The 57,671-nt window shown below is 67.8% G+C and carries 45 protein-coding genes (2 of these 45 cut by a window edge); 7 read left to right on the top strand and 38 right to left on the bottom strand.

Features of this window, described 5'->3' with window-relative positions:
• The 12 genes from RKE25_RS13550 to ampC form a co-directional block, all read right to left on the bottom strand.
• A protein-coding gene (locus RKE25_RS13550) for a filamentous haemagglutinin family protein (protein ID WP_311838634.1) crosses the window boundary here: on the bottom strand, positions 1–5,894 show its start. Its footprint begins 7,225 nt before the window's first position; 5,894 of the gene's 13,119 nt are visible here — the first part of the coding sequence; its start codon is at positions 5,892–5,894; its stop codon lies off the left edge, out of view.
• 378 nt (positions 5,895–6,272) lie between these two features.
• Positions 6,273–6,584 (bottom strand): hypothetical protein, encoded by a 312-nt coding sequence (locus tag RKE25_RS13555; RefSeq protein WP_311838635.1) that lies wholly within the window; start codon positions 6,582–6,584, stop codon positions 6,273–6,275.
• 59 nt (positions 6,585–6,643) lie between these two features.
• The gene (locus RKE25_RS13560; protein WP_311838636.1) at positions 6,644–7,267 is read right to left on the bottom strand and encodes a hypothetical protein; all 624 of its coding nucleotides are present in this window, start codon (positions 7,265–7,267) and stop codon (positions 6,644–6,646) included.
• 11 nt (positions 7,268–7,278) lie between these two features.
• A complete protein-coding gene (locus RKE25_RS13565; protein ID WP_311838637.1) occupies positions 7,279–9,027 on the bottom strand; it encodes a putative porin in 1,749 nt (582 codons plus the stop codon).
• A 77-nt stretch (positions 9,028–9,104) separates the two neighbouring features.
• Positions 9,105–9,788: a TonB family protein gene (locus tag RKE25_RS13570; protein ID WP_311838638.1), complete on the bottom strand. Its 684-nt coding sequence runs from the start codon at positions 9,786–9,788 to the stop codon at positions 9,105–9,107.
• A gap of 10 nt (positions 9,789–9,798) precedes the next feature.
• A complete protein-coding gene (locus RKE25_RS13575; protein ID WP_311838639.1) occupies positions 9,799–10,206 on the bottom strand; it encodes a biopolymer transporter ExbD in 408 nt (135 codons plus the stop codon).
• A 13-nt stretch (positions 10,207–10,219) separates the two neighbouring features.
• Positions 10,220–12,004, bottom strand: coding sequence for a DUF2341 domain-containing protein (locus RKE25_RS13580; RefSeq protein WP_311838640.1), 1,785 nt, complete (start codon positions 12,002–12,004; stop codon positions 10,220–10,222).
• Positions 12,005–12,078: 74 nt separating this feature from the next.
• Positions 12,079–13,647, bottom strand: a complete 1,569-nt coding sequence (locus RKE25_RS13585; protein ID WP_311838641.1) for a ShlB/FhaC/HecB family hemolysin secretion/activation protein — start codon at positions 13,645–13,647, stop codon at positions 12,079–12,081.
• 1,040 nt (positions 13,648–14,687) lie between these two features.
• A complete protein-coding gene (locus tag RKE25_RS13590) occupies positions 14,688–15,671 on the bottom strand; it encodes a DUF4880 domain-containing protein (protein ID WP_311842389.1) in 984 nt (327 codons plus the stop codon).
• A gap of 5 nt (positions 15,672–15,676) precedes the next feature.
• Positions 15,677–16,222: a sigma-70 family RNA polymerase sigma factor gene (locus tag RKE25_RS13595; protein ID WP_311838642.1), complete on the bottom strand. Its 546-nt coding sequence runs from the start codon at positions 16,220–16,222 to the stop codon at positions 15,677–15,679.
• Positions 16,223–16,230: 8 nt separating this feature from the next.
• Positions 16,231–16,917 (bottom strand): STN domain-containing protein, encoded by a 687-nt coding sequence (locus RKE25_RS13600; protein WP_311838643.1) that lies wholly within the window; start codon positions 16,915–16,917, stop codon positions 16,231–16,233.
• A 127-nt stretch (positions 16,918–17,044) separates the two neighbouring features.
• A complete protein-coding gene (gene ampC, locus RKE25_RS13605; RefSeq protein WP_311838644.1) occupies positions 17,045–18,208 on the bottom strand; it encodes a class C beta-lactamase in 1,164 nt (387 codons plus the stop codon).
• A gap of 277 nt (positions 18,209–18,485) precedes the next feature.
• Here ampC and RKE25_RS13610 point away from each other — a divergent pair, with 277 nt between their 5' ends.
• From RKE25_RS13610 to RKE25_RS13625, 4 genes are all read left to right on the top strand, one after another.
• Complete coding sequence (locus RKE25_RS13610) at positions 18,486–18,785, top strand: hypothetical protein (RefSeq protein WP_311838645.1); 300 nt, start codon at positions 18,486–18,488, stop codon at positions 18,783–18,785.
• A gap of 90 nt (positions 18,786–18,875) precedes the next feature.
• Positions 18,876–19,067, top strand: a complete 192-nt coding sequence (locus tag RKE25_RS13615) for a hypothetical protein (RefSeq protein ID WP_311838646.1) — start codon at positions 18,876–18,878, stop codon at positions 19,065–19,067.
• A 105-nt stretch (positions 19,068–19,172) separates the two neighbouring features.
• Positions 19,173–20,240 (top strand): DUF5694 domain-containing protein, encoded by a 1,068-nt coding sequence (locus RKE25_RS13620; RefSeq protein ID WP_311838647.1) that lies wholly within the window; start codon positions 19,173–19,175, stop codon positions 20,238–20,240.
• 134 nt (positions 20,241–20,374) lie between these two features.
• Positions 20,375–20,692 (top strand): hypothetical protein, encoded by a 318-nt coding sequence (locus RKE25_RS13625; RefSeq protein ID WP_311838648.1) that lies wholly within the window; start codon positions 20,375–20,377, stop codon positions 20,690–20,692.
• A 186-nt stretch (positions 20,693–20,878) separates the two neighbouring features.
• Here RKE25_RS13625 and RKE25_RS13630 read toward each other — a convergent pair whose 3' ends face one another.
• Positions 20,879–21,658 carry an SDR family oxidoreductase gene (locus RKE25_RS13630; protein ID WP_311838649.1) on the bottom strand — a complete coding sequence of 260 codons (780 nt, stop codon included), beginning with the start codon at positions 21,656–21,658 and terminating at the stop codon, positions 20,879–20,881.
• Positions 21,659–21,819: 161 nt separating this feature from the next.
• On the opposite strand from RKE25_RS13630, the gene RKE25_RS13635 reads away from it, so the two are divergent.
• Entirely contained in the window at positions 21,820–22,707 is an 888-nt protein-coding gene (locus RKE25_RS13635; RefSeq protein ID WP_311838650.1) for an AraC family transcriptional regulator, read from the top strand.
• 15 nt (positions 22,708–22,722) lie between these two features.
• On the opposite strand, the gene RKE25_RS13640 is transcribed toward RKE25_RS13635, so the two are convergent.
• Both RKE25_RS13640 and RKE25_RS13645 read right to left on the bottom strand, forming a co-directional pair.
• Complete coding sequence (locus RKE25_RS13640) at positions 22,723–23,073, bottom strand: VOC family protein (protein WP_311838651.1); 351 nt, start codon at positions 23,071–23,073, stop codon at positions 22,723–22,725.
• A 78-nt stretch (positions 23,074–23,151) separates the two neighbouring features.
• On the bottom strand, positions 23,152–23,871 hold the full coding sequence (locus tag RKE25_RS13645) for a DUF6597 domain-containing transcriptional factor (RefSeq protein WP_311838652.1): 720 nt from the start codon (positions 23,869–23,871) through the stop codon (positions 23,152–23,154).
• 110 nt (positions 23,872–23,981) lie between these two features.
• Here RKE25_RS13645 and RKE25_RS13650 point away from each other — a divergent pair, with 110 nt between their 5' ends.
• Positions 23,982–24,413, top strand: coding sequence for a GNAT family N-acetyltransferase (locus RKE25_RS13650; protein WP_311838653.1), 432 nt, complete (start codon positions 23,982–23,984; stop codon positions 24,411–24,413).
• Between the two features lie 503 nt (positions 24,414–24,916).
• A complete protein-coding gene (locus RKE25_RS13655) occupies positions 24,917–25,381 on the top strand; it encodes a hypothetical protein (RefSeq protein WP_311838654.1) in 465 nt (154 codons plus the stop codon).
• Positions 25,382–26,083: 702 nt separating this feature from the next.
• Here RKE25_RS13655 and RKE25_RS13660 read toward each other — a convergent pair.
• The 23 genes from RKE25_RS13660 to RKE25_RS13770 form a co-directional block, all read right to left on the bottom strand.
• Positions 26,084–27,739, bottom strand: coding sequence for an MASE1 domain-containing protein (locus RKE25_RS13660; RefSeq protein ID WP_311838655.1), 1,656 nt, complete (start codon positions 27,737–27,739; stop codon positions 26,084–26,086).
• Positions 27,740–28,338: 599 nt separating this feature from the next.
• Entirely contained in the window at positions 28,339–29,493 is a 1,155-nt protein-coding gene (locus RKE25_RS13665; RefSeq protein WP_311838656.1) for an ABC transporter ATP-binding protein, read from the bottom strand.
• Positions 29,494–29,502: 9 nt separating this feature from the next.
• On the bottom strand, positions 29,503–30,411 hold the full coding sequence (cysW, locus tag RKE25_RS13670; RefSeq protein ID WP_311838657.1) for a sulfate ABC transporter permease subunit CysW: 909 nt from the start codon (positions 30,409–30,411) through the stop codon (positions 29,503–29,505).
• On the bottom strand, positions 30,381–31,205 hold the full coding sequence (gene cysT, locus RKE25_RS13675; RefSeq protein WP_311838658.1) for a sulfate ABC transporter permease subunit CysT: 825 nt from the start codon (positions 31,203–31,205) through the stop codon (positions 30,381–30,383). The genes cysW and cysT overlap by 31 nt, the downstream gene beginning before the upstream one ends.
• Positions 31,206–31,208: 3 nt before the next feature.
• Positions 31,209–32,264 carry a sulfate ABC transporter substrate-binding protein gene (locus RKE25_RS13680; protein WP_311838659.1) on the bottom strand — a complete coding sequence of 352 codons (1,056 nt, stop codon included), beginning with the start codon at positions 32,262–32,264 and terminating at the stop codon, positions 31,209–31,211.
• Between the two features lie 172 nt (positions 32,265–32,436).
• The gene (locus tag RKE25_RS13685) at positions 32,437–34,323 is read right to left on the bottom strand and encodes a S8 family serine peptidase (RefSeq protein ID WP_311838660.1); all 1,887 of its coding nucleotides are present in this window, start codon (positions 34,321–34,323) and stop codon (positions 32,437–32,439) included.
• Positions 34,324–34,536: 213 nt separating this feature from the next.
• The gene (locus RKE25_RS13690) at positions 34,537–40,023 is read right to left on the bottom strand and encodes an ESPR-type extended signal peptide-containing protein (protein WP_311838661.1); all 5,487 of its coding nucleotides are present in this window, start codon (positions 40,021–40,023) and stop codon (positions 34,537–34,539) included.
• 387 nt (positions 40,024–40,410) lie between these two features.
• On the bottom strand, positions 40,411–41,118 hold the full coding sequence (locus RKE25_RS13695) for a response regulator transcription factor (RefSeq protein ID WP_311838662.1): 708 nt from the start codon (positions 41,116–41,118) through the stop codon (positions 40,411–40,413).
• Between the two features lie 279 nt (positions 41,119–41,397).
• Entirely contained in the window at positions 41,398–41,775 is a 378-nt protein-coding gene (locus RKE25_RS13700) for an HU family DNA-binding protein (RefSeq protein WP_311838663.1), read from the bottom strand.
• Between the two features lie 539 nt (positions 41,776–42,314).
• Positions 42,315–43,379: an IS30 family transposase gene (locus RKE25_RS13705; protein ID WP_311838249.1), complete on the bottom strand. Its 1,065-nt coding sequence runs from the start codon at positions 43,377–43,379 to the stop codon at positions 42,315–42,317.
• 361 nt (positions 43,380–43,740) lie between these two features.
• Positions 43,741–44,757 carry a cell division protein ZipA gene (gene zipA, locus RKE25_RS13710; RefSeq protein ID WP_311838664.1) on the bottom strand — a complete coding sequence of 339 codons (1,017 nt, stop codon included), beginning with the start codon at positions 44,755–44,757 and terminating at the stop codon, positions 43,741–43,743.
• Between the two features lie 11 nt (positions 44,758–44,768).
• Positions 44,769–48,278 (bottom strand): chromosome segregation protein SMC, encoded by a 3,510-nt coding sequence (gene smc / locus RKE25_RS13715; protein ID WP_311838665.1) that lies wholly within the window; start codon positions 48,276–48,278, stop codon positions 44,769–44,771.
• A gap of 147 nt (positions 48,279–48,425) precedes the next feature.
• Positions 48,426–48,689, bottom strand: coding sequence for a BolA family protein (locus RKE25_RS13720; protein WP_311838666.1), 264 nt, complete (start codon positions 48,687–48,689; stop codon positions 48,426–48,428).
• A 2-nt stretch (positions 48,690–48,691) separates the two neighbouring features.
• Positions 48,692–48,991 (bottom strand): YciI family protein, encoded by a 300-nt coding sequence (locus tag RKE25_RS13725; RefSeq protein ID WP_311838667.1) that lies wholly within the window; start codon positions 48,989–48,991, stop codon positions 48,692–48,694.
• A gap of 3 nt (positions 48,992–48,994) precedes the next feature.
• Positions 48,995–50,515, bottom strand: a complete 1,521-nt coding sequence (lysS, locus tag RKE25_RS13730) for a lysine--tRNA ligase (protein ID WP_311838668.1) — start codon at positions 50,513–50,515, stop codon at positions 48,995–48,997.
• A gap of 86 nt (positions 50,516–50,601) precedes the next feature.
• Positions 50,602–51,024 (bottom strand): hypothetical protein, encoded by a 423-nt coding sequence (locus tag RKE25_RS13735; RefSeq protein WP_311838669.1) that lies wholly within the window; start codon positions 51,022–51,024, stop codon positions 50,602–50,604.
• A gap of 67 nt (positions 51,025–51,091) precedes the next feature.
• A protein-coding gene (gene prfB, locus RKE25_RS13740; RefSeq protein ID WP_311838670.1) for a peptide chain release factor 2 occupies positions 51,092–52,217 on the bottom strand; the annotation gives its coding sequence in 2 pieces (ribosomal slippage) (positions 51,092–52,141 and positions 52,143–52,217; 1,125 coding nt in all).
• Between the two features lie 209 nt (positions 52,218–52,426).
• On the bottom strand, positions 52,427–54,109 hold the full coding sequence (gene asnB, locus RKE25_RS13745) for an asparagine synthase B (RefSeq protein WP_311838671.1): 1,683 nt from the start codon (positions 54,107–54,109) through the stop codon (positions 52,427–52,429).
• A 108-nt stretch (positions 54,110–54,217) separates the two neighbouring features.
• Positions 54,218–54,346 (bottom strand): hypothetical protein, encoded by a 129-nt coding sequence (locus RKE25_RS13750; protein WP_311838672.1) that lies wholly within the window; start codon positions 54,344–54,346, stop codon positions 54,218–54,220.
• 157 nt (positions 54,347–54,503) lie between these two features.
• Complete coding sequence (locus RKE25_RS13755; protein WP_311838673.1) at positions 54,504–54,881, bottom strand: STAS/SEC14 domain-containing protein; 378 nt, start codon at positions 54,879–54,881, stop codon at positions 54,504–54,506.
• 114 nt (positions 54,882–54,995) lie between these two features.
• Positions 54,996–55,472 (bottom strand): molybdopterin-dependent oxidoreductase, encoded by a 477-nt coding sequence (locus tag RKE25_RS13760; RefSeq protein WP_311838674.1) that lies wholly within the window; start codon positions 55,470–55,472, stop codon positions 54,996–54,998.
• An 8-nt stretch (positions 55,473–55,480) separates the two neighbouring features.
• Positions 55,481–57,202, bottom strand: a complete 1,722-nt coding sequence (gene recJ / locus RKE25_RS13765) for a single-stranded-DNA-specific exonuclease RecJ (RefSeq protein ID WP_311838675.1) — start codon at positions 57,200–57,202, stop codon at positions 55,481–55,483.
• A protein-coding gene (locus RKE25_RS13770; RefSeq protein WP_311838676.1) for a phosphoglycerate mutase crosses the window boundary here: on the bottom strand, positions 57,199–57,671 show its 3' portion. It continues 442 nt past the right edge of the window; 473 of the gene's 915 nt are visible here — the last part of the coding sequence; its start codon lies beyond the right edge, outside the window; it ends in the stop codon at positions 57,199–57,201. Before RKE25_RS13770 ends, recJ begins: the two co-directional genes overlap by 4 nt.

Below are 57,671 nucleotides of genomic sequence, written 5' to 3' on the forward strand. Positions count from 1 at the left end.
GCCAGATAACCCTCGCGCGCGTTCGCATCGGCGCCGACGACCTGGATGGCCTGAGCCGCGATGTCCACCTGCGAACCGCGTCCCCCCTTCGCAGGCGCCGCGGTGAGTGCGGCGCCGAGGTCGAGCGTGCGGGTGGCGGCGAGCGCCAGGCGGCCCGCATCCGCCGCGAGCGCGGGGGCGACCTTGCCGGCCTTCTGCGCGAGATTGGCGAAGAACGTATCCGCATCGCTCAGGCGATATTGCGAGTACTGCTGCCACACGTCGCCCGACTGCACCAGGAAGGTGGTGTTGCGCGCATCGCGCGCGCCGCTCAGCGCGTCGGCGAAGTAGCCGCCGATCGCGAGCGTGCCGTCCGGCTGCACCGCGCTGCTGCCGAGCACGCTGTCCTTCGCGCCCGTGTCCTGCACCACGCGATAGGCGCCCGGCAGCGTCGCGTAGCGCGCCGGCAACAGCGTGTAATAGCCCGCGGGCAGGCCCGGCGCGCCGGACAGATAAACCGACTGGCCCACGGAGGGACCGTCGCCGCCCTGCTTGGCGAACGCCGCGTCGTACGCGGCCACCGGCGCGCGATAGCCCGGCACGATCGCGTAGACCGCGCGGCCATCGGCATACTGCGGCACCTGCGTGCCGGCGGCGCCGCTCTGGTAGCTGGTGCCGTACTGCGCCAGCACGTCGCGCGTGCCGCCAATGCCGGCCACCCATTCGGCCGCCTGCAGATGACCGCCCCCGGAAAGATCGATGCCGGCGCCGGCATCCAGCGCGAGATCCGCACCGTTGAGCGCGATCTGCTTGGACGGCGGCGCCGTGAGATCCGGCGCGGCCTGGTACGGGTCGGCGTCATAGCGCCATTGCACACCGTCGATCGTGCTGCCGTAGGGCACGGTGACGCCCTCGAGCGACACCGAGGTGAGACTGCCGGGCGCCAGGTGCACCGACTGCGTCGCGGCGAGCGGAAACAGCGCGGGATCGGCGCCGAGCGTCGCCGCCTGCGCGGCCGCGTCGGTCACGCCGAGCACGAGGTTGCCGGACGGCGCACGCAGCGTGCCTTGCTGTTCGATGCGGTTGGCGCTGAGCAGCAAGCTGCCGCCGGCCGACAGCGGCGTGCCGCCGCGGCCGTTGGGCAGGATGCTCAACGTGGTTTCGATCGCGTTGCCGGCGGCATCTTTCAGGCCCGAGCCGTTGGCGACGACGGCGAAGCGGTAGTCGGTGGCCGGGTAGAGCTGGGCGGCCTTGAAGCTGAGGTCGCCGGTGCTGAACAGCAGGCCCGGGCGCGGCTTGCCATCGGCATAGGCCAGCAGCGCGGGCGCCTGGAAGCGGATGTCACCCGCCGATTCGAACGAGGCGTTCGCCCAGCGTTGCAGGTTCAGCCAACCGCCGATATCGATGAAGTCCGCGCTGATCGCGAGCTTGCCGTCACCGGCCATCGCGACCGGTGCGGCGGTCGGCACGACGCCTCCGGTGAGATTGACGTAGGGCGCCGCGATGCTGACCTGGCCGTTGCCGGCCATGCTGTCCGTCGCGCCGGCGAGCGCTGTCGCTCCCGCAGGCAATGCCTGGATCGCCGCGGCGTTGACAATGAACGCGCGCCCGAGCGCGAGATGGACGTCGCCGGCGAATCCCAGGGGTACGGGAGCGGCCAGATCGACGTCGCCGCTGACGGACGGATCCGGCCCGATCACCAGCGTGCCGATGCCCGAGCCATCGAGCCGATCCGCAGCGAAATGCACGACGCCGGATGGCGCTGTGCTCTCGATGGCGCCGTCGACCGAAGCGCCCGCCGGCACGAAGAGACCGGACTGCTGGATCAGCACGCCGCTCGCCGAGGGTGCGGTGCGCTGGGAAGGACGCCGCGCCAGACCCTGCAAAGTGAGCGTGCCGCCCTCCGCCTCGTCCGTGCCGCCGGCCGCCTGCAATTGGCCGTCGAAGTACAGGCCCGCGGCGGCGGCGAGCGTGATGCTGCCGCCGTCGCTCCAGACCGGCGTGTCGGGATACGAGATGCCCTCGCCGAGGCCGGCGTTGCGCGCCGGCAGGGCGAAGCGGTCAGCCGCGCCAGAGACGTCGATGCGGCTGCCCTTCTCTGCCACCAGATAGCCGCCGCGTGCTTTCAGCGAGACCTCGCCGCCGTCGAGCACCACGCCCGTGCGCGGCACGCGCGGCGTGCCGTCTGCGCCGGCCACGGCGGCGGCCCAGAGGTCGATCAGCGCCGTGCCGGAGGCATCCAGCACGGCGGAGGCGCCCAGCCACACGCGCGGCGTCACCGTGGGCAACCCCACTTCGCGCACCAAGGCATTCGTGCCGATGTCGATGCCGCCGCCGTGCGCGGTCAACGCACCGAGCACGACGGTCGATTGCGTGCCGGCCAGCGCGATGTCGCCGCCAGCATCGACCGCGATGCTGGCGCCGTCGCCGACGGATACCGAACCGGTCACGCCCGCGTAGGCCGGCGCGCCCTTCGAGGGGTCCAGCGGATTGGCCGACCAGTCCAGATATTGGCCAGCGCTGAGCGTGAAGCCCGGGCCGGCAGCGGCATCGCGCGTGACGTAGCGATGGTAGGCGTCGAGCGCGCCCACCGTGGCATAGATGCCGGCCGGATGCGCCGCATCGCTGGCGTAGAGGTCGCTGCCGGTCGGCGCGGCGAGGAGCGCCTGGTAATCGGGCAACAGGTTGCCGCGCGTCACGCGCACCTGCGCGCCCGGCGCGATCACGCCGTCGGTGATCGCGGTCAGTGCATAGCGGTCGAAGCCGCGCCCGGCGAAGAAGCCAGGCTCCAAATACAAGCCGTTCGCCATCGGCATCGCGGAGCGATCGCCGCCGACCTGCACGTAGTTCGCCTGCAGCGACAGCATGCCGCCGCCGCTGAAGCCATAGCCCAGCAGCGTGCCGTCCAGACGCAGCGCGCCGCTGTCCAACGCCTTGGCCTGCTGGAACTCCGCTTTCACGTTGCCGTAGGTGGCGAGGCTGATGTCGCCCCCGCTGCCGACCGGCACGCCGTGCTCTAGCTTCACGCGTGCATCGGCCCCGACGTAGCCACCGCCGGACACGTCCAGCGTGCTGCCCGCGTCGAGCAGCACGGAGCCCGTGGCGTCCGTACTGTTAGGTCCGATTGCCGCGTTCGCGGTGAGCGTGATCTTGCCGCCGTCGACGTAGCGGTCGCCGATGCGCTGGTCGGCGGCCAGCCCGCTGTCGTTCACCCACAGGCCGCGCGTGCTGAGCGTGGCGCCGTGGCCGATGGTGATGTCCGAGCCGAGCGCGCTGCCATCCGCCGCGTGCATCGCGGGCGAGTCCTGCGACGACCGGTTAGTGACGATGTCGATGCGGCCCGAGGCCGCCGTGATGTCGCCCAGCACCGTGACGCGGCTGGCGTCGAGCGACACGCTGCCGCCGGGCCGCACCTCCAGCGACGTGCCCGCCTGCTGCAGAATCTGCGCGCCGCTTTCGCCGGTGGACAGCTTGACGTTGGCGAAACCGCCATCACCGAGCATCTGCGTGGAGATCGGCAGCCACCAGCGCAGGTCGCTGTCGTGCGCAGTGTCCGCCGGCTGTGCCGCGGTGACGGTGTCCCATGCGGTATCCGCGTCGAAACCGGGCGCGAGGCCATCGAGCGCGAGCGAGTACTGCTGCAGCAGGATGCCCGGCGCATAGTTGTAGCGCGTGTCCAGGCCCACCGGCGACACGGTGAACTCGAACGAACCGCCCGTCGGCTGCTTGCCTTGCCCGACCTGGTTGCGGCCCGCGAAGGCCTGTGCGGTGACGTCGCCGTCCAGCACCAGCGCGTGGCCGGCCTGCACGTCCAGCGTGCCGGCGTCGCCGCCGGCGATGAAGCCCGGGTCCCAGCGCCGCGAACCGGCGAGCAGGCCGTTGTTGTAGGTCTGGCTGATGCCCCAGCGCACGTGGTCCTGCGTGTATTGGCCGGCGAAGCCGACGTAGGGCATGTCCGGATCGGCGGCCGCGATGTCGTACACACGGCCGTTGGCGCCCAGCAGGTTGGGCGTGGTCACCCAGCCGGCCTGGTAGGACAGGAAGCCGCCGTCCAGGTTGAGCTGCGAGCCCGAACGGACGATCACCTCGCTGCCGTGCAGCGACAGGTCGCCGCCCTTGGTCATCAGCTGCTCGACCGTGCGCGGCACGTTCTCCACGTAGCCGGCGACGTTGAGGATCGGACTGCCGACCCAGTCCAGCCCGTCCGCGCGCGTGCCGCTCTGCGTGCTGTCCACCACGACGTTCTTCTGGGTGTACAGGAAGCCATTGCGCAACAGCGGCGAATTCGCCAGTTCGTTCTGGCCGATGCGCGAGACATTGACCAGCAAGGCCGACATCGGCAGCACGACATTGGCCAGGCCCGACACGTCGACGACCGCGCCGCCTTCCACATAGACGCGGCCGGCGGTCGGCGACGGGTCGGGCGTATAGGCATGTGCCGCGATGGTCACGGTGGCGCCCGGCGCTTCCAGCAAGGAGCGGCCCTGCAAGGTGACCGTGGCGCCGTCCAGCGTCACTGCGCTGCCTTTGAAGGCGGCGTCGGCCGCGGCGCTCGACGAGGTGGTGCTGCCGTCCTTCTCGGGCAGTACGGCGGTCACCGATCCCGGCGCCAGCACGAGCGCGCCGCCGCGGGTGAATGCCAGGCTGCCGCCACTGCCGTTGGCCTGGTCCCGCGCGTTGAGCTCGATGCTGCCCGGATAGGCGACGCTGGTCGACGCCAGCGTCACGCCGGCCTGCGTCACGTCGTGGCCGAGCAGGTGCACGCTGCCGCGGCGGGCCTGGACCAGGCCGGTGTTGACCACGGTGCCGGCGGGCGCATCGAACGAGGAACCCTCGTTCATGCTGGCCACGAGCAGGGCGGTGTTGCCGCCGTCCGCGCCGGCCGCGTTGTAGAACGACGTGCCGCCGGCCAGGATGGCCTGCCCGTCGTCCGTCACGATCGCACCCGCATTGGCCACGTGCGGCGCGGCGACCAGGGCGAAACCCTGCTTGCCGGTGGTGATGCTCGCGCCCTTCTCGATCACCACGTCGTGGTTGCGGCCGTCCGCGAATGCGCCGTCGACCAGCAGGCCGGTGGTGGAGGCCTTGTCGGCGATGCCGCCATTGAGGAAACGCGCATTGCTGGTCGCCACGTCGCCGCTGAACAGGTTCAGCGAACTGGCCAGCAACGCATGCGTGTTCACCTGGCTGCCCGCGCCGAACAGGATGCCGTTGCGGTTGAGCAGGTAGACCGAGCCTTCGGCCTTGATCTGGCCCAGGATCTGGCTGGGCTTGCCGCTCGGGTCCTGGATGCGGTTGAGCGCGATCCAGTCGTTGCCGCCGCTGGACTGGTTGCCGCCGCGCTGGTTGAAGTACAGCGTGGTGTTGCGGCCGACGTTGAAGCTGTCCCAGGTGAGGATGGCCTTCGACGCGGTCTGTTTGACCTCGACCGTGGTCTTGCCGGCGGCCACCGTCTGCACCGGTGCGTTGGCGTTCTGCCACAGCGCGGGGTTGCGCACCGCGTCCGCCGACACCTGCAGGCCGCCCGCGGCGATGCCATCGGGCACGTTCGACGCCAGCTGCTGAGCCGCCTGCTGCGCGGCCTGTTGTGCACTGAGCTGCGCGGCCACCGCCTGCGCGGCCTGGTTGAGGTTGGCGATCGACTGCTGCACCACGCGCTGCTGCAGCAGCTGCGGCGCGTTCTGCACGGAAAGATTATTCGGCACCGGCGCCGGCGCGTTGCCGGCCGGCGTGCCGGCCTGTCCACGCTGCGCGGCAAGCCAAGCCTGGCTCAGCACCGGCGGATTGCCCGCATGCGCCTGCACCGCCGCGCCCATCGCCAGCGCCGCGGCGATCCACTGCGCCAGCGGGCGCCGCCCGGGTACGGCGGGTCGTGTGTTGCCGGAAACCTTCGCCGAATCGACCGCCTTGATCACGCGTTTGCCTCGTTAGCTTGGATCGCGCGGCGCCGGGCCGCGGCTTCTTCCGGTTAGACCTTCAGGGAGATGAAGGACTGAACTGTTGTCACGGAAAGTTCATGGGAATGGCGGCCTCCGCGGGCCGGGTGAAACGAGTGCGTCACGAATCCCGCAACACAGCTCCCTCTCCCCTCCGGGGAGAGGGTTGGGGTGAGGGGAGAGGGTTGGGGTGAGGGGAACCTACGGAGCGCAGAAGCAGATGCCTCAACACCACGTCTCGCTTTGTAGAACCTCTCCCGCGAGCACCCGCCCCTCATGCGGCTGTGATCGAACGGCATCCCCGTGGGACCGCCACCTTCTCTCCGGAGGGGAGAAGGGTTCCATCGTGTGGCGCTTTTAATGACCACCGACCGCTCCCGGCGGCATCAGCCGCGGATACGTCGGCGCCGGCCGCTGCGGAATCACGCTGCGCCCCAGGTTGGAGCCCATGCGATGTTCCAGTGCCGCCGCGTTGTATTGGCCCACTTGCCGGTTCGAAGGCTCGCCCGCCACCGCATCGAGCATCGGCGGCGGCGGGCCGGCGCGCTTCGCGCCGTTTCCGCCGAGCTGCCGGCTCAGGCAGTCGTAGGCCAGCACCGCGTGCTGGTTGACGCTGACGTCGACGCAGTTTTCCGCCGGTGTCTCCTGCGCGGAAACTTGTCCGGTCAACACACACAACCATCCAACCAGGCAGCGCCGTGACCATCGCACGCGCGCCGCCCTGGCGTTCACGGCTGCCGCCCCGCGGGCGCCACGTAGCGCTGCTCGTACAACTTGTCGCCGTACGCCTGCGCGGCGTTCTCCAGCTTCACGCGCGCGGATGCCGCGAACGGCTGGCGCGCGCCCATCACCGTGCCCATGTCCACGTGCACGTAGGCGTCGAGAATTTCCTGTCCGACTTCGTACAACTTCTGGTTGCGCGCGCTGCAGGTACCGAGTGCCTGCTGCGCTTCGAGCAGCTGCGCCTGGACGGCGCCGTCGCGGCCTTGCTGCTCCTTGAGCTTCGCCGCGGCGTCGGCGCTTTCCTGGCGCGCCTGCTGCAGCGAGGCCTCCGCCTGTTGCCGGGCGCTGCGCTCGGCGGCCACTGCCTTGCCGCCGTCGGCGGCGGCGCGCAAGCGATTCAATTCCGCCTGCGCCTGCTCCAGCGCTTTGCGCGCCTGATCGCGCTCGCCTTCCAGGCCGGCCTTCTGCGCCTGCCAGGACGCCTGCTGCCCCTGCAGCTCCTGCAACTGGCTGCGCGTGTCGCGCAATTGCGTACGGAGCTGTTCCTCCAGGCTTTGCGCAGGCGCGGATGGCGCCAGCGCCAGGGCGGCGACGGCGACGGCGACGCACGCGCGGGTCATGATCTTCATACGCGCCTCCCTCAGAACTTGCTGTTGATCTCGAGCTGCACCACGTCGATCGACAGCGGCGGGCCGAAGACTTGCTTGGCGTTGAAGTAGCGCGCGGACAGCCAGGTGCGCTCAGCGATGCCGTAGTCGGCGCTGACGATGAAGCCCTTGGCGTTGGTGCCGCCCAGGTGGAAATTGGGATCGGTCAGGCCGTCGAGCACCGCATCGGGCTGCAGGTACTTGTAGCCGAAGGCGACGTTCCAGTCGTGCGCCTTCATCGGGCTGGGATTGCCCAGGATGCCGCGCAACAGCCAGCCCACCGCGCCGCTCTTGTAGGCACCGGTCTCCGTGGGCGAACTCGCCGCCTCGTAGTTGTTGACCGGCTGGCCCAAGCCGTCCGGATAGCGTTTGAAGGCTTCCTTCTCGTGATAGGCCATGTTGCGCACGTAGTCGGCCTGCACGCGCACCGGCGTGCTGCCCACGGCGAAATCGAACTGGCTGGCGAGGTTGAGCAGGTGATAGTCGTAGGCCAGGCCCACCAGCTGCGGCTGTGCGTAATTGCCCGGCGAGGCCGGGTCCGGGACGATGTTGCGCAGCAGGAACACCGAGTTGCCCTTCTGCATGTACTGCGGGGCATCGGCGTCGGTGCTGCAGAAATTGATGCCGGTGTAGATCGGGCATGGCTCGGAAAGACGGCCGCGCATCTTGTCGTAGTAGTAATAGGCCAGTGCCGCGCTCCACTGCATGTCTTCGTCGATCTTCCAGTGCGCGCCGAGCTGCACCGCCGAGAGCCACTTCTGGTCGCTGCGGTTCTTCTGGTAGCCGAATGCCTGCGACGGCGTGTCGTTGCCGGCGTACTGGACGGGGAACAGGCCGCCGTTGACGAAGCCATCGATGTCACTGCCGAGCTTCCAGTGCCCCTGCCCCGCGATACCGTCGAAGTTCAATTCCGGCGAGTAGATCAGGTCGGTGACGAAGAACGGATTGGCGAAGCGGCCGGCGACGATCGCGCCCCACTCCACCGGCTGCCAGCGCAGCCACGCGCGGTCCAGCCACAGGTTCTTCTTGGCCAGGCCGCCACCCAGCGCCTGCGTGGTGGACACGGGATTGTTGTCGTTACCCGAACCGATGCGCACGCCGGCGGTGACCGTGTCGCCCAACTTCACATCCACGCCCAGATGCGCCTGGATCGACAGGATATTGGGTCGGTTCTGCTGCGTGTTGGCGATAGGCGGATTGACGCCGCGGCCGATCTGGTTGACGTCGAACGGACCGCCGCGGTTGAGCGCGGCATAGTCGATGAAGTACGGCGAGTTGCCGCGGCTGAAATAGCGGCCCTCGTCGCGCACGCGCAGGTCGCCCGACCACGCGATGCGGTCCAGCCATTCCGGCAGCGCATCTGGCTGCGCCCAGTGTTCGCTGCGCGCCTGCGCGATGACTTCCTGCTTGACCTGTTCGCGGATCTCGTTGCGCACGCTCTGTGGCACGTAGGGTACGCGCACGTCGCCGGGCTGCACGCCGTCGTTGGCGGCGACTGCCGACGAAGCTTGCGTCTTGCGCGCCTGCTCAGCTTCGGCATTCGCCTCGGCGATCAAGCCGTCCGCGTCGGCCTGTGTGATCAGCCCTTTCTTCACCATCAGCCGGATCAGGTTGATGGTGGCGTTGGACGACGGCGCCGCGTTCTGCGCGAGCACGGCCGGCGCACTGCCGGCCAGCAGCAGGCCGATGGCCAGGCAGAGCGCGCGGCGGCGTTGCGGTTGCTTGGAAAACCTCGAATCCATGGGGTACTCCGGGGAAAGTGGCGGCGCGCGGCGGACCGTCGCGCGCAACAAGGGAAAACCGTGGTTCGTGCGGGCGCTCATACGGGGCGCCTGCCGCGGATGGAGGCGCGCACGGGCATGCTCATGCGCGGCGGTGGCGGGCTGTCGATGCTCAAGCCGCGCAGCACATCCAGCAGCGCTTCGTCGGTGGCGGGGGCGCCGCTGGGACTGAGCATCTCGGCGCGAGTGATGCGGCCGCTGGCGTCGATCCACAGGTTGACCTTCACCTCGAACACCAGCCGACGCGTGCGCTCGTCGCGCTGGATCGCCTGCTGCAGCGCATAGCCGAGGTATTGCTCGTACGACGAGCCGCCGGCACCCGTACCACCGCTGGCGCCGACCATGCCGCCGCCGTCGCCCGCGCCGATATTGAAGCTGTCGTTGCCGGCCTGCGCCGGGCCATTGATGGTCACCTGCCTCGCCACGTCGGGCGCCTTGGGCGCTTCCACCGGCTTGGCCGGTTCGTTCGGCTTGGGCAGTTCCTGCTTGGTCTCCTCGAGCTTCTTCGGCTCGGGCGGCTTTTCCTTCGGCGGCGGCGGAGGCGGCGGCAGCGGCGTGATGGTGGCGATGCGCGGCGCCTCGCGGCGCACGCCCACCTGATGCCCGGCGAAATGCCACACCAGCGCACCGGCGACCAGCAACGCCGCGATGCCCACGAGGCGGCCGCGCCAGCGGCGCCAGCCGCCCGGGTGCGGATGCGGACTCTGTTCGGTTGCGTTCATCGCGCCCCCGTCAGCCCGGCGACTGCCTGCCGGTGACCAGGCCCACCTGCGACAGGTCCAGCCGGCGCAGCAGGTCGAGAATGTCGACCACCTTCTGGTACTGCACGTTGGCATCGCCCTTCACGATGATCGGGAAGTCCGGCGTCAGCGCCTTCTGCGTGCGCAGCCGCGATTCCAGCTCGCCGAGCGTCACCGGGAAGGCGTCCAGGAAGATCTGCCCGCTGTCGGAGACGGTGATCGCCTTGGTCTGCGGCTTGGCCAGGCTGACCGAAGCGCTGGCCTTGGGCAGGTTCACCTTCACGCCCTGCACCGAGGCGGTGGTCATGATGATGAAGATCACCAGCAGCACGTACGCCAGGTCCAGCATCGGCGTGATGTTGATGTCGTCGTAGGGCTTGTCGTCGTCCTGCACGTGCATGGCGGCGTCCTCCTCAAGCCGCCGCGCCGGCGTCGGCGTCGCGGTGGAGTTCGGCCAGGCGGGTGACGAATTCGTCCACGAACACCTGCATGTTCGCGGTGACCGCCTTGTTGCGCGTGAGCAGGTAGTTGTAGCCGAACAGCGCGGGGATCGCGACGAACAGGCCGGCCACCGTCGCCAGCAGCGCGGCGGCGATACCCGGCGCGATCGCGTTAACGTTGACGTCGCCCGCCGCAGCGATCGCCGCGAAGGTGATCATCACGCCGACCACCGTGCCGAGCAGGCCGAGGAAGGGGCCGCCGGAGATCGCGATGGTCAGCATCACCATCGAGCGCGCCAGTTTCTGGTTCTCGCGCACCAGGGTGGAATCCATCACCGCGCGGATCGCCTCGATCGATTCGGTGGCGATGACCAGGCGGCCCTTGGCGTCCTTGCGGCGCCACACTTCTTTCTTGCCGATTTCGTAGAGGCGATAGAGCGAGGAGTCGCGCAGGTCGCGGGCGTTCTCGCCCAGGCCGAGCAGGTCGGTGCCGAGGTCGCGGAAACGCGCCAGGAAGCGCTCGTTCGCGGCGGTGACGCCGCTGACATAGCGGCCCTTCCGCCACATCACCACCCAGGAGATCGCCGCCATCACCAGCAGGATGGCGATCACCACCCAGGCGTCCATGGTCACCGATTTGACGATGATGCCGAAGTAGCCGAAGCCGGCGCCGGACTTCTTCTCGTCCTCGCCGTACTGCACCAGGCGCGATTCGGCGCCCTGCGACAGCGCGTCCAGGCCGAGCGCGACCGGCGAACGCGCCACGCGCGACAGCCGCACCTCATCCATCAGGCCGAGGAAGTTGGCCAGGCCCTCGCCCTGCCCCGCCGCGTCGCCGCCCAGCGTGGCGGCCGTGCCGAGGGCCGGCATCGCGGTGGCCAGCGTCGCGTACTTCTGGCCATTGACGTACACCGTGGCCTGCTGCGCGTCGAAGGTCACCGCCAGCAGGCTCCACTGGCCGGCCTTCAGCGGTTCGCCCGCGGCGCTGCGCTGCGGTGCGTGGCCGTCGCTCACTTCGACGTACGGCGCGCCGCCATTCAGGCCGATCACCAGGGCGCGGCCGTCCTGCCGGCGGGCGTACAGCGCGGTCGGCGTCGCCGGCACTGCGTCCAGCTTGATCCACGCGCTGAAGGTGAAGGCGCCGCCCGCGGCCTCGTTGAGGGAGGCGCTGGAGGGCAGGGTCAGCACTGTGTTGCCGTCGAAACGGGCGGCCTTGCCGACGATGCCGCCATCGACCGGCTGCACGCTGCCGGATTGCGCGTGGTTGGCATACGCGGTGGCGTCCTTCGGCGCACCCGCGGCGGCTTCCTCGAAGTGGTAAACCAGCGTGTGGTCGGCATCGAACGTGGCCGCGCCGCTGCTCTGCGCCGTGGCCTTGGCATTGCCGTAGTACATCCAGAGGGTCTGCTTGCCGTTGGCCGGCAGCTCCGTCACGTCCACCCAGACCTGGCCCACGCCCATGACCGGGTCGAAGCTGTCGATCTGGTAGTTGAGCGGCGTCTTGCCGTCGGCGGCGATGAAGCGCAGGTCCGCGCCATCCTTCGCGGTGCCGTCGAACTGGAAGTTGCCCGGATGCAGGCGGACCAGCACCGCCGCCCGGCCCGGCGACTGCGGCAGGAGCGCGCCGGTACCGCTGGTATCGAGCGTGATGGGTTTGCGGTACGCCCAGTCGTCGTTCCACCAGGCAGCCTCCGCCGCATGCGCGAGGCGCGGCAGGCAGGCCAGGCACAGCAGCCACGCAAGGATCAGGTAACGCATCGTCGTTGCACCCCTAGACGAGAAGGACGTCGTAATCGAGAAAGAAGAAGGAAGCGGTTTCATGCACCGTCGCCCTACAGACCGGCTTTCACGCTGAACAGCCAGCGCCCGTCGTGGGCGCGCGTGCGGGAGCCGTCCTTGAGCGGATAGGCGTATTCCAGCTCGCCATTGACCGTATCGAAGAGCGTGAAGCGCGTACCGAGGCCCGTGCTCAGCAAGGTGAAGCGGCCGCGCTGCTCGGGCAGCGGATCGATCAGCAAGATGCGCGAGCCATCGACGAACCAGTGGAAGCGCCACTCGTTGACGTATTTGCCGAACCAGGAGGCCACCGACGGCGTGCGCACTTCCACCGAGGCCGAGGCGCCGTTGTCGCCCGTGTCTTCCGCGGAAAGAAAACCGCGCACGCTGTTGGCGCCGCCGGCGGCGAACTGCTCGCTGGAAACCAGCGGCGAATCGGCGAGCTGGCCGCTCGCGCGCAGAGCCAGGGCGACGCCGTCGGCGAAAGCTCGGGTGTAATTGGCATCCAGGCGCACGTAGGCGAAGTTCTGCTTCGCGTTGTAGCGCTGGTTGTCGAACTCGAGCCGGCCGCTGCCCGCGCCGCGCGTGCCGAAGTTGGCGGCAGCGGTGAAGCCCAGCGAGGACACGTCGCGCGTGCGCTGGCCGGTATAGCTCACCGTCCACGGGTAGTAAGTGATCGGCACCGCCGATTGCTGGTCGCCCAGTGTGAGCCGCTGGTCGAAGTGCTTGCGCGATACGCCGACCGACAGCGATTGGCCGTAATCGCCCAGCGTGGGCAGGTTGCGGATGGCCTGCAGGGTCACCGCGTTGCCTTTGCCCAACACCGTGGTGCCGCCGAGTGTGTTGGCGTTGCTGTTGGACTTGTAGCCGGAACCGAGCAGGCTCCATTGCTTGTCCAGCGGCGCGAGATACGACAGCGCATAGACCTCCACCGCATGGCGGTCCTGCGGCGCCACGATGTAGGTGGCGGAAACGGCATGGCCCAGCTGCCACAGGTTGTCGTAGCGCACGTTGCCGACCGCGCGCAGGGGCGGTGTGTCGGCGCTGCGGTCGTTGTTGACTTCGAGGCTGGCATGCAGCGGGTAGCTGTCCTCCACTTTCAGCGTGACATCCATGGTCTGCGGCAGGCTGCCCGGCTTGAGCAGCGGCACCACCTGCTGGCCCGGCTGGCGATTCACCTGCGCGAGCTGCTCCTGCGCCTGCGCGAAGTTCGGCACCCTGCCCTCGGCCAGCGCGGGGACCGCTTCGCGAATGGCCTGCGGCGAGTGATAGCGCGCGCCTTCGACGCGCACGCGTCCGATGCTGTTCTCGGTGACCTTCAGCAGCAGCACGCCGTTGCGCACCTGCTGCGGCGGCACTTCCACTGTGACGGACTGGTAGCCCTTGGCCTGGTAGATCTTCTGCAATGCATCGCGCGCGGCGTGCACATCGTCGAGGCTGCGCCCGGGCCCCAGGAACGGCTCCACCGCCTGCTCGATGTCTACCGCCGGCAGCAGCGTGTTGCCGCGCACGAGGTACTCGTTGACATCGAAGCGCGCCGGCGCGTCCTGCGCGGGCGTCGCGCCTTCCTGCGCCTGCGCGGTGCCGGCCCATGCCAGCGTGATCGCCAGGAGGAGCGGCCGCATGCGGCTCTTCATCGCGACGCTCCGATCCATTCGGCCGCCCCTGTTTCCGTATCCCGGTAGCTAACTCCTGCTGCGTAACCGGTTTGCGACAGACAGATGTCCGATGCGCGGCCCGCTTCGCTCACGGACGGCCAGACGGCTACGCCAACCCGGCTGCTTGAACCCACACGCTTGACGACTCGCACGCACACCTTCCCTGGGGCGCGCCGCACCAGCCGCGCCCAAAGCCCGATCGAGATTTCCGGCGCGCCACGCGGGCGCGCCGGGCGAAGATATCCGGTGGGCATCCCAGCCCATGCCTCCATCCCTTGCCCCTAAGACGGAAGGCTTTCGAGGGAACTGAACCTGCGTCACGAAAAATTCATGACGAGGGATGTTTCGGCTTGTTTGCGGGTGGAAGTGACATGGGAATGTCACATGGACGGACATTGTGGACGTGGATTTCACCTTGTCGTGGATGAGGCGCAATGGTGAGGGGTGGTAGGGCTCGTTCTTGGCAGCGTTTCGGCAAGCACCCACCCCTCATCCCGCCTTCTCCCCGGAGGGGAGAAGGAGAAGTGCGGTACCGAGGCAAGCAGCTAAGACATAACGAGAGCGAGGGCGCAGCCCGATGCTCCGTGTGGCTCTTGATCTGCCGGGTTCCCTTCGCGGCGGTGAGGGCTGGACGATCAGGCCGCCGCAGGCGGGCGGGGACAGGACGTCCCCGCCTTTTCGATCAGGACATGGATGTCCTGTCGAAAAGCCCGGCCAGCCCTCAACGCACCCGGAGGTGGCGAAGGCCACCGGAGGGCGCCGCGCAGGGTGCCCTTCTTCTTGGTTACTTCTTCTCGTGGTCCCCCTTGAGGGGATGGGCAAGCAAGAAGAAGTAACTCGCTCTCCGGCAGGAGAGCGAAACCCTCGCCCCGCGAGGGGCGAGACACGACTGGCCACGAGGCGACATGAGAGGACGAGGCGCTCCTCAGCCCCCGTCGGGGTTCGCAAGCTCACCCCAACCTACGCGATGAAGGCGCAGCGACAGCGCAAAGCGCGCAGCACCCCCATCAACTCAACAACAAAATCCCCCCCGGCAACTCCGTCACCCGCGCCCCAAACGCCTCATGAATCAACGTCGCCACATCCGACAACTGATTCAACGAAAACCGCGCCCGCACCTTCCGCGACGCCAGCGTGTCACTGGTCAACACCAGCCGCCCTGGCCGATACCGGTTGATCTCAGCCACCACGTCCGACAACGGCTGGTCGTCGAACACCAGCACGCGGCGGCGCCAGGCCATCGCGCGATCCAGGTCCGCCGCCGCGGGCGGCGTCATGTCGTGCGCGCCGTAGCTCGCCTGCTGCGCGGCGCCTAAGGCCTCGCGGTGGCCGCGGTAATCGAGCTGCACGCTGCCGTCCAAGGCGGTGACTTCCACGTCGCCGCCAAGGCAACGTACGTTGCACTGCGAGCCCGGCATTGGCTGCACGCGGCCTTTCTCGGCCCATACCGTGAAATCGCCCGCGCCGTCCGACATCCGCAGCTGCACTTCGCCATCGAGCAGCTCCATGCCCACCAGTCGCCCATCGACCTTGCGCAGGTTGAACGCGGTCTGGGTGTTCATTTCCACCGTCACGCCCGGTGCCAACTGCACGGTGCGCTGTTCGCCGGTGGCGGTGCGGAAATCGGCGGAGAGGTCGGACAGGCCAGGAGGCCACAGGCGCAACGGCGGCTGCGTCAGCAGCAAGGCCGCGGCGGAGGCAGCCACGGCGCCGCCCAGGAAGGCGCGGCGGCTCATGCGGCGCGGCGCGACGGCGGACGTTTCGGTGGCGCGCTCGCGCTGTGCGAGGCTAGCCGCGGCGCTGCCCAGGCGTTCCCACATCAACCGCGTTTCGGCGAAGGCCCGCGCGTGCGCGACGCTCTGCGCGCACCAGCGCCGAAAGCCCTGTGCGTCGGCCAAGGTGGCGCGGCCGGAGGTGAGCAGCAGCAGCCAGTCGCGCGCCTCGCGGTGCAGCGGCGAATCGTGGCTCATGCTGGCGGTGGTCGGTTCCATATCTCTCAAGACGCTTTTCCGGCCCCCGGACCGAACCGTTGCACGACACGGCGCCCCAGGCGATCGCCGCAATGCTCCAGGGCTTTCTTCAGCTCTTTGCCCACCATCCGCACCGAGATGCGGAAACGGTCGGCGATTTCCTGCTGCGGCAGATCGTCCACGCGGGCGGCGATGAGGATGGCGCGCTGGCGCTCGGTGAGCTCGCGCATGGCGTGCTCCAGCGCCGCGATCTCGATGCGGGCGTGGGCGATGCGTGCGGGGTCCAGCGCTTCGTCGGCGATGTGGAGCAGTTCCTCCACTTCCTCGCCGGTGAGGTAGCGCGACTCGGCCTGGCGCTGATCGGCGGCCACGTTGAGCGCCATGCGGAACAGATAGCCGGCGGGGTTGTGCGAAACCACCGAGGCATCGCCCAGGCGTTCCACGCGCAGATAGGTTTCCTGCAAGACGTCGTTGACCAGATCGTCCGAGCCCAGGCGCCGGCGCAACCGCTTGCGCAGTTCCGGTTGCCATTCCAGGAACAAGCCCATCAGGGACAGCGAGGACGACGCCATCGACGGCCTCAGCAACGCGCCGGACGCGAAGCGTCGGCGGGCAGCAGCAACAGCGTCAGGGGCTGGGCCAGACCGGCGGGCGGCGCATCCACGCGCAAGCCCCCGAGCACGGCCTCGACCGCCTGGTCGCGTTCGATCTCTCCTGTGCTGCCGAGCAGGCGCACGCGAAGCAGCTCGCCCGAGGGCGCCACCCATACTTGCAAGGCCAGGCGGTAGGCGCCCGGCCGCGTGCGCTCGGAGCGGCACAGCGCCGATTCGACGGCGGCCTGCAGGACGGCGCCGTAACTCGTCGTCATCGCGCTGTCGGCGTCGGCGGATGCGGCCGAAGCCACTGCCGTCATGCCCGTCCCGGCTTCACCCGATGGCATGAGCGTGAAGGCCTTGTCCGAGGCATACCGCTCGCGCAATCCCGTACCGGCGAGCAGCCGACGCAAGGCATCCTCGGCAGTGAACTCCCCGCGCGCCCCCGGGGATACGCGCCCGACCAGCAGGCGCTCGTCCACCAGCAAGGCTTGACCGGTGATGTCGCTGAAGGCCCTCACTGCGGTACTCAAAGGCTGCGGCCCGATATCGAAGCGCAGGCGCCCGTGCGCGCCATCGACCGGCTCGACATCCGCCGCCTGCCATTCCACTGCATGGCCCGCCCCCCAACAGAACCCACATGCCACGACCAGCGCCCATCCCGCGTACTTCATGGCCGACCTCCGGTTCACCGGTCGGCTCGATCTCGCGCCGGGTGACGCTTCACAACATACATACGCCGGAGGCTAGCAACGGGATGTGTCAGTTCTGTAACCGTGAAGGAGAGGTGATTTCTCCTGACTATCGACGGGAGAGCTCCGGCGCGAACAGCCGCAACACCTCATAGGCGAACCCCACCCGCGCCTCCGTCGGATGATTGTGGTTCGCCAGGATCACCAGGCCGAGCTTGCGCGCCGGCACGAAGGCCACGTAGGCGCCGAAGCCGTTGGTGGCGCCGGTCTTGTTGATCACCGAGTCGTTCGTTGCGGGCTGGGGTGGATTCAGTGCAGTGGCCGGCTGGTCTTCGCGGATCATGCGGCTGGCGTTGCCGGTGAGCAGGTCGGTCTTGCTGACGGGCCAGGGATAGTGCTCCCAGGCGAGGTCCTGGGTCATGGGGCCGCTGCGGTAGTAGCCGACGTGGGTGGCGGCGATGGCATGCCGCATGGCCGGCTCGACTGGCGCTTCGCCGAGTTGCACCTCGACGTAATGGAGAAGGTCCTTCGCGGTGGACTTCACGCCGTAGGCTTCGGCATCGAGCGGGCCGGGGCCGACGCGGATCGGCGCGTCCTTGTTGTTGTAGCCCTGCGCATAGGCGTCCATCTTGCCGGCCGGTACACGTACGTAAGTGTCGGTGAGGCCGAGCTTGGGGAACATCGTCTTCTCGGCGGCGTCGGCGTAAGGCGCGCCGAGCTGCCTGGCGGCGATCGCGCCGAGCATGCCGATGCTCGGATTGGCGTAGGTACGCTGCGTGCCGGCGGCATAGCGCGGCTTCCATGCCTTGAGCCAGGCGACGAGCTGATCCTGGTTGGTCACCTCGTCCGGTACCTGCAGCGGAAAGCCGCCGGCCGTATGCGTGCCGAGGTTGACGAGCGACACCGCGCCGAATGGCTTACCGCGGAACTCGGGCAGATAGGTTTCCACACTGCCGGTCAACGAAAGCTTGCCCTCCTCCTGCGCATACGCCGCCAACGTGGCGAGGAAGGTCTTGCTGATGGAGCCGAGTTCGAACAGCGTATCGCTGGTGACCTCTCGCCCGGTCTCCTTCGATGCCACGCCGAAGTTGTAGAAGCGCTCCCTGCCGTCCACGGTGATCGCGATCGCCATGCCGGGGATGCGGTGGTCGCGCATGAAGCCTTCGGCAAGCCGGCGGAGTTCGGCATCCGTGTCTTTCGATGGCGCGGCGACGACGGTGGTCGTGGCGATCAGCAAGGCGGCGGCACCGAGCCGGGCGAGCGGAAACGGCATGGTCGTCTCTCCTGTCGACATGGGAGCCGCGATGGTACGGGGGCATCCGAGATCACGGCGGGCGAAAGCATGGCAATCAAAAGGCGGCATCGCCCGCGCCGGTGCCGGAAAGCGCCGTTCGCATGAAGTCATGACGCTCGGATCGCGCCAGCCCAGTCGCGCGAATGCCAAGAACCGGTTGACTAAACGTTAATGTCTCCTCCTCTACGGTGAGGCCGAGTCTGCATCGCCCCACCGGGTGCTGGCCCGCCGAATCTCATGCCGGGTGGAGGCGCCCATGAACGACCACCTTCTCCTCGACTGGTGCCGTAAGACGGCACTGCCCGTGCTCGAAGCCGCAGCCGCGGGGCAACCCATCGGCTACGCGGCCGAGCAGGCCATGCGCAGCCTGCGCGAATTGCTGGCGGCGCCGGATGGCGGCGCCGAACGCGATGCCACCCGCTGGCATTTCCTGTGCCGCGCACTGGACGCGGGCGATGGCGCCGGGCTGCTGGCCAAGGCCGTCGCCGGCGGCTCGGCGACCCTCGAGCGGCTGATCGATGCCATGCCGCCGCGCGGCGCGGGCGGCTACGCCTGACCTGCCCCGCACCTTCCCGATATCCATACCCGTGCCCACAGGACATGGGCATACGGTGGGCCGTTCCGCCCACACCAACCGGAGACCGCGATGAATCCAACCCCCAAAGACATCACGCTGGCCGAAATCCATTCCGCCTATGCCAGCAAGCCGTTCAAGAAGGAACCGCCGGCCGAGGAAAAGACCAAGCACTACGCCAAGTCCGGCCATTTCGACCGCGACCCGCTGCATCCCGGCTACGCCCCCGAGAAGCCGCAGCCCAAGCGCAACGAGCGCAAGTAATTCGCCCGGGTCACGCGGAGCCCTCGCCCCCTGCTTTTCAGCACTGGCCGCCCCACGAAGCGGCGCGCTAGCGTCCTGCGCCTGATCCATGGCCAGGGACGTCTCATGTTCACACGCTGGGTGTTGTCTCCGCTGCTGCTGGCGGCAGCCGTTGCCGCGTCGGCGCAGTCGCGCGTCGATCTGACCGCCGTCGGCAAGCATCTCGCCGGGGCGCGCACGCAGGTGCTGGTACTGGGCACCGTGCACCTGCGTGAAGCGCCGAAGTCCTTTACGCCGGCGTCGCTCGCGCCGCTGATCGACCGGCTGGCGGCCTACCGGCCGCAGATCATCACCATCGAGCATCTTTCCGGCGAAAGCTGCGACCACACCGCTCGCTTTCCGAAGCTCTACGCGCCGGAAGACTTCGCACCCTTCTGCGGGGACACGGCCAGAGCAAAGGCCGCCACCGGTCTCGACGTGCCGGCGGCCGTGGCCGAATCGAAAAGCCTGCTGAAGGATTGGCCTGCGCAACCGGCACCCGCGCAGCGCAGGCAACTGGCAGCGGTATTTCTGGCGGCGGGCGACTTCACCTCCGCGCTCGTGCAATGGCTGCAGCTGCCGGCGGCCGATCGTCATGCCGGCGACGGTCTCGACGACGCGCTCGCGAAGGAGCTGGAGCGCAGCCTTACGCGCAACGACGAAAGCATCCAGGTCGCCGCGCGCCTTGCCGCACGGCTCGGCCTGCAGCGCGTCTACCCGGTTGACGACCACACCGGCGACAACGTCGACGTCGCGGACGGTGCGGCTTACGGCAAGGCCATCCAGCAGGCGTGGGACCGCATGTCCGCGGCAGAGACGCCGAATCGAAATACCCGGAAAGCGCTTTGGGAAAAAGGCGACATGCTCGGCGTGTATCGCTTCATCAACCGGCCTGACGTCTTGCAGACCGCGATCGAAAGCGATTTCGGCGCCGCGCTGCGCGACACCTCGCCCCAGCACTATGGGCAGATGTATGTAGCAGGCTGGGAGACGCGCAATCTGCGCATGGTGGCGAACGTCCGCGCCACATTCCGCGAGACGCCGGGTGCGCGCGTGCTGTCCATCGTCGGCGCCACGCACAAGCCGTGGTTCGACAGCCTGTTGGGACAGATGCAGGGCGTGGAGATCGTCGACGTGGAACAGGTGCTGAAGTAAGGCCCGCAGACGCCGACGCACCGCGCCGTTTTCGTCGTCGTTCCGTACTCAGCATTGCGGCGCTGACGTAGCGTGGTGGGGACGCATGGGATCGGGCGTCCGTTCCGGCCACGACTACACCGCAGGCATCCCTCATGCACCGCATGCTTTTCGCTCTCGCTCTCGGCCTGTGCGCCAACTGCGCGAACGCCACCGATCGCAAGGCCTTCGAGGCCTATTGCACCTACGTCGGCCAGACCTACGCCTATGCGGCCGCGCTGCGCGACGCCGGGGTGCCGGAGGCAACGGTGGTCAAGCGGATACCGCCGGTGCGCACGCTCTTTGCCCAGGGAACGACGGCGCGCATGCACCGGGACGACATCCGCAAGCTGTTCGAACGCCCGCAGATCACTCCCGCGCTCGCCTACGCCTACTGGCGCGACGGTTGCCTGGAGCGCGAATCGCCGCCCTGAGCGCATGTGGCTGCGTGCGTAGTTGGCAGCGCGCGACGACGCCTTTGCACACCCGGGTTGCCGCTAAATCGACAGCCTTGTCGTATCCGCAGCACGCGCTCATGTCCGCTCGCCGTGCACAGTGAATCGCGCCGGCGTGGCGGATGGACCGGCCCGATGGCACGGGCCGGCACCGTCAGTCCCGCCTCAGATCACCATGCCGCCCGAGACCTCGATGCGCTGCGCATTCACCCAGCGGTTCTCCTCCGACAGCAGCGAGGCGATCATCGGGCCGATGTCGTCCGGCACGCCGGGACGGCCGAGCGCAGTCATCTCGGACACCTGCCGGTTGACTTCCGGGTTGTCGCGCACGATGCCGCCGCTGAAATCGGTCTGCACCGCGCCCGGCGCCACCGTGTTCACGGCGATGCCACGGGAACCCAGTTCCTTGGCGAGGTAGCGCGTCAGCACCTCGACGGCTCCCTTCATGGACGCGTACGAAGCACTGCCCGGGTATGAGAAACGCGTGAGCCCGCTGGACACGTTGACGATGCGTCCGCCGTCATTGATCAGCGGCAGCAGTTTCTGCGTGAGAAAGAACACGCCCTTGAAGTGGACGCGGTAAAGACTGTCCAGGTCCTCCTCGGTGGTCTCGGCAATGAGTGCGTGATGCGAAGTGCCGGCGTTGTTGACGAGGTAGTCGAAACGTTCCGCATCCAGCGCATCGAGCGCCTTGCGGACCTCGTGGACGAACACGTCGAACTCCCCCGTGTTGCCCGTATCCAGCGGCAGCGCGATGGCCTTGCGCCCGGCGGCGGCGGCCAGCTGCACTACTTCCGCGGCTTCTGCCTGGTTGGAGCGGTAGGTAAAGATGGCATCCACGCCGCGCCGAGCGAGGCTCAGTACGGTGTTGCGGCCCAGGCCGCGACTTCCGCCGGTGACGATGGCGATCTTCGTACCAGGCTTTTCTGTGGCGATGGCATTCATGAGGCTTCTCCGTCTGGGGTATCGATGACGAAGAAGCTTAGGCACCCGGGGCGACGCGCCGAATGCCGGAAGCCACCCCATTCTTGCCTGATCCTGCTCGCGGCCCGGCGCACGGCCGGGCAATGGCGCTAGCATGCCGGCATCCGTTCGAGGACCGTCCCATGCCGGACACGCTGGCCCAGATCGTCAAGCGATATACCGATGCCCATGGCGGTGAAGGCCACGTGCTCACGCCGATCAAGGGGTTTTCCTTCATCCGCACGGACCTGCGCCGACAGCCCGCGCACATCGTGTTCAAGCCGGTGCTGTGCGTGGTGGTGCAAGGCGCCAAGTGCAGCATCTTCGGCGGCCGGCGCTTCGACTATCGCGCCGGCGAAGCCTTGGTGGTGAGCGTGGAAGTGCCCGGCCTCAGCCGCGTGGTCCGCGCCAGCGCGGCCGAGCCGTATCTCAGCGCCGTCATCGAATTCGACCCGGCGCTGATGCGCGAAGTCATGGAAGGCCTGCCGGCGCCGCCGGCCCTGTCTGGCCAGGTGCGACACGGCGTCTTCGTCACCCACTTCGATGGCGCCATGGCCGACTGCGTGCTGCGGCTCGCGCGACTGCTCGACACACCGGAGGCCATCCCCATGCTGGCGCCTATGGCGCTGCGGGAACTGTATTACTGGCTGCTCACCGGGCCGCACGGCGGCGACGTGGCCGGCATGGTGTTGGGGAATGGGCATGCGCAGCGGGTGATCAAGGCGATCCATGTCCTGCGCGACCAGTTCGCCGGCACCGTGCGCATCGAAGACTTGGCCGCGATCGCGCGGATGAGCCCCTCGGCCTTCCACCGCCAGTTCAAGGCGCTGACCGCGATGACACCGCTGCAGTACCAGAAGCAACTTCGCCTGCTGGAAGCCCGCCATCTGATGCTGGCAGGCGTCGCCAATGCGGAAACCGCGGCGTACCAGGTGGGCTACGAAAGCCCATCGCAGTTCAGCCGGGAATATTCGCGCATGTTCGGCGCGCCGCCGCGCAGGGACGTGGTGGCGATGGAGACGACGGCGTAGCCGGCCCGCAGCGGATCAGGCTTCCGACCACACGGCCAGTTCGTAACCGTCCGGGTCGGTGAAGTGGAACCGCCGCCCGCCGGGGAACTCGAACAGGGGACGCACGATCTTTCCGCCCGCCGCTTCGATCGCGGTCTGTGTCGCCGCCAGATCATTTGAATACAGCACCACCAGGGCGCCGCCCGGCTTCGGCTCGCCATGAAAGAAGCCGCCGGTAAGCCGGCCGTCGCGGAATTCGCAGTAGTCCGGGCCGTAGTCCTGGAAAGTCCAGCCGAAGGCCTGGCCGTAAAAGCGCTTTGCTGCGGGGATCGAGGTGACGGCGAGTTCGAGGTAATCGATGCGGTGGTGCTGCTCAGAACGCGGCATGGAAAGTCTCCGGGTCAAGGTGGGCATGCCCCGAGCATACGAGGCCGACACGGACGCCGGCTTGGACAAAACGGCCATTCACCGACCATGGTGCGCCACCAGCTCGCCCGGACTCAGTCCGGTCAGCTGCTGCGAGTCGCGCACGAGATGGGGTGCGTCCGCATAGCCGGCAGCCAGCGCCGCGGAAGTCAGGCTGGCGTGCCCGGGCGCCAGCCGCAGGAAGCGCTGCAGGCGCAGGATGCGGTCCAGTGTCTTGGGACCATAGCCGAAGGCATCCAGGCAATGCCGGCGCAGTGAGCGCTCGCTGTAGCCGAGCGTGGCGGCCAGTTCGGTGACGCGTACGCCTTCGCCACGGGCCAGGAACCGGAACAGTTGGCGCATACGGCCGTCCGGCTCGCCGGCCTGCCCGGCGCACCATGCCAGCATCGCGGCTGCGGGATCCTGCCCTTCGCCGATCACTCGCTCCAGACTCGCCCCGCGCTGGCCCCATAGATCGGACATGGCAACCCGTTGGTCGGTCAGTTCGTGCAAGGGCAGACCGAGCAGACTGGCGCCTGCGCCGGGCGCCAGGCGCAGGCCGGTCAGCGTGAGACCCGGCGTCAGGTGCGCCATGGCGGCCGCCGTGTCCGGTCCGGCGACGAACAGGCTGCGTCCGTCCCAGATCAAGTCGATGTGCCCATCCGGCAGTACACGGACCGGCGCCACGCTCAGGCCCTGGCGGAACCGCCAGGTACACACCACCCGGCCGGCCAGCGCGGGCGGCGCGGGCTGCTCGAGGTAGGTCGAGACATCGGTCATCCGGCAGTTGCCTCCCGAGCGGCGGCGTCGGATTAACGCCCTCGCCAGGATAGCCATGCGGCAGAGGCAACATGCAAGCTATGCCCGATCAACGACCCGGAGCGCGCCGCATGACCGTGACGATTTTCCATGCCGAGACCGACGACCAGATCGCGGCAAGTTTTGACGTCATGCGGCAGCTTCGCCCGCATCTGGAACCCGGGAGCTATGTACCGCTCCTGCGCGGCCTCATGGCGAGCGATGGACTGAAAATGCTCGTGCTGGCGGACGCGGGCGTGGTCAGGGCCGTGGCGGTCTATCGCTTCATGAACATGTTGTATTGCGGCCGGCTGCTCTACGTCGACGATCTCGTCGCCGACGAACAGGTGCGTTCCAAGGGTTACGGAACGCAACTGGTGGCCCGGCTCAAGGACGAGGCGCGGGCCAACGGCTGCAGCGAAGTCCAGCTCATTTCGCGGGTGATCCGTGAGCAGGCGCACCGCTTCTATTTCCGCCAGGGCTTCGGCATCGAGTGCTTTCATTTCCGCACGAAGGTGGGTTGATCCTGGGGCACCGCAAGTCCGTACCGAAGGCGCCGCAGCCGCGTGGCTAGAGGCGCGGTGATGTTCGGTAATCGCCAAATGCTTGCGGAGCGATACCGCCATCGCCGTCAGCCGGAAAGCGCTTTGACCGACATCGCAACAGGCATGAGGTCGGCACTATCCGTGCATGGCAACTGCCGATACGCGCGGCTCGTCAGGCTTCACGCAAGTTGGCATCGGCATTCGGAATCGCAAAGGTCGCGAGCGACGAGTCCATGAAATGAGGCGATTTTCCGTCACGCAACACGTGAACGTTTGCCACGCATTCCTTGACGGAGCTGAAGCTCGAATTCACCTGCTTTTGGCAAAGTTTTGATCAAACCTTTGATGCACATCACATTCAGGCACTTGTGACTTCAAGCCCGGAAGCGCAAACCAGAGCTCGGCGCCCCTGGTGGCGCCGGTTGAAATGAGATGCCACCTTACGGCATCTTCCGAAACAGTTAGCAATGGAGGGGACGCATATGCGGCATCTGCCGACTCGTGGTTTCAAGACGCTCGCAGCCATCGCGCTGCTGGCAGGGGTGGCGGTCGCCGGACCAGCCATGGCGAGCAACCGCGGCGCGACCGGCCTTGGCCAAGCGTGGCCCAACGCCCAGGACGTGAGTTCCAGCCCACGCTGGCACGTGTACGTGTTCGAGCGCGACGGTATTCGCTATATCCAGATCAACGATCTGAACGGCAACGTGCGCGCCGCCTTCGCGACCCAGGGCGGCAGCTTCCTGGTCCTTCCCATCGGCAGCGACGCCTCCCGCCTCGCCACGCCACAGGACCCGCAGCCGGCACCGGCCGACACGCAAGGCGAGATCGTCTATCGCGACAGCGACGTGCAGCTCCAGGTCACGCCCCAAGCCAGCGGCATGACCACCCTGCAAGCCGTGGACGCCACCTGCAGCGACCCGGTGGAGTGCAGCTCGCGGGTCAACTGATTTTTTTGAAAGCGACAAGGGCGCGGGTGAGTAACCCGCGCCTTTTTTGTGCGTGGATTGGAGGCCCGGCAGTGCTTGAAGATGCACTGCCGTACATCAGCCTATGGGCGTAATCGCAAGCCCCCGCCCCTCATCCCGCCTTCTCTCCCACGGGGACTACCTTCGGGTCGCCCGGCGGGGAGAAGGAGAAGTGCAGTACCGCGACAAGCAGCCAACCACCAAGCAAGAGCGAGCGAAGCGACGCTCCGTCGCGCTCTTGATCTGCCGGGTTCCCTTCGCGGCGGTGAGGGCTGGACGATCAGGCCGCCGCAGGCGGGCGGGGACAGGACGTCCCCGCCTTTTCGATTCGGGCAGGGATGCCCGATCGAAAAGCCCGGCCAGCCCTCAACGCACCCGCAGCAGCGTAGGCTGCGGAGGGCGCCGCGCAGGGGGCCCTTCTTCTTGGTTACTTCTTCTTGGGCAAGCAAGAAGAAGTAACTCGCTCTCCGGCAGGAGAGCGAAAACCCTCGCCCCGCGAGGGGCGAGACAAGGCTGGCGATGAGGCGACATGAGAGGACGAGACGCCCCTTAGCGCCCGTTGGAGTTCGCAGGCTCACCCCAACCTACACTGCTCGCGCCAGCGCCATACCACCCCAAAAGCAAAAGGGCGAGGAAGCAACGCCCCCTCGCCCCCATCAACACCGATCAATCAACCAGAAAAACTCAGGGCGCAGCCCGCGGCAAATCCGGTCGCGTCGACCGCAACGCATCATGCAGCAGCACCGTGATACGCAAGCCCAGCGGATTCTCCCGCACATGCGCATCGCCACCGTAGATCTGCGCGCGTTCGCGGATCGTCTCGATGCCAAGGCCGCTGGTACCCAGCAGCGACATCGCCTTCTTGCACTGCTCCTGGGCAAGACGCGTCCCGCCATCGGCCGACGAGGCACGGTGGCAATCCATGCGCATCACCACCCAGCGCTGTCCCTGGCTGTGTCCGCCGCGGATCACCAGATCTACGTGACGGGTCGGCTGCCGGCTCAACGCGCAGACCAGCGACTCGCCGGCCAGGCGATACAGCGCCATGTGCACGTCGGACGCCAGATGGTCCAGGTCCTGGCCGATCAGCTCGCATTCGTAGGTGGCGCCCACGGCCGCCGCCGCCATCGCCACTGGGCCTTCGCGCAGCTGCACCGTGGAAGGTTCGCCCTGCTCACGCCACACGCGCGGGTAGAGCGCGTTGGTGAGGCGGTGCATCTCGTGCTGGGCCAGCGCTGCCTGGCGGGAATAAGCCCGCTCCTCGTTGGCGGGAATGCGGTCGCGCAGGCGATCCAGCAGGCGGTTCTGCATGTCGCGCATCGACTGGCGCACCTGCTCCAGCGCTTCGGCGGCGTGCTTCATGCGCTGCTCTTCCTGGTACAGGCCCTGCTGGGCGAGCAGCAGGCCGTATTCGCGGTCGACGCGCTCGCGGTTGGCGACCGCGTTCGTCGTCTCCGGGACGGCCATGCGCTCGCCGAGCATCAGCAGCGTGGAGATCGCGAAGGCGATGATCGCCTGGGCCTGGATCACCGAGGGATCGCGCACGATGGTGGACGTGAGCGCCACGGCGAAGCTCGCCGCAGCGCCGCCGAGGGCCGCGCCCTGCCAGCCATGGCGCAACGTCAGCCAGGCCACCGGCAGGAACATGGCGATCCGGCACACCTGCATCGCATCGGCGTTGCCGCTGGCGTAGCCGAGCCAAGCCAGTGCGGAAAGCGGCAGCACTAGGCTCATGGCGCCGTCGCGCAGCAGCGCACTGTCGCGCAGCGAGGCCAGAGCCGAACCTGGGCGTACGGCGGTAAGCCACGAACGCGCGGCCAGCGCGAGCGGCGTAAGCGTCAGCGCGCCGAGGTAATTACCCAGGAAATAACCGAAGACGATGCGTGCGGTCAGCACCGGCGCCGGCTGTCCGCCAGGCAGGTGCACCGAAGCCAGCGCCGCCACGTTGCCGGCCGTGGTCAGGACCGCGCAGGCCAGTGCCATGGTCAGCATCGGCGAAATGGATATGCGGCCGTCCGCCTGCACGATGGTCATGCGGCGACGGAACCAGGCTACCAGCGGCGCGCAAAGCGCAATGGGCGGAAAGGCGGCGAAGCTCGCCCAGGCCAGGCCGAAGTCGTCGTGGCACAACCAGGCCTGGTAGCCGACGGGAATCGCCTCGCCCACGACGAGCGCGGGCCAGTAGCGCATGGGCACGAGGAGCAACGAAGCAAGCCGCAGACTCGCGGGGAGGTTCCAATTGGAGACCGACACGCTGCGAAGCGCGGCGTACACGGCCGCGTAGACGAGCGCCACCAGCAGGTGACGCCACCACGCGATCCGGATCGTTTCCTCCCGCATAGCCTCCCTCCCCGTCGTCGCCATCATCCTCCGCCCGCCTCTATCGGCCATCACTCGTTGCGTGTGCACCCTGGGCTCTGCGTGGATCGCCCCCGACGCCGCAGGCCCGAAATGAATGATCGGACGAAAAAGCCTGTGCGTTACATCGCCAAACCGGCAAGAAGGAGGCAAGACTCGAAATGTGTGATGCGCCTCACGCTCAGATCGCTCCTTGGGCGGTGGCGTGACGGAAGTCAGGAAGAATCCTCTTGGCCCCGGTGCCCATTTTGCCACGCGTGGCGCGCCAGCGTGCGCAAACTTAGATACCTCTTACCTTTGCCCTAGGTATGAAAGAACCATGCCATGGCGACTGGATAGACCATTGGCCATAGGAATAATTCCGACCGATGCCAACTTCCACCCGTGGAAGCCATCCATCACGCATCAGCTCGCCGGTCGCCAAGCGTTTATGGCGATAAATCCCGCTTGCACGGCGTTCGCAGGAACCTGCCGTATGCCGGCCGGTTCCGTGTAACGCGCATCGAGACGACCGGTAGACAAATGGACGGCCAAAAGCGCCCCTCCGGGGCACTTTGGCCGGGATGCGCCGGGAAAGGGACTCAGGCCTTGCGGTGCAGCCAGGCCGAGAAATCGATGGGATGCGCGTCGGCGGCGCCCTGGCCGGAAACCGTCGGCACGAAACGGTAACGCCGCTGCGGGCCTACGGATTCGAACAGGGTGATCTGCCGCGCGTGCACGCTGACCACGTCGCCGACGGCCAGGGAGCGCGCCGCCACGTCGGCGGCACTCCATTCGGCGTCCAGCGACAAGCCGTCGCCATGCATGGATAGTCTTGCGCGGGTCAGTGGCCCGGCCTGATCCAGGTACTCGATGCGTCCGGACCAGCCGCCACTTCCGCGTGCGGCCAACGCGAGATGCTCGGGGCGCAGCCACGCGTCCACTTCCCGCCCCGCGAATTCCGCCGGCAGCTCACCGGCGAAGGCATGGCCGCCGAGATGGAGGCGATCGCGCTCGACGTGGCCACGCACACGGTTTGCGCGGCCGATGAATCCATGCACGAACGGCGTGGCCGGTTCGCGATAGATCTCCGCCGGCGAACCGATCTGCTCGACATGCCCGTGGTTCATCACCACCACACGGTCGGCCAGCTCCAGCGCCTCTTCCTGATCATGCGTGACGAGTACCGTGGTGAGCCCCAGCGATCGCTGCAGCTCGCGCAGCCAGTGCCGGAGCGTTCCGCGAACCTGGGCGTCCAGGGCGCCGAACGGCTCGTCCAGCAATAGCAGCGACGGCTCGACCGCTAGCGCCCGCGCCAGCGCGACCCGCTGCCGCTGGCCGCCGGACAGCTGCGCGGGATAACGCCGCCCGAGGTCTTCCAGCTGGACACGCCGCAGCAAGGCTTCCACGCGCGCGTCGATCTCGCGCCGCGATGGCCGCCGGGCGCGCGGCCGCACGCGCAGCCCGAACGCCACGTTGTCCGCCACCGTCATGTGCGGAAAGAGCGCGTAGTGCTGGAACACCAGGCCCACTCCGCGATGCTGCACGGGTAAGGCGAGCAGGTCCTGTCCCTCGCGCCATACTTCGCCGCGATCCGGTTCGTCCAGGCCGGCGAGGATGCGCAGCAGCGTGGTCTTGCCTGAGCCGGACGGCCCCAGCAAGGCCACGAATTCGCCATCGGCGATGTCGAGCGAAACGTCGTCCAGCGCAGCGAAGGCGCCGTAGCGACGAGTGAGTTGCCGGATCGAGATGCCCATAGCAGAACGTCAATGCCCTCGGAAGGAATGCGCCAGTTCGTCGCCGTGCCGCCACTCCATCAGCCGCTTGGCCAGCAAGGTCGCCAGCCCCAGGCAGGCCAGCAGGGATGCCAGGGCGAAGGCCGAAGCGATCGCGTCCTGGCTGCCGCCGTTGTAGACCTGGTCCACCTGCAGCGGGAGCGTGTTGGTGAGGCCGGGAAGATGACCCGACACGACCGAGACTGCGCCGAACTCGCCCATGCTGCGGGCCGCGCACAGCAGCACACCGTAGAGCAGCGCCCAACGGATTCGCGGCAAAGTGACGCGGAAGAAGATCTGCCAGCCCCCTGCCCCCAACGTGCGCGCCGCCAGTTCTTCGTCGCTGCCGCGCGCCTGCATCAGGGGCACCAGCTCGCGCGCGACGAAGGGGAATGTCACGAACGCCGTCGCCAGCAGCACGCCCGGCAGGGCGAATACCACGCGAATGCCGTGTGCCTCCAGCCAGCCGCCGAACCAGCCGTGCACGCCGTAGACGAGCACATACACGAGGCCCGCCACCACCGGCGATACCGAGAAAGGCAGGTCGATCCATGCCGAAAGCCACGCCTTGCCGCGAAACCGGTGGTGCGTGAGCAGCCAGGCCGCGGCCAGGCCGAAGAGGGTATTCGCCGGTACGACGATCGCCGTAACGATCAGGGTCAGCCGCACGGCAGTGAGCGCATCCGGATCGGTCAACGCAGCCGCGAAGACGCCCCAACCCTTGGCGAAGGCTTCCGCGAACACGGCCACCAAGGGCAGTACCAGCAAGGCCCCCGTGCACAGCAGGGCCGCGCCGATCAGGAGGGCATGCCGCCATCGACCGTTGCGCGAGCGTGTCCGGGGCATGGAATGCGCGGTCGCGACCATCGTCAGAAGGCTCCGCTCCAGCGCCGGCTCCAACGCTGCAGGCCGTTCACGGCCAACAGCACCAGCAGCGACACGGCGAGCATGACCGCGCCGAGCAAGGCGGCCGGCGCGGTGTCGCCGCCGGTATCGATCTTCTGCACGATCAGCAGCGGGACGATCTCCGTACGCATGGGCAAGTTGCCGGAGATATAGATCACCGAGCCGTATTCCCCCACCGCCCGCGCCAGCGCCAGCGCGAAACCGGTAAGCAGCGCGGGCGCAAGCAGGGGGAGCAGCACGCGGCGGAAGCTTTGCAGGGGCGTGGCGCCGAGCGTGAGGGCTGCCTCTTCCAGCTCGCGTTCCAGGGTCTCGATCACCGGCTGCAGCGTGCGCACCACGAATGGCAGGCCGACGAACACCATCGCCAGCAATACGCCAAGGCGTGTGTAAGCGACTTGCACACCGAGCGGACGCAGCAGGCGACCGGCCCAGCCGTCGGGCACGTACAGTGCCGTGAGCGCGATGCCGGCGACTGCCGTGGGCAGCGCGAACGGCAAGTCCACCAGGGCATCGCACAGCCGCCTCAAGGGAAAGCGGTAGCGCACCAGCACCCAGGCCAGCAGCAAGCCCAGCAGGAGGTCGAGCGCGGCGGCCAGCAAGGCGCCGCCGAACGTCAGCTGCAATGCCATCAGCACACGGCGCGTGCCCAGGTGCGTCCACCATGCGCCCACCCCCAGGCTGGCCGCTTTCCACGCCAGCGCCGCCAGCGGCAGCAGCACGATGCCGCCGAGCCAGGCCAACGTCAGGCCCAGGCTCAGGCCGAATCCGGGCAGCGCGCGCCGGGCCATGCTTCAGCGCCCCGCTTCGCTGATCTGATCGTAGATGCCGCCATCCGCGAAATAGGTCGCCTGCGCCTTACGCCAGTCGCCGAAGCTTTCGGCGAGGGTGAAGATCTTCGCCGGCGGAAACTGCGCGGCGTATCTGGCCGCGACAGCGGTGTCCCGGGGGCGATAGAAATGTTTCGCCACCAGTCCCTGGCCTTCCGGCGAATAGAGGAAGGCAAGGTAGGCCTCCGCCGCGGCGCGGGAGCCATGCTGGGCGACGACCTTGTCGACCACGGCCACGGGCGGTTCGGCCAGGATCGTCAACGAAGGCACCACGACGTCGAACTTGTCCGCGCCCAGTTCCTCCCGCGCCTGCAGCGCCTCGCTCTCCCACGCGATCAGCACGTCGCCGATGCCGCGCTGGACGAAAGTGTTCGTGGCCCCTCGCGCGCCGGTATCGAGCACGGGCACATGACGGTAGAGCTGGGTCACATAAGCCTTGGCGCGTCCGGCATTGCCGCCCGGCTGGCGCAGAGCCCAGCCCCAGGCCGCCAGGAAATTCCAGCGTGCGCCACCGGACGTCTTGGGATTGGGTGTAATGACCTCCACCCCATCGCGAATCAGGTCAGGCCAATCCCGTATCGCCTTGGGGTTGCCCTTGCGCACCAGGAACACCACGGTCGAGGTATAGGGCGTGCTGTGTGCAGGCAAGCGCGATTGCCAGTCCTTCGCCAGCAGCCCGCGATCGGCGAGCACGTCGATGTCCCAGGCCAGCGCGAGGGTGACGACGTCCGCCTCCAGGCCGTCCTGGACCGCTCGCGATTGCTTGCCGGAACCGCCGTTGGACGTGGTGACACGAATATCCTCGCCGGTCTTCTGCTTCCAGGACGCTGCGAAGGCCTTGTCCACTTCCTTGTACAACTCGCGCGTAGGATCGAAGGAGACGTTCAACAGACGGGCGTCGCCAGCGAACACAGCGAACGGCAACGAGGCAAAGCAAAGCGTCAGGATGATCCGGCGCGCGCGCTCGCCGCCTGCCCTCCTGCCCCCGCGCTCGCCTCGCCTGCCGATCGACCAGCCCATGTTTCCGCCCACCCTTGACATATGGATGGAGCAAGGGTGCCCGCCGTGGAAATAGCGGTGAAATGATCCATGCGCATATGGACATGGCCATTTGGCCGTATAAGCTTCCGCTGGCGCGTCGCGATCGGTTCACGACGCGCCAGCGGCTACCTGGCATCAGAAAGATGGATGGTCAGAGACGGTAGGTCGCCAATACGGAGAGTCCGGCAAATGGACGGTCGCTCTTAACGCGGAGGTAATAGGTGTCGGCTGACGGTTCCGAGACGATGACCGCTTCGCTGTTACCCGCCTTTGCCGATACGAAGTCCGCTTCAACGCCGTCTTGCGGCACGGCTCCGGCCTTCACGAACAGCATCACGTCGCCCACACCGGCCATGGTGCGGATGTTCAGATCGAGCGCACCGGCCGGCACCTTGATGCTGTACAGACGCGATCCCCCCGCGGGGGCGGATTGGTTGCCGAGCACGACGCCGCGGCTCAGCTCAGTCACCGGATCCGGTGCCGGACCGCCAGCGAGCGCAAGCTTCACGGCCGCGTTTGCATCGATGATGCCCGCACCGATCGGACGATCCACCGCCACCGGGAATGGCCGCGCGCTTTGCACCAGGATCTGCCGCATCGCATCGGGCGTGGGCATGGCTTCACCGGCATCCTTCAGCGCGCCGTGAACCAGTGCCACGGCGCCGCTCACGTGCGGAGCCGCCATCGAGGTGCCCGCATTGCCGATGTAGCCGGGCTGCTCCGGTACGGTGGCACCAAGATTGATCGCTGACCACACGAAGCCTTCCGGATTGGCGATATCGCCACTGGCGGCATCGTCCTTGAAGATGCCACCGCCGGGCGCGGAGAGAGTAATGAGCGAACCGTAGTTCGAGTAGTACCTCGCGCGCTGGCCCGTGATGCCGTTGGAAGCCACCGCGATCACACCGGGACAGTTGGCAGGCGTGAAATTGGCGACATCGCTGTTGCTGTTGCCCGCAGCCACCACCACCGTGGTGCCTCGCTTGTTGGCCTCGGCAATCGCCTGTGCGGTGACGCTTTGCGAAGCGCAACTGCCCTGGCCGCCGAGGCTGAGGTTGATCACCTGCGCGGGGTGCATGTTATCCGGCACGCCTTCGACATGGCCGCCCGACGCCCACACGATCGCCTCGGCGATATCCGAGCTGCTGCCGCCGCAGTGGCCGAGCACGCGCACCGGCAGCACCTTCGCCCGCGGTGCGACACCGGCCATGCCGGTGCCGTTGCCGGTCAATTCGGCGACGGTGCCGGCGACGTGCGTGCCGTGCCAGGTGCTGTTCCTGCCTTTTCCATCCACCTCGCAAGCGCTCAGCCAGGGCTCCGTGGTTGTCCAATCCCCGAGATCCCAGCCACCCGGCACGCGGCCATCCGCGTCGCGGCCGGACAGGAAGGCGCTGGTGATGAAGTCGTAACCGGCGTCCGCCAGCGAGAGATCGATATCGGGGTGCTGCGTGATGCCCGTATCCAGGACGGCGACGACCACGCCTTCTCCATCGGCGAGATCCCATGCGTCGCTGACGCTCGCGCCGCCCGGCGCACCGCGCAGATGCCATTGGTATTTGGCGTAGTCGGGGTCGTCAGGTTCGGTCGCCTTGATGGCGGTGGGAACGGCTACGTCCCGCACGGGCTGCAGGCGCAGATCGGGTTCGGCGTAAGCCACGGCGGGATCGCTCATCAGCCGCTGGACCAAGGCATCCTGTTCGCCGGGCGACAAGTTGCGGGAGAGCTTGATGAGATGCGCGCCAGTGGCCAGTGTGCGCTGGTAGCTTGCGGCAAGGGGCGCGGCACGGTGGCTGGTCTGTGCGCCGTCGAGTCCGATCGCCGCGATCGCGGCCTGCACGTGTTGCAGGGCCGCAGTCGACACGGTGCGTTCGGTCGCGTCAGTGCGATAACTGACGATGATGCGGTCAATGGATGCCGACGCCGAACGGGCAGGCGGCATCTGCGGTGCGGCCAGGATTTCGCCGGCATGGACCGGCGCAAACGCCAGCGCGAGGGAAACACCCCACACGCTCAGACACATGGAACGGAAAAAAGGCATGGTAATGAAGTCCTCGTATCAGGAAGCCGGCGCCGGAGCGGCGGCGATGGCGACGCTTTGCCGTGTGGACCAGGAAGCGTCGGATTGAAGGAGTTGCCGGACCTCTACGGGAATGCCGTCGGAGGAAGCCCCCGCGGGAACGCTGTTCCCGCGGGGTACTTCACCCATGCCGCCCTTCCCCTCCTCCCGATGCCAGGGAGGGCGGCCGGGTCCTTACCAACCGAAGCTGACGCCGATGGTTCCGCTCGACTCACCACCGCCGGCGACGCTGCCGCCGACCAGCAGTGCGCCATTGCCCGGCAGGCGATGCGCAAATCCCACCGCCAGCGCGCCCTGGCCGCGATAGCCGCCGAGCGCGGCGGAGACGCGGTTGTCGGTACCCGGCGCTGCGGCGATCGCACCGGCCATGCCGGCCATGGCCGAGCCCATCGCGCCCACCCGATTCAGGCGGGTGTTGAGGCCGCTGAAGCGCGTATTCACGTCGGACTTGAAGGCGTCGAAGTCCGAGTTACTGACCAGATTCGCGGTGCGTTCGTCGGTGTACGCCTTGGCATCGTTCAGGGTCTGCTGCGCGGTGGTGTCGGTGTAGGACTGGGCCGTGGCCAGTGCCTCGTCCACCTGGCTGACATTCGCCGCGTCGGTCGGCGCGACACCGCTGGCCACGTTGCCGACCACCGCGGGACCGGAAGCATTGCCGCTGCCCTGGTCCGGTGGCGAAATCGGCTCCGGATCGATCGGGCCTGGCGCAATGGTGTGCCCGCTTTCGAGGTTGTCGACGCGGAAGTCCAGTGAGCTCAAGGCACCATCCACCGCACTGAGCGCATCGCCGACGTTGTAATAGCTGCCGCCTTGAATGGCGTAGACCGGAGCCACCAGGCCACTGGAACTCATGTAAGCGCCGCCACCCAGCATCTGCGCGGTCTGGTCACCCAGCCGATACAGCTGGCCGCCGTTGACCGCGTCCATGCTCGTAGCGCTGAGCGCGCCATCGGCCACATGGCGGAGCTGCGTGCCGCCCTCGCCCGCGAAGGTGACGGATTGCTTGCTTTCATCGTCGTACTTGACCGCGTTGGCGACGTCACCGCCCACACCGCCGATGGCCTCGTTGAGCTGGCCCAGGTTCACCGCATCCGTGTCCTCCGTGCCAGCCGCCACGTGGGTGATCTGTCGCTCGTGTCCCACGCTGCCGACCGATACGGTGTTCGCGCGATCGGCGACCGACCACGCACCGAGCGCGACCGCATTGGCGGCCGTCGCCGAACTCAAATAACCGATGGACACGCTGTCGTCCGCCGAGCCGCGGAAACCTGCGCCGGCGCCGAGAGAAACCGAGTGGCGGCCATCCGCCGTCGCGCCGAGACCTACCGCGACGCTGCTCTCGCCATTGGCCCAGCTGGCCGAACCCAGTGCCAGCGCACCTCTCGCTTCCGCGATGGCACCGCTGAAGCGGATCTGGTTCGACGCATCGTCGACGAAGGCACCCAAGCCGCCGATGGCCACGCCGAAATCCGCGTTCGCCGCAGCGGTCGCGCCGATGGCGATGGCGGTTTGCGCACCGTCGCCGATCAAGGCGCCCACACCGAACGCCATGGAGCCGCTCGAGTTCGGGCCAACATAAGCGGTATAGCCCAGTGCCATGCCGAAGTTCGCGCCCTCGCCCACGAAGCCGCCATTCATGGCCAGCGAGAAATTGCCGTTCGCCGTGGAATCCGCACCCAGCGCCGTGGCGTTCAACGCACCGGCCTGTGCGTTGGCGCCGAACGCCACGCTGCGCTCGCCGAGCGCGCTGCTGCCGTACCCGATCGCCGAACTGTATTCCCCGATGGCATTGGCGCCGCTGCCATAGGCCACGGCGCCCGTGCCCATGGCATAGCTTCCGGCGCCGGCCGCGATGGCGTAGTCGCCATCGGCTTGCGCATCGTCGGTGCCGTCCTGCAGGCCATTGGCCGCGAAATACCGCACGGAACCGGCCACCGAGTCGACCGCTTCGTTGAGCTGTGCCACATTGACCGCATCGGTGTCTTCGGTTCCCGCGGCCACGCCTGCGATCTGGCGCGTCATGCCGGTGAACTCGTTGCCTACTGCGACCACGTTGTCGCGTGCAGTCCACGAATCGCGCCCCAGGGCGACCGAGTTGAAGCCATCGACCACCGCGCGGGCGCCGAGCGCCATGCCGCCCTCGGAGAGCGCGTGAGCGCCGGCACCTAGGGCAATGCTGTGATCGCCTTCGGCGCCCACGGTGCCGCCAGTGCCCAGATCGTCCCGCCCGCCGATGGCGATCGAACCATGGCCTTTGGAGTAAGCGTCGGTACCGACTGCGATGCCATAGCTACCGTCGACGGTGGCCTCCGTACCTAGCGCAGTGCCGCCGAAGGTGCCTGCCGATACGATGGCCCCGGCACCGACGGCCACGCTGCCTCCCTGGGCGACGCTGCCCGCGCCGATGGCGGTCGAACGCCGGCCGTTGGCTTGCGCATCGGAACCGAAGGCGCTGGATTCCTCGAAGCCGCCGGCCCAGCTGCGTGCACCGACAGCCGTACCGCGGTCGGCGATGGCCGTCGCGCCGCTACCGATGGCCACAGCGTCTTCCGCATTCGCCACGGCCGTGTTGCCAAGGGCCAGAGAACCGTTGCCGGTGGCCATCGCGCTCATACCCAGAGCGATCGCGAAGAGCCCGTCGGCAGACGCTCCGGCTCCCATAGCCATGCTTCCGTCGCCCCCTGCGTGGCTGTGTGCGCCGATGGCGACGGCCTGAAGGCCTTCCGCCATGGCATCGTCCGAACCATCGTTGGCGCCGTTCGCGCGGAAGTAGCGGCTGGTGGCTTCCGCACCGGCGACGGCTTCATTCAACTGCGCCACGTTGACGGCGTCCGTGTCCTCGGTGCCTGCGGCGACATGACTGATCTGGCGGTCGATGGCCTGGTGCAGCGAGCCGTCCTCACCGATCCATTCGTCCGCGCCGACCGATACCGTATTGGCACGATCGGCGACCGAGCCCTGTCCAAGGGCCACGCTATTGTCGGCCCGTGCCCTCGAATGCGCGCCGAGGGCCGTGGAGTCGTCGCCGGCGGCCCACGAATTGAAGCCTACCGTCGTACCGCGCAGCCCATCGGCGAGACTTTCGGCGCCGAGGGCCGTGGAGTCGTCGGCGGCGGCCCGCGAGTTGAAACCTACCGCCGTACCGCGCAGCCCATCGGCGAGACTATTGGCGCCGAACGCACTGGCCAAATGCCAGGCCTGTGCGTGATTGCCGACCGCCGTACCCCAGGAATCGGCATAACTGCTCGCACCAAATGCACTGGACCACGCGCCGGCGGAAATGGCGCCAAAACCTACCGCGACGCTTTCCAGGCCGAGCGCCTGGGAGGCGAGACCCAGGCCAACCGATCCCGGCCCTGATGCATCGGCATTCCAGCCGATGGCGATACTTCCCCCTCCTGCCGCGATCGCATGATTGCCAAGCGCCACGGATCCGCCGGTATGAGCCATCGCTTCGTTACCCAGCGCCACACTGGCTTCCCCGCCGGCGTCGGCACCAAAGCCGGCAGCGAGAGAACGAGCGCCCCCGGCTTTCGACACCGCGCCCACCGCGACCGCCTCGCTGCCCGCGCTCGCACCGAACCCGGCCGCGAGGCCGGCACTTTCGGCCGAGCTGTCGGCACCCAGTGCGGTCGCACGCGCGGCCGATGCATCCGCCAGCGAGCCCAATGCCGTGGATTGCTTGCCCGCGCTTGACTCTGGCCCGACCGCGACACTGCCCAGGTAGAACGCGTGAGCCCGGAAGCCCGCTGCGAGCGAATACTGACCCTCCGCCTTGGATTGCGAACCCATCGCCGTGGCGCTGACGTCGTTCGCTTGTGACTGGTCGCCGATGGCCGTCGCACCGAACGCCGCGAAGGAGCCGCGGCCGACCGCCACGCCGGCAGCATCGGCGGTCGCGCCGGCGCCGAAGGCCGCCGCGTTCATGTCTGCACGGCTGTCCACGCCAACGGCTACGGAATCGTCACCCAGCGCCTGGCTTCGGAAGCCGGCCGCCGTCGAACGCAACCCGTGGGCGCGGCTCTCCGAACCGAGCGCGCTGGCCTGGTCGTTCGCCGATGCCAGGCCGCCGAGCGCGACGGCGTTGTCGCCCGCACGGCTCTGCGCACCTACCGCCGTGCCCGCGGAACCGGTCGCCGCACCTTCACCGACCGCGGTACCGAAGTCGGCGGCGCTGCTGCCGTATCCCACCGCCGTGGAAGATTCCGCCAACGCGACGGCGGTGCCGCCGAGCGCCAGGCTCTTCGCACCCTCCGCGCTGGCGCCGATACCCATGGCGGTCGCCGCCCAGCCGCCCGCATAGGACGCCGGTCCGATGGCGACCGCGCCGAACTCCTCGGCCAGCGCGCCCGCGCCGATGGCGATATTCCCGCTGCCGACGGCGGTGCTTTCGTTGCCGATCGCCACGGAGCCATCGCCCACCGACAACGCGTCATGGCCCGTCGCCACGCTGAACTGGCCGATGGCCCTGCTGTACGCGCCAGTGGCGACGCTGGCCTCGCCGTAGCTGAGGGCACTGAATCCCGCAGCCAGGCTGCCATCGCCGAGCGACGTCGCCAGCCCGCCCACGGCGGTCGAGCCGGTGCCGGAAGCCGTGCTCAGTGCGCCCAGCGCGGTGGCGGCCTGCTCTGCATCGGCGATGGCGCTGGCGCCCAGCGCGGTATTGCCGAAGCCCCAGGCTTGCGCGCCCTGACCGATCGCCACGGTCGCATCGGCAACGGCCAAGGCCTCTTGACCGAATGCCGAAGCGCCCAGGCCGATCGCCTTGCTGCCGCTGCCGACAGCGGTGCCATTGCTCATGGCATGGCTGTTGCTGCCCGCAGCCACGGCGCCGTCGCCCTCGGCCATGGCATCGTCGCTCCCGTCCTGCCGGCCGCTGGCCTTGAAGTAGTGTTGTGCTTCGCTGACGCCGTCCGCGACGGCATCCAGCTGCGACTTGTTCACCGCGTCGGTGGCGAGGGTGCCGGCGGCCACGTGGGTGATCTGGCGTTCGGCGCCGTCGCGCCCCACCGACACGGTATTTTCGCGGTCGGCCATCGAACCGGCGCCGAGCGCCACGCTGTTGGTTGCGCTCACGATCGAACGCGCGCCCAAGGCCACGCCATTGGTGGCGGCCTCCAGCACGCGGCTGTCGTAACCGAGCGCGGTGGCCGCATTCGCGCGGGCCTGCGCGTTGGAACCGATGGCCGTGGTGACGGCATCCAGCGCCTGCGCGTTGGCGCCCAGGGCGGTGCTGTTGGTGCCCTGGGCGTTGGCGTTGTGGCCGAACGCGGAAGCGCTGATGCGCGCCGCGCGGGCATGCGCACCAAAGGCGCTGGCCGCATCCGCGTCGGCGGATGCGCCGTTGCCGATCGCGGTAGCGTCACGACCGGCGGTGCTGGCGCCGCCATCGGCATAGCTGCCATCGGTGCCTGGCTCCCCGCGTGCCTCCTTCGCGCGGATCACTTCGACCACGCCGTCGGCGGCCGTCGCGCCGATCGCACGATCCTCCGCCAGCGCATGACCGCCTGCGCACAGACCACCAGCCGCGACCATCGCGGCAGCGAGGCGCCTGCGCAGACTCCGGCCCGCCGAACCCTTGCCGCGGACGCGGGCGAACTCGGATGCCACTACCAGCATGCCAAGCGACTTGTTCCATACCTTGCTGTAAATCCGATTCATTGCGAGCTCCGTGTTGCCGCGGAACGGATGGAGCAGTGCCCAGGGCACCACCCATCCGCGGATGCCGCATCCGTGGCGTCGACGACGTCCAGGCGGTAGCGGACCGGCGCGCGCTAGCACGCCCGGCACGGAGCTTTGACGAGTGCATGGCAGCGATCACGCACGCTTTCCAACCGAAGCTAACGGTGACTTTGCGTCATGCCTGATCGCGGAAAGTATCTGCGCCCGGGCGAAACGCCGACACAGCGAGGGGAAGAAGAGAGCGCCACCCGACGTGGCGCGTTACTTCGGAGCCGGAGAGAAACTCACCTTCCAGGCAAAAGATGAACGCACTTTCCAATACTTCTGATAACGACCGAGGAGAATCCGTAGCTGAGCTTTGACCCGTCAACCGGAAGCACAGCCATTCGTCGCACCTCTCACGAAGACGTAGCCCGTGCCGCGGACCGTAACCAGCGGCAGCACGTCGATGCCCTGCTCTTTCGCCTTGCGCCGCAAGCGATAGATGAGCATTTCCAGGCGATGAGGGTCGAACTCGTGAATGTCGTCGTGAAGCGCCGCGATCAAGGCGTCCCGCGACACGGTCGCCCCATGCGCCTCGAACAGCTGACGCAACACGCCGCGCTCGGAAGGTGACAGGGGAACGGCGATGCCTTCCGGTGAAACGAGGTTCCAGTCGTCGACAGCCAGGTGCCACTCGCCTGCCGTGGTTCGTTCCGTCATCCGCGGGGCCGCCTCGTCCTGCGGCTCAGGCGCTGTCGATCGCGTGGCCAGGCGACGGCCCAGGCTATGCAAGCTGGCGGCAAGCACGGCGAGGGCCGAGGGCTTGCGCAGGTAGAGATCGGCGCCGGCCATCATCGCGCGAACCTGATCATCGCTTTCGAGGCTACCGGTAAGCACGACGATGCCGATCGTCGAGCACTCCCGCAGATAGCGCGTGGTCGACACGCCGTCTTCGCCGGGCAGCCCCAGGTCGAGCACCACCATGTCGAACGGCTTGGCGACCATGTGTCGGTAGAGATCGGCGGCGCGCTCCATGCCGATCGCATCGAAACCGAACTGCGCGAGCCCCGGCACGATGATGCCTTCGCGCAACGCCTGGTCATCCTCCACCACGGCCACACGCCAAGGGCGGGACGCAAGCCCTACCAACTTCGCCGAAGAAATGACTGACATGCGCGACGAACACCTTTGCGAGTGTCGCCGGACCTTAGCAGGGGGCGCTTACCGCGCCACAAGCAAATGGCCGTCCATATGAGAAGAAGCGCCATGCGTGCGACCTGTTCGGCGCGCATATTCCGAGAGCTGCGCGCTACAGGCACAAAAAAACGCGGCGACTTGCGTCACCGCGTTCTCTTCCTCCGCGGGCTGGAATCAGCCGACGGCGGCGTCCTTCAGCTTCTTCAGCGGACGGATCTTCACCTTCACCGTGGCCGGCTTGGCGGCGAACCACTGCTCTTCCTTGGTGAAGGGGTTGATGCCCTTGCGCTTCGGCTTGGCAGGCACGTTGACCGCCGTGATCTTCAGAAGACCCGGCAGCGTGAACGAGCCATGGCCCTTCTTGTGGACCGAGCCAGCCACGGCATGCTCGAGCGAAGCCAGCACGGCGCGCACGTCCTTGGCCACGACACCGCTGGCCTCAGCGATGTGGGCGACCAGCCCGGACTTGCTCAGAGCATCCTTGATCGGCTTAAGAGCGGCCGGCTTGGCGGCAGCCTTGGCGGTGGTCTTCTTGGCGGCTTTCTTGGCCATACATTCCCCGTAGTTTTGATGGGTTTGGTTGGAACCTGTGCCTTTCGGCAGGTGGAATGTATGGCAAGCGAGCGGTGCCGCCAAGACGCAAACGCATAAATGTGTCTTACGGCATGGTCTTTTTGGCGTGTCCGTCGCGGTCGGGGGCTGTTTTTCAGGGAAAAACGGCGGACGGGCTGGCGGAATGGGTGTTTTTTTGGGGAGGGGTGTATCGCCTGAAGTGGCGCGTTCGCGAGCACCCGCCCCTCATCCCGCCTTCTCCCCGGAGGGGGAGAAGGAGAAGTGCGGTACCGCGGCAAGTAAAAAGCAAGAGCGAGCAAAGCGACGCTCCGTGTGGCTCTTGATCTCCCGGGTTCCCTTCGCGGCGGTGAGGGCTGGACGATCAGGCCGCCCAAGGCGGGCGGGGACAGGACGTCCCCGCCTTTTTGATCAGGGCATGGATGCCCTGTCAAAAAGCCCGGCCAGCCCTCAACGCACCCGCAGCAGCGAAGGCTACGGAGGGCGCCGCGCAGGGGGCCCTTCTTCTTGGTTAGGCGGTGTCAATCTAGAAGTGCATCATCGATGGCCTGAGCGAGGTCATCGTGCCCCATGGCACGCATGAACATCTCCGCCGGACAGTGGTAGCCCAAGGTGGCTCGGGGCCGAAGGTTCATCTCCTGAGCGATGGCATCCAGCGCTCGCTGGCTATGCACGGACAGATCGGTGCCTTTAGGGAGGTACTGCCGCAGCAGGCCGTTGGTGTTTTCGCAGATGCCCCGCTGCCAGGGGCTGCGCGGATCGGCGAAATAAATGCTCAAGCCGGTACGTTCGGACAAGGTCTTGTACAGCGCCATTTCCTTGCCCTGGTCATAGGTCAGTGTCTGGCGAAGCTCCGGCGGCACGCCCTGGAAGGCGCGACTGAAGCCCTCCAGCGCCTCCTGGGCCGAACACCCCTTCATCTTGACCAGCTTCAGGAACAAAGTGCGTCGATCCACCAGCACCCCCACCGACGATCGGTTACGCGCCCCCTTGAGGAAGTCGCCTTCCCAATGGCCTGGTAACAGGCGCTCGTTGGCCTCCGGCGGGCGGTCATGAATACTCGGCAGATCCTGCATGCGGCCGCGCCGGTTCGCCCCTTGGCCACGCGGACGGCGTGCGCACTTGTGTTGGCGCAGCAAGGCCACCAGCTCACGCCGCAGTTCGCCACGCGGCATGGCATAAATCGCGGTGTAGATCGTCTCATGGGACACGTGTTTGGCCGGCTCGTCAGGATGCTGCCGGCGCAGTGTGCGGCTCACTTCTTGCGGTGACCAGCGGCGCGCTAACAGCTGGCGCACCAGGGGCCACAAGACCCCATCACGATGTAGCTTGCGCCGTCGGCGTGCCTTGCGCGCGAGCCGTCGAGCCCGCGCACCGGCACGGCGGGCGTCATAGCCAAGTGTCGGACGACCCATGCGCGGACGCTCCGCCGGTTCGCGGTGCCCATTACGCGCCAATTCCCGGGAAATCGTGCTAGCCGAACGGCCTAGCAGCCGTGCCAGCTGCCGAGCGCTCTCGCCGCGTGCCTTGCCCACCATGATCGCGCCCCGTTCTTCGGCGCTCAGATGGCTGTAATGCTGTCCCATGCATCACCGTGTCGTGGGGGTGGTGCACTTGATGTTAGAGACCGCCTTACTTCTTCTTGGGCAAGCAAGAAGAAGTAACTCGCGCTCCGGCAGGAGAGCGAAACCCTCGCCCCGTGAGGGGCGAGACAAAACGGCCGACCACCTCACGATCACCGAGTGGCGTCGCCACCGGACGACTCGCTACGCGCGCCCCTTCGAGGCCGCCCTCCGGGCGTTCTCCACGCTATGCGCTCCGTCCGGCCCTCGCCCCCTTTTCGGGGTACGCCGGAATGACGAGGATGAGAGGGCGGGTCGCCCCTTAGCGCGCGTTGGGGCTCGCAAGCTCACCCCAACCTACCGCCAGCCATGGAGGCACAGCGCATCAGCGCCCGAAGATGATTTCCTTCCCCTCGTGGTCGCGATCCCATCCCCGCAACTCATCCCGGATATGGGCGATCCGCTGCCGCCCCAGCGCATTGCGCTCCTCGTCCAGCACCTGGCCATCCAGCAGCTCGGCCAGCCGCTGCGCGGTCGGCAGCATCGCATCCCAGGCGTCCAGCGCCGGGACGGGCGCCGGCAGGGTCATGAAGAAACTCAGGCCCGGCGTGCGCAGCGCTTCCAGCCGGGACAAATCGAAATTGCCGGGCTTGAGCATGTTGGCCACGCTGAAGATCGGGCCGTGTTCGCGCTTGCCATCCAGCAGACGGTGATAGATGCCCATGTCGCCGAATTCAAGGCCGGCCTTCTCGGCGGCCACAATGAGGTCGGGACCATGGAACACGGAGCCCTCCCGCGCGACCACGAACAGCGTCACGATGCGTTCCACCGGCATCTGCGCGGGACGCCGGCCGACATCCGAACGGGCCTGCACGCGCGGCGCGGCGGGCGCCGGGGCCGGTGCGGGCTCGGCAGCGGGCGCCTGCGCGGGTGCGCGCGGAGCGGGTTCGGCCGCCGGCGCGGGGACGTGTCCCTGCGCAGCCAGGAACTGCTCCGGCGGTGCGCGCAGTGCTTCCACGATGGATGCGGCGGCGCCCATCGGCTTGCTCACCGGGGCGGGCGCGACGCGTTCGTTCGACAGCGTCGCGCCGAGCTTTTTCAGCTCCTCGCGCAGGCCCATGTCCAGTTCGCCCTGGCGAGGCTTCGGCTCGTCGAGCGGATCGAGGCGGAAGTCGTCGCGCGCGCTGACGTGCGGGACGTCATCCTCGGCGACGTCGACGTCGCCGAAGGTCGGCTCCCGCCGCTCCTCGCCAGCCGGCGCGGCCGGCATGCGGCGACGGCCCTGCTCTTTCCTGGGCTGGCCGAACAGCCAGATCAGGCCGAGCACGATCACGCCCACAATGAGCAGCGGAATGCCGACCGCCGGGTTCCAGGCGAAGGCGAGCACGGGTTGCATGGTCATGTGGGGGGTCCTCAGGCTGCGCCGGCGAGTTTGGCCGCTTCGGCCAGGTCCACCTGCACCAGGCGCGACACGCCGGGTTCGCGCATGGTGACGCCGCAGAGCTGCGACGCGGCCTCCATGGTGGCCTTGTTGTGGCTGACGAAGATGAACTGCACCTTCTCGCTCATCTCCTTCACCATGTTGGAGAAGCGCCCGACGTTGGCTTCGTCCAGCGGCGCGTCCACCTCGTCCAGCAGGCAGAACGGCGCGGGGTTCAGGCCGAAGATCGAGAACACCAGCGAAACCGCGGTGAGCGCCTTCTCGCCGCCGGACAGCAGCGAGATGTTGGACACGCGCTTGCCGGGCGGGCGCGCCATGATGGCGACGCCGGTGTCGAGCAGGTCGTCGCCGGTCAGTTCCAGGTAGGCGTGGCCGCCGCCGAACAGGCGCGGGAACAGCTCCTGCACACCGGCGTTGACGCGGTCGAAGGTTTCCTTGAAGCGCTGGCGGGTTTCGCGGTCGATCTTCTTGATCGCGCCTTCCAGCGTTTCCATGGCGCTGGTGAGGTCGGCCAGCTGGTTATCCAGGTAGGTCTTGCGCTCGCTCTGCTCGGCGTGCTCCTGGATCGCGGCCAGGTTGACCGGTTCCAGGCGCTGGATCTTCTGCCCGATGTCGGTGAGCGCGCCGCGCCACTGGCTGGCATCGGCGTCTTCCGGCAGTTCGGCGAGCAACGGCTCCAGTTCCAGGCCGGAAGCGGCGATGGCCTCGGCGAGCTGCTGCGCGCGCAACTGCAACGCCTGCGCGGCGAGGCGCTTCTCGGAGAGCTTCTCGCGCAGCGCGTTGAGGCTCTGCTCGATGCGCTGGCGCTCCTGCTCCAGGCGGCGGAATTCGCCGTCGCAGTCCTCCAGCGCGCGGCGCGCCTCGACCAGTTGCTTGTCGACCAGCAGGCGCTGGTCGAGATAGGTCTGGCGCTCGGCTTCGAGTTCGGCGATGGGATCGGAACCGGCGGCGAGCTGGTCGGCGATTTCCGTGCGGCGAGACTCGATCTGGCGGATCTGCGTCTCCATGCGCGCCAGCGCCTGCTCCAGCGAGGTCAGCGAGGAGCGCTTGGATTCGAGCGACAGCGCGAGGGCATGCGCCTGGTCGGCGGCCTCGCGGGCATTCATGCGCGCTTCCTCGCGGGCCTCGAGCAAGGCGCGGCGCTCGTTCTCCAGCTCGCGGCGCTGGTCTTCGAGGTCGCCCATGTGGTTGACCGATTCGTCCAGGCGGGCGCGCGCATCGCGCGTCTGCGTCTGCAGCTCGTCGAGCTGGTTGATGATCTCGCCCAGTTCGCCGGCCACTTTCTCGGCGCGCGCACGGGCGGTTTCCATCTTGCCGCGATGGCTCTGCAACTGGCCGGCGAGTTCGGACTGGCGGCGATGCGCGTTGTACAGCTCGCGCTGGGCGTCGTCGCGCGCGCGTTCGGCTTCGAACTTGCGGGTGCGCAGGTCGTCGAGCTGGCCGGTGGCTTCTTCGATGCGCGCTTCCAGCGTGTCGATCTGCTCGGCCAGCAGGCGCATCTCGCGTTCGCGGGCCAGGATGCCGACCTGGTTGCCCTGGGCACGGCGCACGCGCGCCCAGCCCGGGCCGAGCCACTCGCCCGAGCGGGTCATCACGGACTGGTACGGCGCCATGGCGGACAGCCCGGCAACGCGCTGGTGCGCTTCGTCCAGGTTCTCGGCGGTGAGCACGTGGCTCAGGATGGCCACTGCCGCGGCCGGACCGCGCACGTGGGCGGCCAGCGTGCCGGCAGTGTTGGCGCCGCCCTCGGCTGCGTCGAGCAACGCGAGGTCGGCGTCCTTGAGGTCGCCGAAGTCCTTCGCGAAGTCGTGGGCGCCATCCACCAGCACGGCATCGAGAAAACCGGCAAGCGCGGTTTCCACGGCGGTTTCCCAACCGGCTTCCACCTGCAGGGATTCGCCGAGGCGGCGCGACTTGTCCAAGCCCAGGCGGGACAGCCAGCCGCTGGCGGCGCTTTCCTCCTGGCCCAGCGCGGCATGCTGCAGCGCCTCCAGCGAGGCTTGGCGGCCGCGCGCGGTCTGCAGCTGCTGGCGGGCCTCGTTGAGCGAGGCCTGCACCTGGCGCTCTTCGTCCAGCACCTTTTCATAGGCGAGCTTGTGCTGGTCGAGCATGCCGCCGAGCGTTTCGACGCGCTCGCGCTGGGTGTCGTGCTCGCCCTGCAATTGTTCGAAAGACGCGTCGAGCGCATCGACGTCGGTGGCCTTCTGCTCGGTCTCCAGCGCCTCGCGGCGCTTGGACAGGTCGATGGATTGGCGATCCAGGTAGGCCAGCTTGGTGCGTTCCACCTCGGCAGCGCGGCTCGCCTCGCCGGCGGTGCGCGTGTACGCATCCCAGCGCTGCTGCCAGTCGGCCAGCTTGGTTTCGGTATCGCGCTGGGCGTCGGAGGTATCGTCCTGCATCTGCTGCAGGGCTTCGAGCTTCGGCTCGCCCTCGGCCAGCGCCATGCGCAGCGTTTCGATCTGTTCGCGGTCCGTCGCGATATGCGCGGCCAGTGCCTCATGCTCGCGCTCGGCCTCGCCCTGGGCGCGCTGCAGGCGTTCGGCGGTTTCGCGGTTGAAGCGCACTTGCTGCTCGACGCGGGCGATCTCCGCGCCGACCTTGTAGACCTCGCCCTGCACCTGGTTGAGGTGCTCGCTGGCGCCGGTGTGGCGCTCGCGCACGCTTTCCAACTGCGCTTCGACGTGGCGTTGCTCGGCCACGCGCTTTTCGATCTCCACCTCGGCGGCGGACAGGCCGGCGCCCTCGCCGTCGTGCTGGCTCTTCAGGCCGCGGTATTCCAGCGCGCGCAGTTCGGCTTCCTTGCGGGTCTGCTCTTCCTTCAGCGCCTTCCAGCGTTCGGCGGCGCGGGCCTGGCGGTTGAGGTGTTCGAGCTGCTTGTCCACTTCATCGCGCACGTCCTTCACGCGATCGAGGTTCTCGCGGGTGGATTTGATGCGGCTCTCGGTCTCCTTGCGGCGCTCCTTGTACTTGGAGATGCCGGCGGCTTCCTCCAGGTGGACGCGCAGCTCTTCCGGCGCGGCTTCCACGATCTGGCTGATCATGCCCTGCTCGATGATCGAGTAGCTGCGCGGCCCCAGGCCGGTGCCTAGGAAAAGATCGGTGATGTCGCGGCGCCGGCAGCGTGCGCCATTGAGGAAGTACGCCGACTGGCCGTCTCGGGTGACCTGGCGCTTCACCGAGATCTCGGCGTACTGGCCGTACTCGCCCTGGATGGTGCCGTCGCTGTTGTCGAAGATCAGCTCGACGGTCGCCTGCCCCACCGGCTTGCGCGAGTTGGAGCCGGAGAAGATGACGTCGGTGAGCGAGTCGCCGCGCAGGCGGCTGGCCGCGCTCTCGCCCATCACCCAGCGGATGGCGTCGATGATGTTGGACTTGCCGCAGCCGTTCGGCCCCACCACGCCGGTCATGTTGGTCGGCAGGTGAAGGGTGGTCGGATCGACGAACGACTTGAAGCCGGCGAGTTTGATCGTGGTCAGGCGCATGCGGAATCCGCGGCAGCTCTACGGGAAAGGCCCGGCGAATACGGGGCGATGGGGCACTGTGCCAAACGCGGGGCGGGGTCGCAATGCGCGGCAGCAGCTGGACATGGCGTGAAGAATACGCCCCATGTCCGTGTTCCCGAAAGAGTTTTATGTGTCCGGCGGTCGCGCGTCGATGGACAAGGCATGGATGCCGTTGTCCATCAGCCCTTCCAGGGCCGCGTAGATCATGCGATGGCGCTTGAGCGGCGGCTTGCCGGCGAACACCGGACTGACGATGCGCACGTGGAAATGGCCCTTGCCTTCATTGGCGTGGCCGGCGTGCTTGTGCCCTTCGTCGAGCACTTCCAGCTCGACCGGGGCGAGCGCGGCCTGCAGGCGCTCGCGGATCTGGGCGGCCATCGAGGCATTCATGGTTACGGCAGCACTTTGCGGAAGGGTTTGACCGAGACCGAAGCATAAACCCCAGCCGCCACATAGGGATCGGCGTCGGCCCAGGCCTTCGCGGCTTCGAGCGAGGCGAACTCGGCCACGATCAGGCTGCCGCTGAAACCCGCGCTGCCGGGGTCTTCCGCGTCGATCGCCGGAAAGGGGCCGGCCAGCAGCATGCGGCCTTCGGCCTGCAACTGCTGCAGGCGGGCCAGATGGGCCGGACGCGCGGACAGGCGCTTCTCCAGCGAATCGGGAACATCGGTGCCGACGATGGCGTACCACATGACTCAGGCCTCCGGGCGCATGTACGGGAACAGCAGCACGTCGCGGATCGACACGGATCCGGTCAACAGCATCACCAGCCGGTCGATGCCGATGCCCAGGCCGCCGGTGGGCGGCAGGCCGACTTCGAGGGCGCGGATGTAGTCCGCGTCGAAGTGCATGGCCTCGTCGTCGCCGGCGTCCTTGGCGGCCACCTGGGCGCGGAAGCGTGCTTCCTGGTCTTCGGGATCGTTCAACTCGGAGAACCCGTTGGCCAGTTCCTTGCCGTTGATGAACAGTTCGAAGCGGTCGGTGATGCCTTTGTCGGTGTCGCTCTCGCGCGCAAGCGGCGAGACTTCGACCGGATGCTGGGTGATGAAGGTCGGCTGGATCAGGGTGTGCTCGACGGTCTTCTCGAAGATCTCCAGCAGCAGCTTGCCCCAGCCGTAACCGTCCTTGACCTGGCAGCCCAGGCGCCTGGCGTGCGCGGCCATGGCGGCGCGATCGCGCAGCTCTTCGCGGCGGATCTCGGGGTTGTGCTCCAGCACCGCGTCTTCCATTGACCAGCGGCGGAAGGCCGGGCCCAGGTCGATGTCAGCGCCTTCCCACTGGATCTGCGTGGTACCGATCACGTTCTGCGCGGTATCGCGGATCACCGCCTCGGTGAGGTCCATGATCTCGGTGTACGTGGCATACGCCTGGTACAGCTCGAGCATGGTGAATTCGGGATTGTGCCGGGTGGACACGCCCTCGTTGCGGAAATTGCGGTTGATCTCGTACACGCGGTCGAAGCCGCCGACCACCAGGCGCTTCAGGTACAGCTCCGGTGCCACGCGCAGGTACAGGTCGATGTCCAGCGCGTTGTGATGCGTGATAAACGGCTTGGCCGTGGCACCGCCGGGGATGATCTGCATCATCGGCGTCTCCACCTCCATGAAGCGGCGCGGCTCGGCTTCCAGCCACTTGCGGATGAAGCCGATGATCTTCGAGCGCAGCAGGAAGGTGCGGCGCGCTTCCTCAGTGACGATCAGGTCGACGTAGCGCTGGCGGTAGCGCTGTTCGACGTCGGCCAGTCCGTGGAACTTGTCAGGCAGCGGGCGCAGGCTTTTGGTGAGCAGGCGCAGGCTTTCCACCTTGACCGACAGCTCGCCGGTCTTGGTGCGCATCAGCACGCCTTCGGCGCCGACGATGTCGCCCGCGTCCCAGCCCTTGAAGGCATCGTAGGTGTCCTCGCCCACCGTGCCCTGGTGGATGAACAGCTGGATGCGGCCGGTCATGTCCTGCATCTGCACGAAGCTGACTTTGCCTTGCACGCGCTTGAGCACGATACGGCCAGCCACCTTCACGCGACGCGCCAGCGCATCGATCGCTTCGGCCGTATGCGTGTCCTTGTCGGCGTATTCGGCCTGCAGGTCGCCCGCGAACGCGTCGACCTTGAAATCATTCGGGAACGCGATGCCCTGCCCGCGCAGCGCTTTGAGTTTTTCGCGGCGCTCGGCGATCAGCTTGTTCTCATCGACGGGCAGGTTCTCGATCGGTTCGCTCATGGGTTTTCCGTAGCTGCACGCGTCCGCGCCGAGGGGCGGACGCTTCTTCGTTGATCTTGTGATGGCGGTGCCCGCGGCACCGCCCCTCAGTCGCTTTTGCCGAACACTTTCTTGGCCGCGTCCTTGGTCGCGTCCCAGCCTTCGCGGGCACCGTGCCCGATCGTCTGGCCGACTTCCTTGGCGCCGTGGCCGACTTTCACGCCGGCATCCCGCGCGCCGTGGCCGACCGCCACCCCGGCGTCCCGCGCGCCATGGCCGACCTTGACGCCTACGTCCCTGGCACCGTGCCCGACTTTGACGCCGGCGTCCCTGGCGCCATGACCGACCTCGACCGCTGCGTCCTTGGTCGCGTGGCCGACGTCGCGGCCCGCTTCGCCGACCGCATGGCCGGCGGACTTGGCGTCCTGCTTGATGCCTTGCCCCGTGCTTTCCTGTGCATTCGCGGCGCTGGCGCAAAGAGCCAACGCCATCCCGGCGATCAGGATCCGGAAGGTCTTGCTGCGGTTCATGCGGACGCCTCCTGGTGGGTCTGGCACATCGGCTGGTGAAGAGGATGGACTGGCGCTTGCCCGGCGATTACGCGTCGACGCGCTTGGCGCCAGCATCCAGGCCGGCTTTCAGGCTGGCCTCGACGAATTCGTCCAGGTCGCCGTCCAGCACTTTCTGCGTATCCGAGCGCTCGACGCCGGTGCGCAGGTCCTTGATGCGGCTTTGGTCGAGCACGTAGTTGCGGATCTGGCTGCCCCAGCCGATGTCGGACTTGGTCGCTTCCAGCGCGTCCTTCTCGGCATTGCGCTTCTGCAGCTCGATCTCGTACAGCTTGGCCTTCAGCATCTTCATCGCGCGGTCGCGGTTGGCATGCTGGCTGCGTTCGGTCTGGCAAGCCACCACCACGCCCGAAGGCACGTGGGTGATACGCACCGCGGACTCGGTCTTGTTGACGTGCTGGCCGCCCGCGCCGGAGGAGCGATAGACGTCGGTCTTCAAGTCCGCTGGATTGATCTCGATGTCGATGTCGTCGTCGACTTCCGGCGACACGAACACCGAGGTGAAGCTGGTGTGGCGGCGGTTGTCGGAATCGAACGGGCTCTTGCGCACCAGGCGGTGCACGCCGATCTCGGTCTTCAGCCAGCCATAGGCGTAGTCGCCTTCCACGCGGAACGTGGCGGACTTGATGCCGGCCACGTCGCCGCCGCTGGCCTCGAGCAGCTCGGTCTTCCAGCCGCGCGACTCGCACCAGCGCAGGTACATGCGCAGCAGCATCTCGGCCCAGTCCTGCGCCTCGGTGCCACCGGCGCCGGCCTGGATGTCCACGAAGGCGTTGGTGGCGTCCATCTTGCCGGAGAACATGCGCTGGAATTCCAGCTTGCTCACCTGCGCATCGAGCTTGTCGAGGTCGGCGACGATGGATTGCACGGTGGCTTCGTCGTTGTCGGCGACGGCCATCTCCAGCAGATCGGCCGAATCGGCCAGGCCGGCGGTCAGCGAGTCGATGCCGCTGACGATGGTGTCCAGGCGGGCGCGTTCGCGGCCCAGTTCCTGCGCCCGCGGCGGATCGTCCCAGACGTTGGGGCTTTCCAGCTCCCGGCTTACTTCTTCGAGACGCTCACGCTTGGTGGCGTAGTCAAAGATACCCCCTAAGCGATTCGACGCGGCCCTTGAGGTCCGCGATCTTCGCAAGGATCGGATTGGTTTCGATCATGGATGGATGTGGCTTGGAAATGGCCCGAAAGGATAGCAGGCGAGGCGCTTTCGCGGGTAGGTTGAGCGGGCGCGAGCAAATTGCGGCAAGCGCGCCGGGCGGCCGCTGCCACGGCGGCCGGCAGCTGCCTCGGCGCACCGCCGGGGCGGTGGTGGGTAGTGGTCCGTCGGGCATCACCCTCGGGCCCGCCCCCACCGACGCCGCACCGGCTAGCCCAGCGCCTGCTGGTGCACGCCGCGGACGGCGCGGCCCGACGGGTCGGCCGCGACGGCGAACGCCGGGTCCCACGCCAGGGCCGCGGGGGACGAACAGGCGATCGACTTGCCGCCCGGCACGGTGGCCGCGCAGGCCTCGCCGGGGAAGTGCTGCTCGAAGATGCGGCGATAGAGATAAGCCTCCTTGGTCGCCGGCGGGTTGTGCGGGAAGCGCGTGGATGCGGCGGCGAATTCGCGATCGCTGATCACCTGCTCGGCATGCGCCTTCAGGCCATCGATCCAGCCGTAGCCGACGCCATCGCTGAACTGCTCTTTCTGCCGCCACAGGATCGAGTCCGGCAGCGCGCCCTGGAAAGCTTCGCGCAGCACGGCCTTTTCGATGCGGCCATGGCCGGCCATCTTGTACTTGGCATCCAGCCCCATCGCGACGTCCAGGAACGCCAGGTCGAGGAACGGCACGCGCGCCTCCACGCCCCAGGCCATCATCGCTTTGTTGGCACGCAGGCAGTCGAAGCTGTGCAGCGCGTCGAGCTTGCGCACGGTCTCCTCGTGGAAGGCTTCGGGCGACGGTGCTTTGTGGAAATACAGATAGCCGCCGAAGATCTCGTCCGAACCTTCGCCCGAAAGCACCATCTTGACGCCCATCGCCTTGATGCGGCGGGCCAGCAGGAACATCGGCGTGGAGGCGCGGATGGTGGTGACGTCGTAGGTTTCAATGTGGCGGATCACTTCGGGCAACGCGTCCAACCCTTCCCAGAAGGTGTACACGAAACCGTGATGCACGGTACCGAGCGCATCCGCCGCGATCTGCGCGGCGGCCAGGTCCGGCGAGCCCTCAAGACCGATCGCGAAAGAGTGCAGGCGCGGCCACCAGGCTTCGCTGCGATCGTCGTCCTCGATGCGCTCGCGGGCGAAGCGCGCGGCGCAGGCCGCCACCAGCGAAGAATCGAGGCCGCCGGACAGCAGCACGCCGTACGGCACGTCGGTCATCAGCTGGCGATGCACGGCCTGCTCGAAGGCATCACGCAATTCGGCCGGCTCCACCTTCTGGCCGTGCGTGACTTCGTAGGAGCGCCAGGTCTTGCGGTAGTAGCGCACGACTTCGCCGGTCGCGCTGTCGTACACGTGTCCCGGCGGAAACGCCGAGACGTCGGCGCAGACGCCGACCAGCGCCTTCATCTCGGAAGCCACGCATAGTCGCCCTTCCGCGTCGTGCCCCCAGTACAGCGGGCACACGCCGATCGGATCGCGCGCGATCAGATAACGCTGCGCAGCGCTGTCCCACAGGGCGAAAGCGAAGATGCCGTTGAGCTGTTTGATGCCGCGCGCGATGAACTCCTCAGCGCCCAGCTCGCGGTACAGCGCGTTGATCACCTCGCAGTCCGAGCCGGTGGTGAAGTCGTAGCGGCTGGCCGCGCGCAGTTCGCGGTGGTTGTAGATCTCGCCGTTCACCGCCAGGGCCAGCTCATCGTCGCGCGAACGCAGCGGCTGCGAGCCGCTGGCCGGGTCCACGATGGCCAGGCGCTCATGCACCAGGATCACGCCGGCGTCCACGAAGACGCCGCTCCAGTCCGGACCGCGGTGGCGCTGGCGCTGCGACAGCTCCAGGGCCTGGCGGCGCAAGGCGGCCAGGTCGTCGCCGGGTTGCAGGTCGAACATGCCGAAGATGGAACACATGGTTGACGCTCCTAGGGGGTGGTGACGCGCTAGAACTCAAGGGCAGGAAAAACAAAAGGGCCCGCGGTTGGCGGGCCCTTTTGCGTGGATTCGAGACTTTTTTCGTGTCTACACGCCGGCCCACCCGTCGATGCGGGGATTGTTATTGGCGTTGTTATTCAGGCCGTTCGCGTGCGCACGCAGACCTGCCGCGTAGGCGGCGAAGGCGGAGCGCTGGCTGGCGAAGGAGGAAGACATGGGGCCGACTAAAGCACAGCCTTGCTGCGCCGCGCAAGAGAAATTTTTCTCCCCCTTCCCTCGGTCCGCCGTCCGCATAGCGTGGGTGAGCACAGCGAACCCCAACGTGGCGCCCCCGCGCGAGGTTCGCTGGGTTTCGCCGGTGGCTCGCCCCAACCTACGTCTCAGTCTTCGGGGCACTGACCCAGGTCCGCGCCTCGTCCAGTTGCGCTGTCTCGTACAGGCGAAATTCCCCTGGGGAGAGGAAGCCCAGCGCCTTGGCCAGATTGCGCATCCAGCCCACGTCGGTGACCAGGGCGGCGCGCTCCCAGCCGCTGAAATGGCGGAAGCCGAGCTTGGCATCGTCCCACATCGCGCCGGGGTCGAAGCCGGTGAAGTCCTGGTCGATATGGAAGATCACGCGCAGCTTGCGGTTGAGCGCGAACGCCGCTTCGATGTCGGGAATTACCACCCGCTCGTAGTCGGCCGCGGTGACTTGGTTGTGGGCGGTGAATCCGATCACGCCCGGCGGCAGGCCGGTCATCTGCACGATCATGGCTCCGGCTCCCTGTGGAAGAGACTGTCGCTATCCAAGCGCGCCGACTGTTGCGCGGGGGGCTAGAACCCGTGAAGGGCCAGGCAACAAATGCCGCCTTCGCGGCGATGCCGGCTAGTCGGTCACCCGAATGACCGCGACCTGCCTTACCCAACGCGCAGGCCGTGCTTCGGCAGGAATCACCAGGCGCCACGGACCATCGCCCGGCGACATTGCCTGGCCGTTCTCGCGGTCCGCCAGCAGGATGTGCGCATTACCCAGCGTGGGGTCCAGGTCGGCCAGGGCGAAGACCGCTTCGTAGCCATCCCGCGCCGACACCCGGACAAGCCGGGTGAGCTGCTTGCCCTTGAGGCTCTCGGCGGTTGCCAGGCCGGCGGCCTTGAGCACCTCGCGCAGGTCGTAGCCTTCATAGGTGGATGTCCGGCCGTGGGCGGTCGCCGATATGGACTGGCGCGGCAGCTTCGCGACAGCCGCCTGGATGTCGACCGAGCGACCGCCGATCTCGATGATCGCGGCGGATGGATTTGCGTCGACCGCCCACGAGGGAACAGCGACGAGCAAAGCGAACACCCACAGAACACGAAGACGCATGATGTCTCCTAGCCGGCCAGTGGTTCGAAGTAGCGCAGCAGCAGGCGCGGACTTTCCCTGCCCTGCCAATCGTTGATCGTGAGTTCGTAGGCCGCGCGCAACCGCGACGGCGGCGGCTGGCCCGTGTAGGCGCCGAACATCACCGCGTCGTGAACGCTGCCGTCCCGCGGATCGGACAGCGTGAGGCGAAGGTGCGTCTCGCCCATCACCTTCCACGCGGCACACACGAATTCGTTGTCGAACACCGGCTCCGGAAAGGCTTGTCCCCACGGACCGCCGTAGCGCAGCTGGCGCGCCAGCTCCAGCGTCGCGGCGCCGGGCGGCAGTTCGCCGTCGGTATACAGCACGGCCTCCAGGCGTTCCTCGTCCAGCCATTCGCGGGCGACCGCATCGAACGCGGCGGCGAAGCGGGCGAAGTCCTGTGCTTTCAGGCTCAGGCCAGCCGCCATGGCGTGGCCGCCGAAACGCTCGATCAGCCCCGGCTGGCGCGCGTCGATCGCGGCCAGCGCGTCGCGGATGTGGAACCCGGCGATGGAACGGCCCGAGCCGCGCAGCTCTCCGGTGTTGTCCTCGCTCGCCGGGGCGAAGGCGATGACCGGGCGATGCATGCGCTCCTTGAGCTTGGACGCGACCAGTCCCACCACCCCGGCGTGCCACGACGGCTCGAACAAGGCCACGCCTACCGCGTCGGTATCCGCCGCACGGGCGACCATGACCTCAGCCTCCGCCACCATCGCCGCCTGCAGCTCGCGGCGCTCCTGGTTGATGGTACTCAGCTGCTCGGCATAGCGGCGCGCGACCGCAAGGTCGTCGGTGAGCAGGCACTCGACGCCCAGGCGCATGTCTTCCAGCCGGCCCGCCGCGTTGAGGCGCGGGCCGACCGAATACCCGAGATCGCTGGCGCACAGCGTGGCCAGGCTGCGCCGGCCGGATTCCACCAGCGCGGCGATGCCCGCGCAGGCGCGGCCGGCGCGGATGCGCTTGAGTCCTGCCTCGACGAGCACGCGGTTGTTGTAGTCCAACGGCACCAGGTCGGCGACAGTGCCCAGCGCCACTAGGTCGAGCAGTGCCGAGAGATCGGGTTCGCCACCGGCGAAGGCGCCCTGCTCCCGCAGCTTCGCGCGCAGCGCCAGCAGCAGGTAGAACATCACGCCGACGCCCGCCAGCGCCTTGCTGGGGAAGGCATCGCCGGCGAGATTGGGATTGACCATCGCATCGGCGGCGGGCAGCTGTTCGCCGGGCAGATGGTGATCGGTGACGATCACGCGGATGCCCAGCGCCTGCGCCGTGGCGACGCCGGCCACGCTGGCCACGCCGTTATCGACGGTGACGATGAGCTGCGGACTCGGCTGCAACGACTCGACCAGCGCGGGGCTGAGGCCATAGCCGTGGATGAAACGATTGGGCACGGCATAGGCGACGTCCCTCGCGCCGAGCAGGCGCAGACCGCGCACCGCGACGGCCGTGCCGGTAGCGCCATCACAGTCGTAGTCGCCGGCGATCAGGATGCGCCAGTCCGCGCGGATCGCCTCGGCCAGCAGCTCCACCGCACGTTCCATGCCGCCCAGCTGGTGCGGCGCAAGCATGCGGGCGAGCCGGTGGTCGGCATCGACCGGCGTGAGCACGCCGCGCGCGGCATAGACCTGCCGCAACACCGGATGCACGCCATCGCTCCAGCCCTGTGGCGTCCCCTTGGGCACGCGGCGGCGCAGGCTCAGGCGGGGCGTCACCGGCCCGCCCCGCGCCAGAAGCGCAAGCGGTGCCAGGGACGAAGCAGCCACCGTTCGCCGCTGGCGAAGGACAACGACAACGTCGTGCCCGACAGGCGTTCGAGCATGGGCCACCAGGAGCCGGCCAGGTCGGCGACAGGCAGATCCTGCAGATCGATCAGCCAGCCGCTTTTCGCCGCGGCGATCGCGTCCGGCGTGCGCGACGCCACCTCGACGCCCGCGCGCGCAGCCAGCGCGCCGAGCAGCACGTCGTCGCTGACGCAGCCGGCGAGCTCGCTGCGCACGGCCACCGGCAGCGAGCCGCCGCCCCATAGCCACAGGCTGTTCACCGGCGGCAGACCGAGTTCGCGCCGCTGCGCATTCAGCGGATGCTGGTGCAGCAGCACCTGTACCTCAGTGAGGATGGCGCGCCAGCGGCGCCCTTCCGTGCCCTCCGGCAGATGCTGGGCCAGGTCTTCGCCCAGCGCCT

Source organism: Dyella sp. BiH032, from assembly GCF_031954525.1.
In the GTDB taxonomy this organism is placed as follows: domain Bacteria; phylum Pseudomonadota; class Gammaproteobacteria; order Xanthomonadales; family Rhodanobacteraceae; genus Dyella_D.

What these genes read in the sequence shown, in the direction of transcription:
- RKE25_RS13560 (WP_311838636.1), bottom strand. Translation starts at nt 7,267, where the DNA reads ATGAAGATCATGACCCGCGCGTGCGTCGCCGTCGCCGTCGCCGCCCTG.
- RKE25_RS13565 (WP_311838637.1), bottom strand. Translation starts at nt 9,027, where the DNA reads ATGGATTCGAGGTTTTCCAAGCAACCGCAACGCCGCCGCGCGCTCTGC.
- RKE25_RS13570 (WP_311838638.1), bottom strand. Translation starts at nt 9,788, where the DNA reads ATGAACGCAACCGAACAGAGTCCGCATCCGCACCCGGGCGGCTGGCGC.
- RKE25_RS13575 (WP_311838639.1), bottom strand. Translation starts at nt 10,206, where the DNA reads ATGCACGTGCAGGACGACGACAAGCCCTACGACGACATCAACATCACG.
- RKE25_RS13580 (WP_311838640.1), bottom strand. Translation starts at nt 12,004, where the DNA reads ATGCGTTACCTGATCCTTGCGTGGCTGCTGTGCCTGGCCTGCCTGCCG.
- RKE25_RS13585 (WP_311838641.1), bottom strand. Translation starts at nt 13,647, where the DNA reads ATGCGGCCGCTCCTCCTGGCGATCACGCTGGCATGGGCCGGCACCGCG.
- RKE25_RS13590 (WP_311842389.1), bottom strand. Translation starts at nt 15,671, where the DNA reads ATGGAACCGACCACCGCCAGCATGAGCCACGATTCGCCGCTGCACCGC.
- RKE25_RS13595 (WP_311838642.1), bottom strand. Translation starts at nt 16,222, where the DNA reads ATGGCGTCGTCCTCGCTGTCCCTGATGGGCTTGTTCCTGGAATGGCAA.
- RKE25_RS13600 (WP_311838643.1), bottom strand. Translation starts at nt 16,917, where the DNA reads ATGAAGTACGCGGGATGGGCGCTGGTCGTGGCATGTGGGTTCTGTTGG.
- ampC (WP_311838644.1), bottom strand. Translation starts at nt 18,208, where the DNA reads ATGCCGTTTCCGCTCGCCCGGCTCGGTGCCGCCGCCTTGCTGATCGCC.
- RKE25_RS13610 (WP_311838645.1), top strand. Translation starts at nt 18,486, where the DNA reads ATGAACGACCACCTTCTCCTCGACTGGTGCCGTAAGACGGCACTGCCC.
- RKE25_RS13615 (WP_311838646.1), top strand. Translation starts at nt 18,876, where the DNA reads ATGAATCCAACCCCCAAAGACATCACGCTGGCCGAAATCCATTCCGCC.
- RKE25_RS13620 (WP_311838647.1), top strand. Translation starts at nt 19,173, where the DNA reads ATGTTCACACGCTGGGTGTTGTCTCCGCTGCTGCTGGCGGCAGCCGTT.
- RKE25_RS13625 (WP_311838648.1), top strand. Translation starts at nt 20,375, where the DNA reads ATGCACCGCATGCTTTTCGCTCTCGCTCTCGGCCTGTGCGCCAACTGC.
- RKE25_RS13630 (WP_311838649.1), bottom strand. Translation starts at nt 21,658, where the DNA reads ATGAATGCCATCGCCACAGAAAAGCCTGGTACGAAGATCGCCATCGTC.
- RKE25_RS13635 (WP_311838650.1), top strand. Translation starts at nt 21,820, where the DNA reads ATGCCGGACACGCTGGCCCAGATCGTCAAGCGATATACCGATGCCCAT.
- RKE25_RS13640 (WP_311838651.1), bottom strand. Translation starts at nt 23,073, where the DNA reads ATGCCGCGTTCTGAGCAGCACCACCGCATCGATTACCTCGAACTCGCC.
- RKE25_RS13645 (WP_311838652.1), bottom strand. Translation starts at nt 23,871, where the DNA reads ATGACCGATGTCTCGACCTACCTCGAGCAGCCCGCGCCGCCCGCGCTG.
- RKE25_RS13650 (WP_311838653.1), top strand. Translation starts at nt 23,982, where the DNA reads ATGACCGTGACGATTTTCCATGCCGAGACCGACGACCAGATCGCGGCA.
- RKE25_RS13655 (WP_311838654.1), top strand. Translation starts at nt 24,917, where the DNA reads ATGCGGCATCTGCCGACTCGTGGTTTCAAGACGCTCGCAGCCATCGCG.
- RKE25_RS13660 (WP_311838655.1), bottom strand. Translation starts at nt 27,739, where the DNA reads ATGCGGGAGGAAACGATCCGGATCGCGTGGTGGCGTCACCTGCTGGTG.
- RKE25_RS13665 (WP_311838656.1), bottom strand. Translation starts at nt 29,493, where the DNA reads ATGGGCATCTCGATCCGGCAACTCACTCGTCGCTACGGCGCCTTCGCT.
- cysT (WP_311838658.1), bottom strand. Translation starts at nt 31,205, where the DNA reads ATGGCCCGGCGCGCGCTGCCCGGATTCGGCCTGAGCCTGGGCCTGACG.
- RKE25_RS13680 (WP_311838659.1), bottom strand. Translation starts at nt 32,264, where the DNA reads ATGGGCTGGTCGATCGGCAGGCGAGGCGAGCGCGGGGGCAGGAGGGCA.
- RKE25_RS13685 (WP_311838660.1), bottom strand. Translation starts at nt 34,323, where the DNA reads ATGCCTTTTTTCCGTTCCATGTGTCTGAGCGTGTGGGGTGTTTCCCTC.
- RKE25_RS13690 (WP_311838661.1), bottom strand. Translation starts at nt 40,023, where the DNA reads ATGAATCGGATTTACAGCAAGGTATGGAACAAGTCGCTTGGCATGCTG.
- RKE25_RS13700 (WP_311838663.1), bottom strand. Translation starts at nt 41,775, where the DNA reads ATGGCCAAGAAAGCCGCCAAGAAGACCACCGCCAAGGCTGCCGCCAAG.
- RKE25_RS13705 (WP_311838249.1), bottom strand. Translation starts at nt 43,379, where the DNA reads ATGGGACAGCATTACAGCCATCTGAGCGCCGAAGAACGGGGCGCGATC.
- zipA (WP_311838664.1), bottom strand. Translation starts at nt 44,757, where the DNA reads ATGACCATGCAACCCGTGCTCGCCTTCGCCTGGAACCCGGCGGTCGGC.
- smc (WP_311838665.1), bottom strand. Translation starts at nt 48,278, where the DNA reads ATGCGCCTGACCACGATCAAACTCGCCGGCTTCAAGTCGTTCGTCGAT.
- RKE25_RS13720 (WP_311838666.1), bottom strand. Translation starts at nt 48,689, where the DNA reads ATGAATGCCTCGATGGCCGCCCAGATCCGCGAGCGCCTGCAGGCCGCG.
- RKE25_RS13725 (WP_311838667.1), bottom strand. Translation starts at nt 48,991, where the DNA reads ATGTGGTACGCCATCGTCGGCACCGATGTTCCCGATTCGCTGGAGAAG.
- lysS (WP_311838668.1), bottom strand. Translation starts at nt 50,515, where the DNA reads ATGAGCGAACCGATCGAGAACCTGCCCGTCGATGAGAACAAGCTGATC.
- RKE25_RS13735 (WP_311838669.1), bottom strand. Translation starts at nt 51,024, where the DNA reads ATGAACCGCAGCAAGACCTTCCGGATCCTGATCGCCGGGATGGCGTTG.
- asnB (WP_311838671.1), bottom strand. Translation starts at nt 54,109, where the DNA reads ATGTGTTCCATCTTCGGCATGTTCGACCTGCAACCCGGCGACGACCTG.
- RKE25_RS13750 (WP_311838672.1), bottom strand. Translation starts at nt 54,346, where the DNA reads ATGTCTTCCTCCTTCGCCAGCCAGCGCTCCGCCTTCGCCGCCTACGCG.
- RKE25_RS13755 (WP_311838673.1), bottom strand. Translation starts at nt 54,881, where the DNA reads ATGATCGTGCAGATGACCGGCCTGCCGCCGGGCGTGATCGGATTCACC.
- RKE25_RS13760 (WP_311838674.1), bottom strand. Translation starts at nt 55,472, where the DNA reads ATGCGTCTTCGTGTTCTGTGGGTGTTCGCTTTGCTCGTCGCTGTTCCC.